This is a genomic window from Thermaurantimonas aggregans (assembly GCF_003851885.1).
Taxonomy (GTDB): Bacteria; Bacteroidota; Bacteroidia; order Flavobacteriales; family Schleiferiaceae; genus Thermaurantimonas; species Thermaurantimonas aggregans.
Map to the genome: position 1 here is coordinate 1 of NZ_BHZE01000018.1, position 57,671 is coordinate 57,671.

Annotated in this window: 47 protein-coding genes and 1 other RNA gene (1 of these 48 running past the window's edge); 26 read left to right on the top strand and 22 right to left on the bottom strand. The window is 43.8% G+C overall.

Annotated elements, in window-relative coordinates; genetic code table 11:
* Positions 1-125: 125 nt before the first annotated feature.
* From bcp to EIP89_RS08490, 4 genes are all read right to left on the bottom strand, one after another.
* Complete coding sequence (gene bcp / locus EIP89_RS08480; RefSeq protein ID WP_124398250.1) at positions 126-593, bottom strand: thioredoxin-dependent thiol peroxidase; 468 nt, start codon at positions 591-593, stop codon at positions 126-128.
* 49 nt (positions 594-642) lie between these two features.
* The gene (locus EIP89_RS11495; protein WP_160160568.1) at positions 643-804 is read right to left on the bottom strand and encodes a hypothetical protein; all 162 of its coding nucleotides are present in this window, start codon (positions 802-804) and stop codon (positions 643-645) included.
* 15 nt (positions 805-819) lie between these two features.
* Positions 820-1,199, bottom strand: an RNA gene (rnpB, locus tag EIP89_RS08485) — RNase P RNA component class A.
* A gap of 38 nt (positions 1,200-1,237) precedes the next feature.
* Entirely contained in the window at positions 1,238-3,127 is a 1,890-nt protein-coding gene (locus tag EIP89_RS08490) for a T9SS type A sorting domain-containing protein (protein ID WP_124398251.1), read from the bottom strand.
* Between the two features lie 268 nt (positions 3,128-3,395).
* On the opposite strand from EIP89_RS08490, the gene rpoN reads away from it, so the two are divergent.
* The 4 genes from rpoN to EIP89_RS08510 are packed head-to-tail and all read left to right on the top strand — an operon-like array spanning position 3,396 to position 7,290.
* Positions 3,396-4,889, top strand: coding sequence for an RNA polymerase factor sigma-54 (rpoN, locus tag EIP89_RS08495; protein ID WP_124398252.1), 1,494 nt, complete (start codon positions 3,396-3,398; stop codon positions 4,887-4,889).
* The gene (locus tag EIP89_RS08500; RefSeq protein ID WP_124398253.1) at positions 4,886-5,515 is read left to right on the top strand and encodes a hypothetical protein; all 630 of its coding nucleotides are present in this window, start codon (positions 4,886-4,888) and stop codon (positions 5,513-5,515) included. Before rpoN ends, EIP89_RS08500 begins: the two co-directional genes overlap by 4 nt.
* Positions 5,512-6,621 (top strand): AI-2E family transporter, encoded by a 1,110-nt coding sequence (locus EIP89_RS08505; protein WP_124398254.1) that lies wholly within the window; start codon positions 5,512-5,514, stop codon positions 6,619-6,621. Before EIP89_RS08500 ends, EIP89_RS08505 begins: the two co-directional genes overlap by 4 nt.
* Positions 6,622-7,290 carry an RluA family pseudouridine synthase gene (locus EIP89_RS08510; RefSeq protein ID WP_124398255.1) on the top strand — a complete coding sequence of 223 codons (669 nt, stop codon included), beginning with the start codon at positions 6,622-6,624 and terminating at the stop codon, positions 7,288-7,290.
* A gap of 21 nt (positions 7,291-7,311) precedes the next feature.
* Here the strand turns inward: EIP89_RS08510 and EIP89_RS08515 are convergent, their stop codons facing one another.
* Positions 7,312-9,585: a TonB-dependent receptor gene (locus EIP89_RS08515; RefSeq protein WP_124398256.1), complete on the bottom strand. Its 2,274-nt coding sequence runs from the start codon at positions 9,583-9,585 to the stop codon at positions 7,312-7,314.
* A gap of 120 nt (positions 9,586-9,705) precedes the next feature.
* Between EIP89_RS08515 and EIP89_RS08520 the strand changes: the two genes are divergently transcribed.
* Positions 9,706-12,075 carry a TonB-dependent receptor gene (locus EIP89_RS08520; RefSeq protein WP_160160569.1) on the top strand — a complete coding sequence of 790 codons (2,370 nt, stop codon included), beginning with the start codon at positions 9,706-9,708 and terminating at the stop codon, positions 12,073-12,075.
* Positions 12,076-12,084: 9 nt separating this feature from the next.
* On the opposite strand, the gene EIP89_RS08525 is transcribed toward EIP89_RS08520, so the two are convergent.
* The 5 genes from EIP89_RS08525 to EIP89_RS08545 all read right to left on the bottom strand — a co-directional run bounded on the left by EIP89_RS08525 (position 12,085) and on the right by EIP89_RS08545 (position 18,577).
* Positions 12,085-12,402 carry a DUF4286 family protein gene (locus tag EIP89_RS08525; protein WP_124398258.1) on the bottom strand — a complete coding sequence of 106 codons (318 nt, stop codon included), beginning with the start codon at positions 12,400-12,402 and terminating at the stop codon, positions 12,085-12,087.
* Positions 12,399-14,207: a tetratricopeptide repeat protein gene (locus EIP89_RS08530; protein ID WP_124398259.1), complete on the bottom strand. Its 1,809-nt coding sequence runs from the start codon at positions 14,205-14,207 to the stop codon at positions 12,399-12,401. The genes EIP89_RS08525 and EIP89_RS08530 overlap by 4 nt, the downstream gene beginning before the upstream one ends.
* The gene (locus EIP89_RS08535; protein ID WP_124398260.1) at positions 14,200-14,766 is read right to left on the bottom strand and encodes a hypothetical protein; all 567 of its coding nucleotides are present in this window, start codon (positions 14,764-14,766) and stop codon (positions 14,200-14,202) included. The genes EIP89_RS08530 and EIP89_RS08535 overlap by 8 nt, the downstream gene beginning before the upstream one ends.
* Positions 14,767-15,175: 409 nt before the next feature.
* A complete protein-coding gene (locus EIP89_RS08540) occupies positions 15,176-17,251 on the bottom strand; it encodes an insulinase family protein (protein WP_124398261.1) in 2,076 nt (691 codons plus the stop codon).
* A 6-nt stretch (positions 17,252-17,257) separates the two neighbouring features.
* Complete coding sequence (locus tag EIP89_RS08545) at positions 17,258-18,577, bottom strand: M16 family metallopeptidase (RefSeq protein ID WP_124398262.1); 1,320 nt, start codon at positions 18,575-18,577, stop codon at positions 17,258-17,260.
* A 137-nt stretch (positions 18,578-18,714) separates the two neighbouring features.
* Here EIP89_RS08545 and EIP89_RS08550 point away from each other — a divergent pair, with 137 nt between their 5' ends.
* From EIP89_RS08550 to EIP89_RS08575, 6 genes are all read left to right on the top strand, one after another.
* Positions 18,715-19,446, top strand: a complete 732-nt coding sequence (locus EIP89_RS08550) for a polyprenol monophosphomannose synthase (RefSeq protein ID WP_124398263.1) — start codon at positions 18,715-18,717, stop codon at positions 19,444-19,446.
* Between the two features lie 9 nt (positions 19,447-19,455).
* A complete protein-coding gene (locus EIP89_RS08555; protein ID WP_124398264.1) occupies positions 19,456-20,808 on the top strand; it encodes a dihydroorotase in 1,353 nt (450 codons plus the stop codon).
* Positions 20,809-20,810: 2 nt separating this feature from the next.
* Positions 20,811-21,506, top strand: a complete 696-nt coding sequence (locus tag EIP89_RS08560) for a DUF4296 domain-containing protein (RefSeq protein WP_124398265.1) — start codon at positions 20,811-20,813, stop codon at positions 21,504-21,506.
* A 61-nt stretch (positions 21,507-21,567) separates the two neighbouring features.
* The gene (locus tag EIP89_RS08565; protein WP_124398266.1) at positions 21,568-23,148 is read left to right on the top strand and encodes a LysM peptidoglycan-binding domain-containing protein; all 1,581 of its coding nucleotides are present in this window, start codon (positions 21,568-21,570) and stop codon (positions 23,146-23,148) included.
* A complete protein-coding gene (locus EIP89_RS08570; RefSeq protein WP_160160570.1) occupies positions 23,145-24,152 on the top strand; it encodes a DUF4837 family protein in 1,008 nt (335 codons plus the stop codon). Before EIP89_RS08565 ends, EIP89_RS08570 begins: the two co-directional genes overlap by 4 nt.
* Before the next feature lie 142 nt (positions 24,153-24,294).
* Positions 24,295-26,481, top strand: coding sequence for an LruC domain-containing protein (locus tag EIP89_RS08575; protein ID WP_124398268.1), 2,187 nt, complete (start codon positions 24,295-24,297; stop codon positions 26,479-26,481).
* A 65-nt stretch (positions 26,482-26,546) separates the two neighbouring features.
* On the opposite strand, the gene EIP89_RS08580 is transcribed toward EIP89_RS08575, so the two are convergent.
* On the bottom strand, positions 26,547-27,830 hold the full coding sequence (locus tag EIP89_RS08580) for an acetyl-CoA hydrolase/transferase family protein (protein WP_174706047.1): 1,284 nt from the start codon (positions 27,828-27,830) through the stop codon (positions 26,547-26,549).
* A 109-nt stretch (positions 27,831-27,939) separates the two neighbouring features.
* Positions 27,940-28,878 (bottom strand): glycosyltransferase, encoded by a 939-nt coding sequence (locus tag EIP89_RS08585; protein ID WP_124398270.1) that lies wholly within the window; start codon positions 28,876-28,878, stop codon positions 27,940-27,942.
* 45 nt (positions 28,879-28,923) lie between these two features.
* On the opposite strand from EIP89_RS08585, the gene EIP89_RS08590 reads away from it, so the two are divergent.
* The 8 genes from EIP89_RS08590 (at position 28,924) to EIP89_RS08625 (ending at position 37,443) form a co-directional block, all read left to right on the top strand.
* On the top strand, positions 28,924-29,775 hold the full coding sequence (locus EIP89_RS08590; RefSeq protein WP_124398271.1) for an MBL fold metallo-hydrolase: 852 nt from the start codon (positions 28,924-28,926) through the stop codon (positions 29,773-29,775).
* 13 nt (positions 29,776-29,788) lie between these two features.
* On the top strand, positions 29,789-31,108 hold the full coding sequence (locus EIP89_RS08595; RefSeq protein ID WP_124398272.1) for an oligosaccharide flippase family protein: 1,320 nt from the start codon (positions 29,789-29,791) through the stop codon (positions 31,106-31,108).
* 57 nt (positions 31,109-31,165) lie between these two features.
* On the top strand, positions 31,166-32,518 hold the full coding sequence (locus tag EIP89_RS08600) for a sigma-54-dependent transcriptional regulator (protein ID WP_124398273.1): 1,353 nt from the start codon (positions 31,166-31,168) through the stop codon (positions 32,516-32,518).
* A gap of 10 nt (positions 32,519-32,528) precedes the next feature.
* Entirely contained in the window at positions 32,529-32,864 is a 336-nt protein-coding gene (locus EIP89_RS08605; protein ID WP_124398274.1) for an Hpt domain-containing protein, read from the top strand.
* Positions 32,865-32,877: 13 nt separating this feature from the next.
* Entirely contained in the window at positions 32,878-33,255 is a 378-nt protein-coding gene (locus EIP89_RS08610) for a response regulator (protein ID WP_124398275.1), read from the top strand.
* Positions 33,256-33,282: 27 nt separating this feature from the next.
* A complete protein-coding gene (locus tag EIP89_RS08615; RefSeq protein WP_218019357.1) occupies positions 33,283-34,518 on the top strand; it encodes a sugar transferase in 1,236 nt (411 codons plus the stop codon).
* Positions 34,511-35,245: a TolC family protein gene (locus EIP89_RS08620; protein ID WP_124398276.1), complete on the top strand. Its 735-nt coding sequence runs from the start codon at positions 34,511-34,513 to the stop codon at positions 35,243-35,245. The genes EIP89_RS08615 and EIP89_RS08620 overlap by 8 nt, the downstream gene beginning before the upstream one ends.
* Before the next feature lie 89 nt (positions 35,246-35,334).
* Positions 35,335-37,443: a GumC family protein gene (locus tag EIP89_RS08625; RefSeq protein WP_124398277.1), complete on the top strand. Its 2,109-nt coding sequence runs from the start codon at positions 35,335-35,337 to the stop codon at positions 37,441-37,443.
* A gap of 16 nt (positions 37,444-37,459) precedes the next feature.
* On the opposite strand, the gene EIP89_RS08630 is transcribed toward EIP89_RS08625, so the two are convergent.
* Positions 37,460-38,317 (bottom strand): DUF4249 family protein, encoded by an 858-nt coding sequence (locus EIP89_RS08630; protein ID WP_124398278.1) that lies wholly within the window; start codon positions 38,315-38,317, stop codon positions 37,460-37,462.
* Positions 38,318-38,323: 6 nt separating this feature from the next.
* Positions 38,324-40,678 carry a TonB-dependent receptor gene (locus EIP89_RS08635; RefSeq protein WP_124398279.1) on the bottom strand — a complete coding sequence of 785 codons (2,355 nt, stop codon included), beginning with the start codon at positions 40,676-40,678 and terminating at the stop codon, positions 38,324-38,326.
* A gap of 335 nt (positions 40,679-41,013) precedes the next feature.
* Between EIP89_RS08635 and EIP89_RS08640 the strand changes: the two genes are divergently transcribed.
* Positions 41,014-41,529, top strand: a complete 516-nt coding sequence (locus EIP89_RS08640) for a hypothetical protein (protein ID WP_124398280.1) — start codon at positions 41,014-41,016, stop codon at positions 41,527-41,529.
* A 6-nt stretch (positions 41,530-41,535) separates the two neighbouring features.
* Here EIP89_RS08640 and EIP89_RS08645 read toward each other — a convergent pair whose 3' ends face one another.
* The 4 genes from EIP89_RS08645 to EIP89_RS08660 all read right to left on the bottom strand — a co-directional run bounded on the left by EIP89_RS08645 (position 41,536) and on the right by EIP89_RS08660 (position 43,335).
* Positions 41,536-42,195 (bottom strand): hypothetical protein, encoded by a 660-nt coding sequence (locus tag EIP89_RS08645; protein WP_124398281.1) that lies wholly within the window; start codon positions 42,193-42,195, stop codon positions 41,536-41,538.
* A gap of 68 nt (positions 42,196-42,263) precedes the next feature.
* Complete coding sequence (locus tag EIP89_RS08650) at positions 42,264-42,536, bottom strand: acylphosphatase (protein ID WP_124398282.1); 273 nt, start codon at positions 42,534-42,536, stop codon at positions 42,264-42,266.
* Between the two features lie 63 nt (positions 42,537-42,599).
* The gene (locus tag EIP89_RS08655) at positions 42,600-42,968 is read right to left on the bottom strand and encodes a hypothetical protein (RefSeq protein ID WP_124398283.1); all 369 of its coding nucleotides are present in this window, start codon (positions 42,966-42,968) and stop codon (positions 42,600-42,602) included.
* A 10-nt stretch (positions 42,969-42,978) separates the two neighbouring features.
* Entirely contained in the window at positions 42,979-43,335 is a 357-nt protein-coding gene (locus tag EIP89_RS08660; protein WP_124398284.1) for a hypothetical protein, read from the bottom strand.
* A gap of 118 nt (positions 43,336-43,453) precedes the next feature.
* Between EIP89_RS08660 and pheS the strand changes: the two genes are divergently transcribed.
* The 5 genes from pheS to EIP89_RS08685 all read left to right on the top strand — a co-directional run bounded on the left by pheS (position 43,454) and on the right by EIP89_RS08685 (position 51,811).
* Entirely contained in the window at positions 43,454-44,467 is a 1,014-nt protein-coding gene (gene pheS, locus EIP89_RS08665) for a phenylalanine--tRNA ligase subunit alpha (RefSeq protein ID WP_124398285.1), read from the top strand.
* A 225-nt stretch (positions 44,468-44,692) separates the two neighbouring features.
* A complete protein-coding gene (locus EIP89_RS08670) occupies positions 44,693-45,415 on the top strand; it encodes an alpha/beta hydrolase-fold protein (protein ID WP_124398286.1) in 723 nt (240 codons plus the stop codon).
* Positions 45,416-45,438: 23 nt separating this feature from the next.
* The gene (locus EIP89_RS08675; RefSeq protein WP_124398287.1) at positions 45,439-46,458 is read left to right on the top strand and encodes an ATP-grasp domain-containing protein; all 1,020 of its coding nucleotides are present in this window, start codon (positions 45,439-45,441) and stop codon (positions 46,456-46,458) included.
* 20 nt (positions 46,459-46,478) lie between these two features.
* Positions 46,479-47,585, top strand: coding sequence for a carboxylate-amine ligase (locus EIP89_RS08680; protein ID WP_124398296.1), 1,107 nt, complete (start codon positions 46,479-46,481; stop codon positions 47,583-47,585).
* A gap of 308 nt (positions 47,586-47,893) precedes the next feature.
* Positions 47,894-51,811, top strand: a complete 3,918-nt coding sequence (locus tag EIP89_RS08685; protein ID WP_124398288.1) for a T9SS type A sorting domain-containing protein — start codon at positions 47,894-47,896, stop codon at positions 51,809-51,811.
* 381 nt (positions 51,812-52,192) lie between these two features.
* Here EIP89_RS08685 and mgtE read toward each other — a convergent pair whose 3' ends face one another.
* Positions 52,193-53,536: a magnesium transporter gene (gene mgtE, locus EIP89_RS08690; protein WP_124398289.1), complete on the bottom strand. Its 1,344-nt coding sequence runs from the start codon at positions 53,534-53,536 to the stop codon at positions 52,193-52,195.
* Positions 53,526-54,311 carry a 16S rRNA (adenine(1518)-N(6)/adenine(1519)-N(6))-dimethyltransferase RsmA gene (rsmA, locus tag EIP89_RS08695; RefSeq protein WP_245966131.1) on the bottom strand — a complete coding sequence of 262 codons (786 nt, stop codon included), beginning with the start codon at positions 54,309-54,311 and terminating at the stop codon, positions 53,526-53,528. The genes mgtE and rsmA overlap by 11 nt, the downstream gene beginning before the upstream one ends.
* Positions 54,312-54,354: 43 nt before the next feature.
* Here rsmA and EIP89_RS08700 point away from each other — a divergent pair, with 43 nt between their 5' ends.
* The gene (locus EIP89_RS08700; protein WP_124398290.1) at positions 54,355-55,038 is read left to right on the top strand and encodes a coiled-coil domain-containing protein; all 684 of its coding nucleotides are present in this window, start codon (positions 54,355-54,357) and stop codon (positions 55,036-55,038) included.
* Here EIP89_RS08700 and mltG read toward each other — a convergent pair.
* Complete coding sequence (mltG, locus tag EIP89_RS08705; RefSeq protein ID WP_124398291.1) at positions 55,031-56,056, bottom strand: endolytic transglycosylase MltG; 1,026 nt, start codon at positions 56,054-56,056, stop codon at positions 55,031-55,033. The two genes, EIP89_RS08700 and mltG, sit on opposite strands and share 8 nt — an antisense overlap.
* Positions 56,053-57,671, bottom strand: the 3' portion of a protein-coding gene (locus EIP89_RS08710; protein WP_124398292.1) for a tetratricopeptide repeat protein. The gene runs 316 nt beyond the window's last position; the window shows 1,619 of its 1,935 coding nt (coding positions 317-1,935); the start codon falls outside the window, past its right edge; its stop codon occupies positions 56,053-56,055. Before EIP89_RS08710 ends, mltG begins: the two co-directional genes overlap by 4 nt.

The following is a 57,671-nucleotide window of genomic DNA, read 5'->3' on the forward strand; positions in this document are numbered from 1 at the left end:
CAAAAATCAATTTTTTGAAATATCACTACCAAAAACCTGCTTTAAGTCTAATTCATTTTTTGTAACATTAAATACCATTTAAAAACTGATAAAAAAAAGCTGCCCTCTTTTAGGACAGCTTCTTTTTATGCCATACTTAGTTCTTTTAAAATCTGCGTTGCGTGATTTTTTGTATCGACTTTTGTAATCACTTTTATAATAGTTCCATGTTCGTCGATCACAAAGGTTTCGCGGTGAATACCTTCGTATTCTTTGCCCATAAATTTTTTCTTACCCCACACTCCAAAAGCTTCGATCACCTTGCGCTCGGGATCTGAAATTAGGGTAAAAGGCAAATTGTACTTTTCAATAAACTTTTGATGTGACTTTTCGCTGTCGGTACTCACCCCTACCACTGCAAATCCCTTAGCAGTGAGCGATTCGTAGCTATCGCGCAGGCTACAAGCTTCTGCAGTACAGCCGGGAGTGTCGTCTTTCGGATAAAAATACACAATCAGCTTTTTGCCGGCGAAGTCTGATAGTTTTACTGTGTTGCCATTTTGGTCTTTTCCTTCAAATGCTGGGGCTTTGTCTCCTTCTTTGAGATGTGTCATGACATTTCGAATTTTATGCAAAAGAAACACCGTATAGTTGGTAGAATGTTTACGACGAAAACCATTTTACGCCTCCATAGATTACAGCTAGCCATGCAAGCCCTTTGATCAGAAAGAACATAAACAGCAGTATGGCCACCTTCCAACCGGCCTCAGCTATTAAGCCTTTCCAGCCTTTTTCACGTAAAATGAGTTGATATTTCTTAATCATTCGTTTTACTAAAAAATAAAAGCCTGAGCTGTAAGCCGGATTCTGTAATCCACCGGAGTGGATTTTCTGTCATTTATCTGATGCGGCCTACCCGCTGCTCCTAGCGTACCGGGCCAGTGCGCAGACATAGCACGTATGTCGTTGGCAGCTTATTTGGCCTTGCTACGCACAAGGTTTGCCGAGCCTCCTCCGTTACCGGAAGGAGCGGTGGGCTCTTACCCCACCTTTTCACCCTTACCTCTCGGTAAGAGAGGCGGTTTGTTTTCTGTGGCACTGTCTGTCAACAGCCCTTTATGACTGTTGCCCTGCCTTTCGGCAGGTATGCTGCCCTGTGTAGTCCGGACTTTCCTCACCGATTGCTGTGAAACAATCAGCGCGACAGAACGCTCAGGCTTTTATTTACTCATTGCCTCAAAGGTAAGGCCAATTTTTTTCAGTTCAGCACGATTACTTTGGTTTTTTTGATAATCACACCTTCTTCGTTTTGAATGAAAAGTTGATACACGCCGTTTCGCAGAGGTTGTGTGTCAAACGTAAACCTGTTTGCACCCCGGCGCACATCAGCTGTAGATAAAAGTATTTGATTCGCAAATCCGTGATTTACAGGGGTCAGTACAAAGCGAAGTCTTTGTGGCTGTTCGAGTACAAACTCTACCTCAAAAAATCGATGTGCCGGATTGGGGAAAAGCTTAAACTCAGAAGCGAAGTTAAAAGGGGCAGGCTCATCGGCTAATTTTGATGGAGTAAGTAGCGCTATTCGGGTCTCTGGTCTTCGGTTTGTTTTTGAACCGTATCCGGCAGCCAAAACCCAACCAGGCATGTGATATAAACGCTGTGCACCTGAGTAGTCGCCCCAGCGCTCATAGAAGCGCTGTACCCCTATGCCTATCACATCTACGTAGCTGTTTCCCCGCTCGATTTCAAGTCGCTCAGAAAGCAAACCTTCGGAATTCACATAGCAGGCGCTCATACCTGATGGATAATCTCTACCACTATGGTTAAAGGTGATAATAGCGTCGTTTTCGAGCACATGTCTGCCAGTGTAACTGATGGCCGGAAAACCAAAATCGAGGGAATCGTCGTAAAACACTGTAGAACTTACTCTTGGCTGCTGGCTCTCAGGTCTCTCTACTCTGCAGTAGACAAATCCTGCTCCATTGATAGGGGTTATTGTATTGTGCACGAAGTGCAATATGTTGTTTTCATAGAAGCCATCTTGCACGCGCGCATCTACACAGTCAAACCGATGGTTTTGCATTTGTTGGGCATCAGGCGGTAAGCCGTAAGGGGTACTTGTGTTAAATTCTTTTATTTTCAATGTGCTATTGGTGGTTTTACCCTCCACGGTGACTAGAAAGTAGCGATTGCTTTGGGCGGCTAAATTTTCATTGGAAAGCAAGAACATTTTGTCGCCATAGTGGCCGCTTCCGCCTTTTATAGGAGTGAAGTTAAACATCGGACGGAGCGTATCAACACCATCGGATTTGTAGCGGATGTTGTAGAAGTATTTGGTAGCTAATGAAGTGTCGCCTCTGTAGCCGGCTTGCTTGTCCACTTGCCAAAAGGTAGATTCTACATAACCACTGTTGTTAAAGGATCCGTTTAGAAATGTATTGAAGGTAATGAAAAGGTCGCTATTACTAACGGCTAAGTGCGGGTAATCGCTCCAAGTTTGGTTGTTGAGCGGATTGCCATTCAGCACATACAAGTTCCATCCGTCGAGGTGTGGCAAACTACTCTTGCTGAAGGCTACTACGATTTTTGACGTTTGCCAGGTAAATCCGTTTAGAATTACCATAATAAATCGATCTTCGTCAGGGTCGTAAAGGATTCGAGGGTCATATTTGGTATCGGTAAGCCCGGTAGGATTGCAAAACTGCTGAAGTGATTGCACCGAGAGCAGCGTGTCGTTTTTTAAATCATAAATAAATATGTTTGTGTTAATTACAGACACAAGAATGTTTGCTTCAGAGATAGCTATGTGGTTGTCGTTTGGTGCAGAGCCGTTGTACACATTGCCTTCAAATTGACGTTCAAGTACAGGCTTTTCTATTGCTGATGTGGTTCTTTTTTTTGACGAAAGTCTTGGTAGCTGATGAATGCTATCTTTCAAGTGGCGCAAATACGCGCGAAATCCCTGTCCACCCGGATACGGGGCTTCGAGATGTTGAACAGCAGCAAAATAGTCAATAGATGATGGGCTGGTCGAAAAAAACGGACCCTTGGCTTGGATAGATACATCTTCGTAAAAGAAGTCGAGCCTTTGAGCCCAAACTAAATCAACAGAACAAAGCAGAAATAGAAAAGGAAAAATTTTTTGCATGATAATCACAGCTTTCTTACGGCTAAGATAATTTACAATTTCTCTATCCTATCCAAGTCACTTTAAATGGCAGAAAAACGTTAAACGATTAGAAAGAAAGAAACAGTTACAAAAAGAATATTTACAAATTATTTAATGGGATTTTAGGTGCGATGACGGAACAAAAACAAATTATAGACCAGCAATACAGGCTAAAATACATCTTTCATCAAAAACCAAGCCAATATCAAAATAATTTTTTTAATTTGCGCTAGCAAAAAGTAAACGTGTGCTTAAGCAGGGATTAAATCAGAAATTACTGCAAAAACTCTCTCCTCAGCAGATTCAGCTGATGAAGCTGATTCAGCTACCCTTACCTATGCTCGAGGAGCGAATAAAGCAGGAGATTGAGGAAAATCCCGCATTGGAAGAAGTAAAAAAGGATGAAGAGTATGCTGATGAAGAGGCAGTTGTGCTTGAGTCAGAAGAAGATGAATACGATGAAGACGGGGTACTCGTAGATGAACCAGAGATTACAAGTCTTGAAGACTTTGAAGAATATGACACCTTGCTTAGTGATGAAACCCCTGATTACAAACTAAAATCAAATAATTACAGTCCTGACGACGAGGAGTACTCGATTCCAGTAGTGAGCTCTGTGACATTTTTTGAAAATCTCAGCCATCAGCTCGGCATGCTGAAGCTGACCGATAAGCAAAGGCAAATCGGTGAATACATCATTGGAAATCTTGACGACGACGGATATTTAAGACGCGATCTTGAAAGTATTTCTAACGATTTGCTTTTTACTAAAAACATTTCAGCCACTGAAGAAGAAATCGAAGAGGTACTCAAGAAAATTCAAGACCTCGATCCTCCCGGCATTGGTGCTCGTGATCTCAAAGAGTGTCTATTGATTCAATTGGCCAAGCGTCCTCAAACACCTGTTGTAAAACTTGCAAGGCGCATACTGGAAAATCACTTTGAAGAATTCGCAAAGAAGCACTACGAAAAACTCATGGATAGACTCGACCTTGACGAGGATACCATGAGAGATGTAATAGAAGAAATCAGCAAGCTCAACCCAAAGCCTGGATTGCAAATCAATACAGCTTTTGACAGAGACTACAGCATCATCCCTGATTTTATCATAAATATAAACAACGATCAACTCGAACTTACCCTTAATGAACGCAATGCCCCTGAACTTAACATAAGTAGAGAATACAAAGAACTTTTACAAGCGTATAAAGAAGGAGCAAAGACCAACAGAAGTCAAAAAGAGGCTTTGCTCTTCGTAAAACAGAAGCTCGACTCGGCTAAGTGGTTTATTGAAGCCATTCAGCAGAGACAACAGACCCTACTGATCACCATGTCGGCAATTATGAATTTTCAGAAAGAGTTTTTCCTGACTGGAGATTGGACAAAGCTAAAGCCCATGATTTTAAAAGATATAGCCGATGAGGTGGGCCTGGATATCTCTACCATTTCGCGCGTAGCGAGCAATAAATACGTTCAAACTCCTTTTGGAACGTTCCTGCTAAAAGAACTCTTTAGCGAAGGAATGACCACAGCTGATGGTGAAGAAGTATCGACCAAAGAAATCAAAAAAATTCTGGAACTCGCCATAGCCGAAGAAGACAAATCAAAGCCATACACAGATGATCAACTCTGTAAAATCTTGAACGAAAAAGGATATCCTTTAGCTCGAAGAACTGTAGCCAAATACAGAGAACAGCTCGGCATACCGGTAGCACGCCTCAGAAAAGAATTAAAAAAATGAGGTCTACCCAATTCAACTCTAAATATTTGATTGCCAAAATACTTTCGTACGTATTGCATCCCGCCATAGTACCAGTGGTATTTGCACTACTCTTTTTTTCCATCAATGCTCCATTGTTTGATAGAGTTCAAAAGATTTATATTTTAATGTCGATCATTGTGGGCACTTATTTTTTGCCCATCACTATAGCACTTTTGTTTTATAAATTAAACATCCTTAAGTCGCTCGAAATGCACAACAGGCAAGAGCGAAAGGCCCCTTACATTATAGCAGCTGTATTTTATTATCTCACTGCGCTTGCGCTTAAATTGGTGCCTGCTGCCCAGCTTTTGCACCTCTTCTTGATGGCTACCAGTATCGTGATTTTAGTACTTCTAGCCCAAATTCCGTTTTACAAAGCCAGTGCCCATGTTGCCTCATTTGCAGGTCTCTTGGCTGCCATCATAGTTTTGAGCAGGATGTACAATCTTTCACCCCTAGTGCTTACCCTAGCGATTGCTGCTACGGGTATAATCGCTTGGGCTCGACTCGAAGTAGAAGCTCATACATCAGCCGAGGTATTTGCCGGATTTTTAAGCGGTTTTACTCCGATTTTTGTGCTGTTTTACTTATTTGCATTTAAATGAGCGTTTTTGCTGGTATTTCCCGAAAGCAAGTGGTTGGGGCGATATTACTTCTGGCTTTTACACTTGTTCTCTATTTTTCGCTTAGGGTAATTATTTACTTTGCTGTATCAGTGGCATTTACCATCGCGTTGTCTCCTATAATGGAATTGCTCGATAGGGTGGAGATTCGAAAATTTAAATTACCTGATTGGCTCAAGGCAATAATTGGTTTGGTATCGATATATGCTTTTTTCTACATTATTTTTCTTTTAATTGTGCCTCCCCTTATGCGCGAGCTCAGCGCCATATCAGAACTGAGTATGTCAGAGATTTATAAAAATCTCGAGCAGCCCATCCAAAACATAGAAAAATGGGCTGATAATCTTGGAATTAAACCTGTGGGTTATGCTTCAAATAGAGAATACGTAATGGCTAAAATGTCAGAATATTTAAATATTTCAAATGTGACAGGAACAATTACCGGTTTGGTAAGTGTATTAGGAAATCTCTTGGTGGCCTTGTTTTCCATTTCATTTATCACCTTTTTTCTCCTCAAGGAGCGACGAATTGCCGTATCGATTGTTTTAGCATTTACTCCCGATAGCACTACAGAACGTATGGCGCGTGTACTCTCGCAGATCAAGTACTCTCTTCAACGCTATATCGTTGGAATTATTCTTCAAATATCGCTCATAACCATCATTGTAAGTTTTGGTTTAAACTTTTTTAATATCAACAATGCTTTTGTTATTGGATTTTTTGCTGGAATCATAAATGTGATTCCCTACATCGGTCCTTTAATAGGCACGGCTGTAGGAACCTTAGTAGCCTTTGGTACTACTCCCGGATTGATGGCTCCCGAAGTTTGGCAGATGCATCTGATTAAGGTCTTATCAGTGTTTGTTGTGGTTCAGCTGATGGACAACTTTATTTTTCAGCCTCTTATTTTCTCAAGATCTGTAAATGCGCATCCGCTGGAGATTTTTTTCGTGATTTTAATAGCCGGCAACCTCTTTGGAATTGTGGGCATGATTGTGGCCGTGCCCTCGTATTCCGTTTTTCGAGTGATTGGTCGCGAATTTTTATCGGAATACAAATGGATTCGCTCCATTACACAAGAAAGATAGATGCCTTCCATTCTGTTTGAAAATCCGCAATACTTCATCGTCGATAAAGAGCACGGATTAAACTCAGAGCCGGATCGCCATGACCATGCAAACCTGATGGATTGGCTCAAGAGACAAAGACCTGATATATACAAGCGATGGGGCCCACATCCGCTGCATCGGCTCGATAGACCCGTGGCAGGACTGCTGATCGTAGCGAAAAATTTAAGGGCGCATCGCACTTTACAACGCCTATTTGAAAATAGAAGAATTACTAAAATGTACAGAGCTTTAGTACAAGGCCTTGTACATCCATCAGAGGGCGAATTACATCATTACCACATAAAAGACCCAAAAAATTTTAAGGCCATCATTTCAGAAAATCCTGCTCAGGGGGCACTTCTTGTGGGTTTAAGTTACAGAGTTATCAGGCATTTCAATGAAATAACTGAACTCGACCTTCGACTACATACTGGCAGATATCACCAGATCAGGGCTCAGCTGGCATTCATAGGTCATCCGATCTTAGGCGATGTGCTCTACGGCAGTACTCAGATGACTTTGAATAACGTGATTGCCCTCAGGGCCTATAAGCTAGGGTTTTACTGTCCATTTGAGAAAAGAAAAATGGTTTTTGAATATTTGCCTTCAGAGTTTTATGAAAGCTGGTCTTTTAAGCCCTGTCTTTAAGAAATGAAAACCAGATATTTTTTAAAATGTAATTGACCACTGAAAGAAAAATCTTCGCCCTTGTAGCGAGGTGAATGCATAAGCGGGATCGAAGGTAAGAGCGTAAGGATTGTCAGCTGTAGGAATAGGCACACCTTCAGAGTTAAATTCTACTCGTGTATCAAAAGGATCGTCAGCTCTTGCGATAAGAAAGGGCAATCCACGCCAAGGTACAAAATCGAGAAGATTTTTAATGCCAAAGGTGAGTGAATATCCTCTTTCTGAGCGATAGGAATATTGGAGATGAAGATGGGTAAACCAGGGCGAAAACTCAGGTCTTGGGTCGAGTTCACCGGCTAATGGCAGCCGCATGGGGCTGTAGGTAAAGGATGAGATATCAATTCGATTTTTACCAAAAGTGTATCCCATAAGGCTCTGAAAATTCATGCGCTCTACAAAGGGAGGAAGCTCGCGTTTATCGTCTTCGATAAGTCTCATGTCTTGCAGTGCGCCACCCATTGAAAAATCCCACCTTCCACCTATGCCAAATTCCACCTGTGCATTGATGCCTCTATGGGTAAGCCTGCCGTCCAGATTGTCAAAGATGATTTTCTGTGGGTCGCTGTCATAGTCTGGCAGTATTCGATTGGAGAATTCATTGGCAAATGCTCCGAGAATTGATTTGATGTAATAATGGGGCTTTAGCAGACTAAACTCCCATTCTGCATATTGACCTGCAACGCGCTCAGGTCTAAGCCTTGATGAGATGACCACCTCTCGTGCCCCGGAGAGGGCTGCATGCTCCTCGGCAAAGAGATTGATCACCCTGAATGCCGATCCATGTGTGGCTCTCAGCGTATGTCGGCCTGCGCTGTACAGGACTCCTATGCGTCCGGTCGGCACGAAGCCATGTATGGAATGGTAATCAGCACGTATGCCGGCGGAGAAGCTTACATTTTTCAGGGGGAACATAGCATCGGCGAAAAGTGCCGGCATATGAAATGATTCAGGCGCATCTAATTCAGTATCCGAGCCGGAGTAAAGGGTAGTGGCGGTGGTATTGTCATTGTAAAACTGGTAGCGCAGAGCTGTTCCAAGAGTGTATTGCAGATTTCCGGAGTGTTCTTGCCAGAGGGTTTGGAAATTCATGATGCGTTGTTCGGCGAGAAAGTAGTCTTCGCCGTACATGCTGTTTTGCCAATGGCCCGAAGCGCTCCACCATACTTGCAGTGGTTTTAATTTTCGAGGGTTGTACTTCATAAGCCATTCGGCCCTGTTGGTAAAGATGCTTTCCACATATTCATCGTGTGTATGGCGATGATAATGCTGTCCGGCTACTGTGCCTCCGAGACGGTCTTCATAATAATAGCGAAGCAAGATATCAAGCTCATCGGAAAATCTTATTTTTTGAAACACCGAGATACGCTCTTGCAATGCCATATCGAGAAAGTTTTCTGCATTGCGGTCAATACGGCTCCCGAAGTGGTGGTGATAGACCCCGGTAAGCATTCTCCATTGGCCGACGCGATAAGCAGAGGAGAGCTGTGTAGTCACTTCACCCCATGAAGTTAAAAGTTGCTCTACTCTAAGTGGGGGAGCTACATCCGGATTGGTCGTCAGCACATTAATGACCCCACCCATGGCTTCTGTGCCAAACAGGACTGACCCTGGACCACGTGTCACTTCCATACGTTGTATCATTGCTGATGGGAAACCATATAAGCCATATGTAGCAGCCAATGGGCCCATAATGGGCATTCCATCAATCACCAGCAAGGTATAGGGCCCGGGCAACCCATTGAATCTGAGTCCGGGTGCCTCACACACATTGCAGTCGTAGTGAAGCCGTATGCCCGGAAGCAACGGCAAAGCATCCATAAGACGAGGTGATGATATACGCTCAAATACAGATGCGTTTATCACTGAAACCGGCACTGTTGAGGCCTTTCTGTCTGTAGGTCGTAGACTGCCGGTGACTACTACTTCATCCAAAGCATTGCCGGTGTACGACAGCACTATTTGCAGTCGTATGGTGTCTTCTTTAGCAGGCTTTATAGCAACTTCTTGATTTTGAAATCCCGGCCTTGAAAATTCAATGACAAGAGTTGAAGCACTATCTACCGGTTTGGACTTTATGTAAAAAGTGCCATTGAACCGCGACACGCCCAAGAGTACATCAGTCGCCTTATCTCGGATGGTCACCCCTGACAATGGGACTATTCCGTCTGATATCACACCTTTAATGTGAAGATCTTGGTTATATGAATTATGTGCAGCAAGAATTACTAAAATCAAAAAATATACTTTTTTACCCATAAAAATAAAATTTTTCAAAAATAAATAAATAATTAGGTGTACCTAAAAATTCTGGTTTAAAAAAATCATCAAGTTGGAAGTATTTACTGTTAATTTTGTTTTAACAATATGAAACACAAGATGAAAAGAATTTTTCATATATGTAGCGCAATTCTTTTACTTTTTTCAGTTAATAATGGTATAGCTCAAAACACCTTATTGCTTAAAGTACAGTCGAGAATCACCAATGCACCCATTTCTGATGCAGATATCATCATCGACGGTAAACAACAGGGTAGCACCGACGAGAAAGGTGTCTTTATATGGAAAACAAACCAAACTTCCCTAAATATAACAGTCATCCATATAGGCTTTCAACCCACCAAAGCAAGGGTGTCATTCAGATCCGGACAAGTACAGAGACTCATTATTAAATTGGAAGAGTCAGTCGAAAACATAGGAGATGTAACCATTACGGCTACCCGCTTGCGCAAGCCCATCACGCGTGAAGTAGTACAAGTTGATGTTTTGCCTAAAGAGTTGATTTACAACGTTAACTCCACGCGACTATACGATGCGGTGGACAAAGTACCTGGTGTAACAGTGATTGATGGCCAAATGAGCATACGAAACGGCAGCGGATTTGCCTACGGTATCGGCAGTCGCGTATTGGTGATTACGGACGGAATGCCCATTCTTACAGCCGATAGGGGCGATATGCGGTGGAACTTTGCTCCCATCGAAATGGTTGAAAATCTTGAAGTTGTAAAAGGTCCAGCGTCGGTATTGTATGGTGCTGGTGGGCTCAATGGGGCTTTGCACATTAAGACCCTTTGGCCTGAGCAGGGAAAATCAGTAGCGCGCCTTCAAACGTTTTACAATTTAGTGGACAATCCCCGCGATCCGATAAAGCGCTGGTGGTGGCAGCGACGACCTGGGGAATGGGGAATATCGGCTGTAGCTGGTGAATCCGTCAGAAATCTCGATTATGTGGTTGGAGTAAACCAACTAACTACCAATGGGTATATACGCTTTACAGACCAGACCCAGTCGCGTGTTACATTTAAGTCGCGCTATCGCCAACGCACTGACGGCAAAGGGTTTTCTTTTATTTGGAATGCATCGATAATGGGTAGCGATGAGGCCGACTTTTTGGCCTGGGCTGATGCCGATTCAAATTTCTATGTTCCGCTGAATGGTACATCACCCAATGCCACCATGGCCGATGGTGCTACGCGTATCGTGCGCCAGCAGTGGCATATGACTCCGGAAGTACTTTACGAGTCCAAGGGCGGAATTCGCCATCGCCTGGCCGCAAGGTGGTATCGACTACAGTTTAAAAACTATCGAAACAATTTGAAAACCAATCTCTACAACGCCGATTACTCGATAGATCTTCCACTCAATACTTTTACTAAAATCACAGCAGGGGCCAACTACCAATACTTCGACGTATTTGACATATACAACATCGGCACACGTCAAGGCAGAAATGCCTCAGCCTTTTTTCAAGTCGATTATCTAAAAGATCGATGGGCTGCCAATGCAGGCATGCGTTACGAATATTTTTCGATTTCGGGTGTCGAAAGCCGAAGAATTCCTGTTTTAAGAATAGGTGGAAACTATGCCATTAATCCGACACTCTTTGCCCGTGCCAACTTTGGTCAGGGTTTTCGCTTCCCAACCTTTACAGAGATATTTATTTCAACTGCGGGCAGCGAGGCGGTACCCATTTTTCCCAATCTCAATCTGCGGCCTGAGTATGGGTGGAATGCTGAGATCGGAATAAAAAAACTGCTAAACGTAAACAAGTGGAAAAACTATTTCGATGCTAGTCTTTTTTGGCTGGATTACAAAGACTTGATCGAAGTTACGTTTGGCTTGTACTTGCCTCCTCGTTGGGATACAGTGCCATCCAATCAAGTTCCGCTCGATACTATTGTGAAATATCTCGGATTTCAGGCACAAAACGTTGCTTTTGCTCGAAACACAGGTGTTGAGTTTTCATGGTCGAGCGAAGGAAATTTAACCAAAAACTTGGGATTGAGAACCTTGGTGGGATATACGTATTCACTGCCGGTAGATGTTAATCTCGATTCTACTCTTCGAAATCCCTTTAGGTATTTTGCGCGATTTTTTGAGTCGATAGTTTCCAAAGACAATCCGGTGCTCGACGCTATGTTGAAGTATCGAAATCGCCACTTACTTAAGGTAGATGTAGAGGCCATGTGGAAGGGTTGGTTAGCTGGTATCGACTACCGATATCTATCAAAAGTGGAGCGAATTGATGATGTTTTTCGAATTTTTCTCCCTGGATATGCCGATCAAATTAGTAAACCCGGCTACACTGGAAATGAGTATTTTATAAACCTTCGAGTTGGATACAAAACCAATCGTTTTGGTCAGTTTACCTTAATTGTAAACAATGTGACCAACCGGGAGTACATGATTCGCTTTGTGCGACCTGAGGCGCCAAGGAATTTTACACTTCAATATCGCTATGAGTTTTAGGGAGTTTAATCAGAATTCCTCTACAATTTCAAGCACAGTGCGGAAGGCTACAAACTTATTGGCATAGCGCTGCAAATGTTCTTTTTGCAGATCTGGGGCAAAGAGATTTTGATACAGCGCGAGCGACTCGCGGTCTTTTGCAATGTATTGGATAGCATAGGTCGTACCCTCAGGATCATCAGAAAGCACTTTTGAAATTTTGCACTCGTCAAACATGCCGGTAGCCAATACATCAGGTATGTGAGTGGTGCGCATCCAGTGCAGCCAGTCGTCGTGCACTGAGTCGTCGATGTTTATGGTCACGTTGTAGATGTAGCGGGTTTTCATGAAGATTGTTTGTTTAGGAGTGCTCTCAGGCGCAATCGTGCCTGGTTGTGCAAATAGCTGTCAGTAAACTGCATTACGATAAGTTCGTATAAGTCTTTGGCTTTTGATGGTTCGTTTAGCTTTTCTTCAAATAGAACAGCGGCTTGGTAAATGGCTTGGTCAGCCAGCAGTTCATAGCCAAAAACGGTGTACACTTTTTCATACCATTGTACCGCTTGCTGAAAAAGGCCTTGTGCTTCAAAAGTTTTCGCTTTAAGCAAATACGCGTCGTCTTGTATGGGATGATTTGTGTAGGTTTGAATGACGTAGTCCAGTATTTTATGAGCTTTTTGATATTCACCTACGTAATAAAACATATCTGCATGTGCGTAGTAGGTCATGGCTTCGTAGGTGGTATCGCCACCGGAATTAAGCAAAATTTTGCTGGCATAGGCAGTAGCGTCGTTTGATATGGGCTTTGAAGTGGATTCTTGCAGGATTTCAAAAATTTCTAATGCCCAAGGCACGTCGCCTGAATAATAAATGGCCTTAGCACGAGCAAATTTAGCATCGTCTTTCATAAGCTCATTGTCAGCTACTTCTTCAGCGCGAGCATAGGCTACAATGGCCAGCATAAATTCTTTCATCGATAGATAGATGTCGCCTTTTGTGATCAGCAGCCGGGCTTTTTCATTTGGATTTTGCCCGGGTACTTTCACCAGCGATTCTATTAAGTCGAGAGCTTTGTCTTTTTGATTGGCTTTGAATGCCATGAGTCGTGCTGTGGCTTCAGCTAATGGCAAAGTGTTAAAGTTGATGCCTTGAATTTGAATGAGTTTCTCACTTTCTGTGACTACAGCAGCCACTGTCTCTGAGTCAGTAGGAGTGTTCAGCGCTTTGAGAGTAAGAGCCAGCTGGCGCGATAGATTAGCTCGCATGGTGTAGTTGGCATTTGATGTATGGAGGGTAACCCATTCAAAACCCGTAATAGCTAACTCGTACTGCTTATTGGTGAGAGCCTGGTTTGAAAGTTCATAAATTTCGCCAACGGCTCCGTAGTTAGATTTTTGATGCCATTCTTTCAGAAATTCCAATGCTGATACATAATCTTTCTTTTCGATGTAGATGTGGGTAAGCACATCGGTCATTACCGGATTTTTCTGGTTGAGTGCGCGGGCCCTGAGCTTCTGAATGATATAGTCTAGATTATCTTCACCTCCATCTGGGGCCATGGCTCTGCTGATAAGGTTTTTGACGGTGTAAGCCATTGACGGAGAGCGCTCTAAAATTTCTATGTATGTGTCGTACATTTTTTCAAGTTGACCCAAATCGGCATACAGCAATGACTTTTGATAGCTAAAGTTAAACGATGGATTGATTTTCTCTGCGATTTCATATAGTCGCAGAGCGGCTTCGAAATACCCTTTGTCGCTTAAAGCCTGCCCAATTTGGTAGGCGTATTGGGGGTATTTATTAATGGATTCGAGGACGCGATTCAGAATTTTTTCTTCCGCTTTGCGGTCGCCCATCTTCGATTTTGCAAAGGCTACATCCACCATATAAACCCCTTCAGGTTCGTTGGTACGGCGGATTTGTGCTTCAGCCAGATTTACAGCCTCTTTGTAGTCTTTCAGCTCGAGGAGGCAATCGTACAATTTTACATAATACATCCGCTGGGGCGAGCGCTTATAGAGTTCTCGATATTCGACGAGTAATTTTTCGCAGTCTACTTTTTCAGCAGTTTTAGTAGGCAAAGGGAGATCTTGAGCCAATACTTGGCTCAATGAGACAAAAGCTGTAAGGACTAAAACTGTCCACTTATTCATGGGCAGCTGATTGTAAGTCGTACCGCATGGCGCTGTCGAGCTTAGCCTTTAGGGCTGGCCAACGATCTTTGTAGGTAAGTGGGTTGCGGATGCGCTTGTAAAACTTAGTCATCGTCTCTTGCATGGCTATGGCCTCTTGGTCGATGTATATCTTAAGGCTGTCAGTGAGGGAGTCTGATTCGTTAATCAACTTTCGCAAAGCTCTGACTTGTTGTAGGTTGAAGTCGAGCTCGTTTTTGATTTTTTGATATTCGGGCAGCGACTTGGAAAGGGAGCGACGAGTGTCTTCAAGACCTGAAAGCTCGTATATAAAAAACTCGCGGGAGTACTGGCGATTGCTGTTTTTGAAGTGTTTGTAATAGGGGTCGAGTTCCTGAAGAATCGTCTTGATGCGCTCAGGATTGTATTCGTTAGCAATTTTCTGGGCGCTGATGATTTGATTTTCAAGGGTATCGAGAAAGTATATTTTTTCCAGGTCTTCGTTTGAGAAGTTTTGTTGGGTCTTTTTGCCACAAGCAGTAATTAAAAGCAGCGCTATTGCTATGAACACCCTCTTCATGTAATTCAATATTTTGAAAGCGTAAAATTACCTCAAGAACTTTTTAAACGATGCATTAGGTTGTACTTGCTGAGTTGTTTAAGCGAATATTCGACTTTACGAATATTTTTCAAGAGTAGTCAGGTTGTTTTAATTGCTTGGGTATGTACTGCGTGATGCTGTGGTATTTGCAAAGTTCAGCCGAGCATTAGTACATGAGTGTAGCAGTTATGGATAAGTGCTTTCAGCTTAAAAAGCATCTTAAACATTAATCAGGGTAGCCAGATTTTGTGGAAGATGACTAAGGCATCTTATCAAAACTTTCTTCTTTACATCCCGACAGGGTAATCTACAAAGAATGCTTTCAAACAAAATAAAAAAAGCGCTCTGCACATTAAGCAAAGCGCTTGAAAAAAGGATTTTGCAGATTTTATAGCTTAAAATCTTCGGCTTTTAAGCCTGTGTTAATGCGGGCATTTGAAAAAGTGAGGGTGATGGTTTGAGGCCCTTGTCCTTGACGGATTTTTCCGGGTATTTTGAAGCCCTCTACATCGCGGTAATCGCTCATTTCTACAAAAATGTTGAGCTTGCCCTGTGGGGTTTCCATTGTATATTCTTGTTTAACCTTCAGGAAGGTTTCGGTATCGTAGTATTCGAGGGTAGTTTTTCCGTTCTTGTCTTTTACTTCGACCACATAGGCCGGACGGCCATTGATTTCTTCGATGCCTGTGGTGCGCAGCGTGAAGCCTGACTTGAGGTACTCAGTTTCGCTAATGAGCAAGGCTTGCATGCGCATATCGTCGAGCTGGTCTTCAGGTATGTCGCTGTCACCCATCATCGAGGTGGTGCGGGCGCGCTTGCCGTCGAAAGTGGTTTTTTGGAGGGTGCCCATGCCTTCAGCGACGATTTCATTGCTCATCATGGGAGGATTACTAAAACGCTTTTTAATGATGAGTTGTGCTTTGAAGGGCATACCCTTGATTTCGGCGTTGTATTCGGTTACCAGGTCTTTGATGCGGCTGATGGCCGATTCGCTACCTAGAGCTGCGATGTATCGGCGAATGATTTCGTCAGCGGCCATATCGGTCTGTGTACTTGCAGTGGCTTTTACTTCACGACCAAACGCGTCGTAATATTTAATTGGCCCAAAAGGGCTAAGTTTAGAGGCTACATCCGCTGCTTTACCTACTACCACTATATGCAGTCGGTTGGCATCGAAGTACTTGCGCGCTACGTTGCGCACATCTTCAGCGGTTACGGCATTCAGGGCTTTGAGGTAGTTCTTATAATAGTCTTTGGGCAGGTTGTAGCGCTCAATGTCGATGGCAAAGCGCGAGATGGTTTGTGGATTTTCGAGTGAAAGTCCGAAGGTACCTGAGATGAACTTTTTAGCCAAGTCAAGCTCTTCAGGCGAAACCAATTCATCGCACATACGGCGAATTTCTTTAATAATTTCAGTAATAGCGCTGTCTGTCACTTCGTTGCGCACTTCGGCTGAGGCGTAGAAGCTGCCTACCAGCGGATCGGTGTTGTAGCGGGAGTAGGCACCGTAGGTGTAGCCACGGGTTTCGCGCAGATTTAGGAAAAGACGGCCTTCGTTACCGCCAAGAATTTGGTTGGCTACGCGCATGCGTACAGCATCGGGATGGCCGGGTGGCAGATCGATCACATTGCCCACGTGAATGGCCGATTGTACCGATGCGTTGCGATTGCTGAAGTGCACCATCGGCGATTGAGGTTTGGCAGGGAAGGGATATTTGGCTGTGGGAACATTGCCTTTTTGCCATTTGCCGAAATACTTTTGGGCCAATCGGCGGGCATCTTTCATGTTTATATCACCTACTATGGCCAGAATGGCTACATTAGGCCGGAAGTAGGTTTGGTGAAAGCGCTTGCAGTCATCGAGGGTGATTTTTGTGACGCTTTCTTCGGTTTCAACCTCGCCGTAGGGATGATCTTTTCCGAAGAACGACACATTAGTAACGTTAGTGCGAATAGAAGAGGGATTATCTACTACCGATTGTAGGCCTGAAAGCGTGTTGAGCTTAATGCGCTCGAAGTCGTCAGCATTCATTGCGGGCTGTATCACCACTTCGGCCAGCAGCTGGAAGAGCTTTTCATTCGTACGGCTCAGGCCAGAGATGAAGGCACCGGTGGAATAAGTTGAGAGTGATGCCCCGATAAAATCTACTTCTTCGTTAAACTTGTCTTTAGGAAGGTTAATCGAGCCGTTTTTAATCAATTCGCCCGTAATGCTGCCTAGGCCTGCAAGATTACCTTCGCGCACCGGGTCGTAAGTGAGCACCAGATTCAGGCTCAGGCGTGGTAGTTTTCGGTTTTCAACGACGATTACTTTAAGACCATTTTTGAGAGTAAAAGTTTTGTAATCGCCGAGTTGTATCTCACGGGCGGGGCCAGGCTCGGGCCGCTTGCTTCGGTCGAGCGGTTGCGATAGGGTCACTTCTGTCATCATCAGAGCTACAATGGCTAAAACATATTTTTTCATACGTACTTAAGGTTGTGAAGATTTAGGCAAATAGTAAAGAATGATTCGACGGTTGGAGTCAAAGTAGGTATTGGCTACGCGTTGCAAGTCGGCCGGGGTAAGTTTAGAGACTTTTTGGCCGATGGTATTGATCAGGTTAGCATCGCCGTAGAAGACTTCATACTCAGCCAGCAGGTCGGCAATGCCCTGCATACTGCCCATTTGGCTGATTTGTTGAGTTTCAAACTGATTGAGCAGCTTTTGAAATTCTCTGTCAGAGATGCGCTCTTTTTTTAAGCGTTCTATTTCCTCGTGCATGCTTGCCATAATGTCTTTGGGGTCTTTGCCAAAATTGGCAAGTGCTAGGGTAATGAAGAGACCTCCGTCTTCCAGGTCATAAGGAAAAGCGATGACTTCGAGGGCAATTTTTTGTTCGTCAACAAGCTTTTTGCGCAGGCGCGAACTGTTGCCGGTGCTCAACAAACGGCTTACCAGGCTTAAAGCGAGTGCATCATCCGAATTTTTTGGGGGCATGCGGTAGGCCAAGAATACAGCCGGTAGCTGAATGTTGTCGTAAATAGTATCAACAATTTCGCGCTCTAGTGGGGGCTCCACCACATTCGGGCGAGGTATAGGGCGACCTCCGCGAGGTATGTCTTCGAAATATCTGCGCACCAGGCGCTCAGCGGTTTCGTATTCGATGTCGCCGGCTATTACAAGCACAGCATTTTCAGGCACGTAGAAGGTGCGGTAGAAGTCGTAAAATTCATTTAGTTGAGCTGCGTTCAGGTCTTCCATTGTGCCAATGGGCACGCTTTTGTAGGGGTGTACTTTGTAAGCGCGTTTAAAGAGATTCTCCTGAAACGACATATAGGGCTGATTGTCAATGCGCAGGCGCTTTTCTTCTTTTACCACTTCGCGCTGAGTCTCCACACCCACTGTATCGATTTTGGCGTGTAGCATCCGCTCACTTTCCATCCACAGGGCCATCTCGAGCTGATTACTTGGCAACACTTCGTAGTAGTAGGTCTTGTCGTGGGTGGTGTAAGCGTTATTAACACCGCCAGAGGCTTGTATAAGCTTCATAAATTCTCCGCGGGCTATATGCTCGCTGCCTTCAAACATAAGATGCTCGAAGAAGTGAGCAAACCCTGAACGGCCCGGTAGTTCGTTCTTAGAGCCCACTTTGTAAAGTACACCTACAGCTACGATAGGCATGGTGTTGTCGCGGTGCATGATCACGCGCAAGCCGTTTTTAAGATCGACTTTGCGGATGTCGATAGCCGTTTGTCCGATGGCAAAATGCGTCATACTGAAAAGTAGAATTAACAATGAAAATTTTTTCATTTGAATGAAAGTTAAATAAAATAGGTGTGCAAAGTAACACAACAAAAGCACTGTTTCTTTCACTTGAACAGTGACTTTTGGGATTCTTCCCGCTAAAAAGAATAGATACATGTAACTTTGGCCCCGCTTTTTAAACCGTGAGTCAAGATCGCAGATTAGTCATCATTCCCACTTATCAGGAAGCCGAGAACATCGAAGCCATCATTCGTGCCATTATGGCACTGCCTATACCCTTCGAAGTATTAATTGTAGATGACGGCTCGCCAGATGGCACGGCCGACATTGTAAAAAAACTTCAAGGTGAATTTGAAAGCAGGCTGCACCTGATCGAACGCAGCGGAAAACAGGGCCTTGGTACAGCCTACATCGCTGGCTTTAAGTACGCCTTAAAGCACCGCTACGACTACATCTTTGAAATGGACGCCGACTTTTCTCACAATCCGCAAGACCTACTACGCCTCTACGAAGCATGCCGAGATGGCGGAGCCGATTTGGCCATTGGCTCGCGCTACGTTACAGGCGTAAATGTGATCAACTGGCCTATGTCGCGCGTGGTGCTTTCCTATTTTGCCTCAAAGTATGTACGCCTCATTACCGGCCTGCCTGTACACGATGCCACAGCCGGCTTTAAGTGCTATGCTCGCCGAGTACTTGAGTCCATAAACCTCGATCGAGTTCGCTTTATTGGTTATGCCTTTCAAATAGAAATGAAGTACATTGCATGGAAAAAGGGGTTTGCCATCCGCGAAATCCCAGTAATTTTCACCGATCGAAGCAATGGAACCTCTAAAATGTCGAAAGGCATCATCAAAGAAGCCATCTTCGGCGTAATCAAACTCAAGCTTAGAAGCATATTCAAACCGTTTTGACGTTACCCCATGGCCAAACATATCCTTATCAAAAACGCTAAAATCGTAAACGAAGGCAAAACCTTTGAGTCCGATTTGCTCATCACGGGCGATCGCATCGCCCGAATTGACCGCGTTATTACTCCTCCAAATGCCAATACTAAGATAATCGACGCCATGGGAAAGTACCTGCTCCCTGGCGTGATCGACGACCAAGTGCACTTCCGCGAACCAGGACTTACGCACAAGGGCACTATCTACTCCGAGAGCCGTGCAGCCCTTGCTGGCGGTACTACTTCTTACATCGAGCAGCCCAATACCCAACCTCCGGCTACTACCATCGAAGCTCTTCATGCCAAGTACGCTATTGCCGAGCGCACAAGCTGGGTCAACTTTGGCTTTAACCTTGGCGCTACAAACGACAACATCGAAGAAATCAAAAAATCGCACACCTCTCGAGCTGCGGGAATCAAAGTTTTCATGGGTTCAAGCACAGGCAATATGCTGGTAGACCATGCCGAAGCCCTCGACGCCATTTTTCGCGACTCTCCTTTATTAGTCATTACACACTGCGAGGATGAGGAAACTATTCGTCGCAACTTCGAAAAATATGTTGCCGAAGCTGGGGGCCGTGAGCACCTTACACCGAGGCACCACCCCCTCATTCGTTCTGAGGAGGCATGCCTGCTTTCCTCAAAATACGCTATTTCACTTGCCCGCCAGTACAATACGCGTCTTCACGTCTATCACATCAGCACGGGCGCAGAGGCCATGATGTTTGACAATAGCCTGCCTCTTGCCAAGAAGCGCATTACTGCCGAAGCTTGCATTCATCACCTTTGGTTTTCTGACGAAGATTACGCCAACAAGGGCAACTTCATCAAGTGGAACCCAGCCATTAAAACAGCTCAAGACCGCGAGACTATTTGGAAGGCCCTACTCGAAGACCGCATCGATGTGATTGCTACCGACCATGCGCCTCACACCATCGAAGAGAAGAGTCGTCCCTATGCAGATGCACCTTCCGGAGGTCCACTCGTGCAGCACAGCCTCATCGCCATGATGGAATTCGTTAAAAAAGGCAAAATCACCATCGAGCGGATGGTTGAGAAGATGTGCCACAACCCTGCGATTCTCTTTCGCATTAAAGACCGCGGTTACATTCGCGAGGGTTATTACGCCGACCTGGTGCTCGTGCACCCCGCCATGCCACACACGGTCACCCGCGACAGTTTGCTCTATTCCTGTGGCTGGTCGCCCTTCGAAGGGGTCAATTTCAAAGCCCGCGTTACCCACACCTTTGTCAATGGCGCACTCATGTATGAAAACGGAAAAGTTTACCCTTTCCGCAACGCCCGCGCCCTTGAGTTTGCCCGCGATTGAATATGAATAGATTTAAATTTTTTAATTTTTTTCATTTGGGCGTACGCCAGGCTTGGCACTTGAGCACCTTCGCTGCACGGCTTGCCCAGGCAAGGAGCTTTTGCGCCTTCGCCATAGGGCTTGCCCAGGCAAGGAGCTTTTGCGCCTTCGCCTGGGTCGGTGTATTCCGTGGTCCGCTTCGCTCCCGTGCTTCGGCAGTGCAAGCCTTGCCTTCGCACCGCCCTACGCTCCGCTTCGGGCGCACACCATCCACTTCACGCTGGTCAGGTGCTCGCAGCTCAGTCACATACACACCTCATAGGTTAGCAAACCTTAATTCACTGAATTTATTAACCATTCTTATTATCCTACATCTGGTAGCTACATCATGCGTGAGAGTTGAAGTTCCACCCGACGTGCTCGACCGCGAAGCCATGGCAGCTTTGTTGGCCGACATCCACCAACTCGAAGGTCGTCGCGTTGGCGATCGCGTCCTCTACGCCGAAAATGCTTACATGAAAGATTACTACACCCGCATCTTTGAAAAACACTGCGTCACCGATGAGCAATATCGTCGCTCGCACTACTTTTATACCCAATATCCCGATTTATTCTCTCAAGTGTACGATCGCACCATCGAAATTTTGCAGAAAAAACAAATAGAATCTGAAAACGTCCCTAACCCTTCTCCCCAAGCGCCTGATGAAGGCAATTTTTAGCCGAATCTTGCGTTCCTTTTTCTAAATTTGCCCATAATCTTTCTGAAATCAATCTTTTACAATGCTGCGTAGGATTCTACTCTCTTTGTTTCCCCTTTTGTTACCCATCATTTCAATAGCGCAAGTCGATGTAAACGACAGTTTGGTCATTTACCAAGATTCCTCTACTACCTTTCGACTTGATATAAGCGACGACCCTTTTGCCAAAGCCCTCGACGAACTTTTTAAACTGAATCTTTTTAAGAGCGACCAAACTGTAGTGCGCACCAAGGAATATAACCCCGACGTCAGCCAGATACCCGACAGTGTATTTGAAACTCGTATACGCCGGCTAAATAGTCAAACTCCTCTTCGCCTCACATACAATCGCGAGGTGCGACAATACATCGAGATGTACTTGCGAAAGCCTCAGCTCGTTGCCCGAATGATGGGCCTGTCGCAGCTCTACTTTCCCATTTTCGAAGAGGTGTTTGACAAATACAACATGCCCCTTGAAATCAAATACCTCGCTATGGTGGAGTCAGCACTCAACCCAAGAGCTACTTCAGTAGCCGGAGCCCAAGGCTTGTGGCAATTTATCTACTCCACCGGCAAGCTTATGGGTTTGCAAATCACTAGTTATGTAGATGAGCGAAACGATCCTTATAAATCGACCGAAGCAGCAGCCCGCTTCTTGCGACAACTACACCGCTGGTTTAACGATTGGGACCTTGCCCTCGCAGCTTATAACTCTGGCCCCGGCAACGTGACTAAAGCCATACGTCGCAGTGGAGGTAAGACCAACTACTGGGAACTAAGACCCTATCTGCCACGCGAAACGGCCGGTTATGTGCCGGCCTTTATCGCAGTGAATTATGTAATTAATTACGCCCACGAACACGGCATCTATCCCCTTGAACCGGCCATTACTTTCTACGATCTCGACACCGTAGTCGTGCGAGAGCCTATTGACCTTCGTCATTTAGCTGAAATTCTCGACATGCCCATCGATTTACTTTCATTCCTTAATCCACAATACCGCCAGAATATCGTTCCGTCCAATGACCGCGACCAATACTTCGTTGCCCTTCCGCGCCATAAGTGGGGACTTTTTATCGCCAACGAAGACACTATATACGCCTTTTTGCGTGAAAATACCAGAAGCTATACTGAAATCGCAAGCCGCCTGAAGCCTGGCGACGACACACCCGACCTCACTCAGCGCACGCGCATTGTTCACAAGGTTAAGAGAGGTGAATCACTTGGTGCCATAGCCCGTCGTTACAATGTAAGTATGTCTGACATACGCGCTTGGAATAAACTAAAGGGAAATAACATTTATGCCAATCAAAAACTCACCATTTACAAACGCACAACAACACCTGCTGCCGCACCTGTACAAAGTGCTACTGCTTTTAATACCACTGCTAATACTTCGAATCCTACTGCGGTTCCTGTGATACGGCATCATAGCGACAGCTCACCAAAACCACAGAAATCAGAAGGAAAAGTGGAATACTACAGAGTCAATCCTGGCGACACACTCTACAGCATTGCCAAGCGTTATGAAGGTGTGAGTGTTGAAGATCTAATGGCATGGAACAACCTGAAGAATGCTCGCGACCTCAAGTCTGGAATGAAATTGAAAATCTACCTCAATTGAAGCGATCCTCTGCAGCCCTCATACTCATAGCTTTTTTGCTCTTCGTAGGCTGTCAATCGGCCAAAGAAGGCGAAAGCTCTAAACCCTCTAAAAGTGAACAAACCAAAATTTTACCCTCGAGCACCGGTGCTAGATGTGAGGTAATACTTGTGTGTACCGAAAAAGTGTGGAATTCACGCGCCTTGAATCCACTAAAAAATGAGCTTCTCCGCCCACAGCCCGGCCTGCCACAGCCTGAGCCATATTTTTCGATCATGCGGGTTGATCCTGCAAACTTTAAAAACGTCATACAGCGCAACAAAGCCATCATCGTTGTCGAAGAATCAGACACTGCTCGATTTCGTTGGTTTAGAAATCTGTATGCTAAGCCACAAAATGTTGCTCTGATTACCTACACCACTTTTCAGGATATTTACAATCTCACTGCCCGTCACCGTCGAGAAATCTTTGAAAAGTTCAGAGCCCAAGACCTTAAGAGTACGCGTCTCACTTTGTTGAAATCAGGTGCCAAGTGGCAAGACGCTACTAAAAACCAAAAACTCAAAATCCTAATGCCACCTGGCTATTCGCGTGTGGTGCACAAAGACAACTTCAGCATGTATTTCGCACAATCGGCTAAAACCCACCATGTCATCATGGTACACACGCGTCCCTGGGACCCAGATGGAGAGTTGCCTGACGAATGGAAAATCATAGAGATACGCGACTCACTCACCATCCTTCACACACAAGCTTCGCGTCCAGGTAGTTACACGGTAGTAGATACTACGATTAGACCTTTGAGCCGCACTTACAACCTCAATGGAAGACTCACTACCGAAATGCGCGGATTGTTTAAATCGGTCAACGATTTTCTTGGCGGACCTTTCTATACCCTCGTCCTCTTTGATGAAGACCGCAAACTGATGGTTTTTATCGATGCTTTTATGCAGGCTGTGGGCCAAAACAAGCGCAACATGCTCATGGAAATGGAAGTCATCGCCCGAAGCATTGATTTAAAATAATTTTTTTCCAAATTTTAAACTCATTTTCCGCTACTGGGAAATCTGTTTTAAACCGGATTTTGTTAATAATTCTGAAAATCAAGAAGATGTATTATTGGCATAACAGTTTCGAAAATATGTGGAAAGGAATACCACGTGCATCATGAAAAAATTTGTTCAATTAACAGCCATTATCATCATTTCACTGAACATTTTTAATCAGTGTAAGAAAGATAACAAAACAGACATAGACCCACCTTCTTCAGTTACATCAATGAAAGAACTCAAAGTTCCTGAAGGTTTTGATTTTTCGGCTACCAAAGAAATCGAATTCATTGCTACAATCGACGACGAGATGTTTGGCAACAATAAGTATAAAGTAGAACTTTTCGACCGCTTCCCCAGCGCAGGTACATCGCCAAAAGCCGTTGTGATTGTGGCGAAGAATGAAACAAAAACCGTTAAAGCCAAAGTAAATCGAGCTTTAAAAGAGGCCTATGTAGTAGTTAATTACCCGAATGGCATTCGCGACATGCGTGTAGCTACGGTGCATGAGGGTAAAGTCAATTTCACCTTTAAAAAACTTGGTCGCCCTCAACGCAAAACACAGATCAACCCAAATGGCTGCACAGGCTGCACTATTACGCTCAACAATCAAAGCAATTACAACGGAAATTTCTGGAACAATGAGATTATCTGTATCACAGGTAATTTCACTGGTGGATTTAACATCGGTGGCAACGTGCAAGTGCGCATTTGCTCGGGTGCTGCTGTGAATTTTTCTTACTTCAATGCCAGCTCTAATGCATCTCTTGAAATCAACCCGGGAGCTACCGTTACAGCGAGCAACATCAATTTCAATGGAAACACATCCGCCTTTCGCAACTGGAGCAATAATGTAAACATTACTTCAAGTTTTTCACCTAACGGAAAGGTCTACAATCAGGGTATCCTCACCATCAACGGCCAATTTAACTGCAACTCTGGATCTGATATCGTAAACTACGGAGAAATAAACGTTACCTCCAACATCAATATCAACAACAAATTCCTCAACCATGGCAAGGTCGCCTCAGGCAATACCATTCACTTCAACAGCTCTTCTGATGTGACCAACTATTGCTCCATGACAGCTAACAACAATTTCCACTTCAACGGCAAACTGGAAAACTGCTCATACATGCGCTGCAACAACGAATTGTACGTGAACTCAAGCAGCAACATCATTCTCTATGACGGGGCCATGATCAAAGGAGGTACCGGAAACACTTACTTTAACAAAGTGATTCAGGCCTATGGAACTACTTCAAGCATCGTAATTCCTGGCCCGCTTACCATAAACAGTTCGGGGGGCATAGCCGGTAATGTGGAACTTTGTGCCAACAATATTGTGGCTAACAATGGTGCTATCGTACCGCCAGCCAGCATCGGTTGTAACAACTTCATCCCTACTTCACCTTGTAATCCCGAGGGCTTTGGCACACCAGCTATCGCTGATGCCGACGGCGATGGCGTGCCCGACAACATCGACGAATATCCCAACGATCCACTTCGCGCATACAATCTCTATTATCCTTCTCAAACTGGTTACGTAACTTGGGCTTTCGAAGACCTATGGCCAGCTTACGGTGACTTTGACTTTAATGACCTTGTCCTCCACGCTAGAACCAAAACTGTGCTCAACGCCAATATGAGTGCTGTTGAAATGTTTGTGAACTACAAGGTGGTAGCCATAGGAGCCTCTCAACGCAATGCTTTCGGTATCCAATTCGACTTTGCTCCCTCTGCCATTCAATCAGTCAGCGGACAGTTATTGAACGGCTTTACAAACAATGCTCCTAATGGCACTGAGCTTGGTCAAAACAAGGCAGTGGTAATCTTTTTTGACAATGCTTTCACAGCATTACCCAATCCAGGTTCTCCCTTCGTTAACACTGTTCCGAGCCAAACGTTTGTAGCTCCAATTGAGCGCCAGATAACTATCAATTTTGCTACACCCATTCCGATTCTAAACTTTGGTGATATCAACCCATTCATCGTCGTAAACCAAAATCGTGGACGTGAGGTACATCTTGCGGGATATGCGCCTACTAGCCTGGCTAATACAGCCCTCTTTGGCACTATCGACGACAATACCGGAACAGTTGGATTTCTTAACTACACCAGTAAAACCGGCCTGCCGTGGGCGATCGAAATTCCTGAGATTTGGCAGTATCCCATTGAAAAAGAAGATATAGTAAATGTGTACTATCAGTTTGTACCCTGGGCACAGAGTGGAGGTAATGTATACCCACTCTGGTATACCGACAATGGTAGTAATGTGAACACGGCTAAGGTCTATACCCCATAGAAACACAAAAGCCTTTTAAAAAAACCCGACGGTAAGTAGCCGGCGGGTTTTTTTTGGATGGATATTTAAGCGAGTTTTTTTAATTTAAACCGTTCAAAAATAGCCTTGTCAAGCATCTCTCTGTGGTCAGGGTGAGCAATGTCGCGAAGGGCTAATGCGCGCTGATGCAAATTTTTTCCATACAGGTAGGCTACTCCGTATTCAGTCACTACGTAGTGCACGTGTGCTCGAGTAGTAACTACACCAGCCCCTGGCCGCAGTGTAGGCACTATCTTACTCAGCCCCTTACCCGTAGTAGAACCAATTGCAATGATGGGTTTTCCACCTTCAGAAAGCGCAGCCCCGCGCATAAAATCCATCTGACCGCCTACACCTGAGAATTGATAGGTGCCAATTGAATCAGCACAAACCTGGCCTGTCAAGTCGATTTCAATAGCTGAATTGATGGATACCATTTTCGGATTTTGCCGTATCACTGCCCCATCATTCACATAGTTGGCTTCCAAAAAGCGAAACGATGGGTTATCATCCATAAAATCATACAACTCGCGACCTCCAATAGCAAAGGTGCTCACCACCTTACCTCGATGCTTCTTTTTGTACGCATTCGTGATTACACCTTTGCGCATCAGCTCCATTACCCCATTCGAAAACATTTCAGTATGTATGCCTAAATCTTTGTGATTCGTAAGAGCCATAAGCACGGCATCGGGTATACTGCCTATACCCATTTGTATAGTCGAGCGATCATCGATTAAGGCTGCAATGTGATGCGCGATTTTTATTTCACATTCGCCTATTTCTTTTCGGTAGTCAACTTCAGGTAGTTCGTCTTCGCACCACACAGCCATGTGAATGTCTTTTGAGTGAATGATGCCATCGCCATGTGTTCGTGGCATTTTTGGATTTACCTGTGCAATCACCATTTTAGCATGTCGAACGGCTGATCGAGCCACATCTATACTGGTACCCAACGAGCAAAAGCCGTGTTTATCGGGAGGTGATACGTGGATAAAGGCAACATCGATCGGCAGGATGCCCATTTCAAACAAGCGGCTTATCTCGCTCAAGAAGATGGGTATATAATCTCCATTTGAGCTATTGACTGCCTGGCGAATGTTGGCCGATACAAAAAGAGAGTTGATGTAAAAATGCCCTTCCATCTCAGGGGCAGCAAGGGGCATTTCGCCCAGAGTAGATATGCTGATGAGTTCTACGTTTTCAAGTTCATTTTTGCGAGCAGCTAGTGCCTTTATAAGTGTTTGGGGAGTGGCAGCACTGCCGTGTAAAAAAACTCTTTGCCCTGATTTAACGACTGATACAGCCTCAGCTGGCGATACATATCTCATTGTAATGTATGTTAAGTTGCATTAACAAAAGTATTCGCTCAAGTAAGGTACAAAACTGATTTTTCTAAGTTTTTTGCGGTTTAACACTGCATTGGGCAAGGAAAAAAGGCTATTTGATCAAGGTGTAATTTTTAAAACCGAAAAGCGTTTTCCCGCCCAAAAAGCGGTTTTCCAGAAAAGAAAGCAGTTTGTATTTGAAGCGTTCGTGCTTGTGAAGAGCCGGATTTGGCTTGTCGTAGATGTTTGGTTTTTCCGGTGAGTTCATAAAAGCGTGAATGCGCTCGCGCATCACCGCTGGATGAGTTCCCTCAAAGACAGGCACATCAGCAATCCTGCCGTAATTAAAGGCTTGGGAGATTCTATTGTTGCCCGTGTAGGTTGCGTGGGCATCTTGCACCTTTCGCAGCTGAATGTTTGCTTTTTTTACATGTCCATAATGAAAAACACGCACATCAGAGCGCACTATGCGCAGCTTTCGCGACTGCGACTTCGACATATAATCAGTAGCTGAAGTAGGAGTTTTAAGATAATATCGGAAGCTCTGTGCATCGCGCCAAGAGTGAATTTGTGGTAGGTTTCTAATCAGGCGAATTTCTTCTTTGTACCAAGCATGAGACCGATGTATATGTTCATAATCACCCCAAAAGTGGAAAAATTGCACCAAAATGCCCTCTGCTTCTGAAATAGACTGGGCTTCATTAAGAATTTGAAGCAGTTTTGGTAAGTCGTCTTCGTGGTACACTTCATCGCCTTGAACATAAAGTAGCCAATCGCCAGTACAATGTATTTTAGCGATATCGGTCTGTCGGGCGTACTCAGTATTTTTTGGAAATTCAGAAACTTTCCAATCGGTGTGGATAATTTTTATTTTCTCAGAATGTAACGATTGTAATATTTCCAGAGTAGTGTCGTCGCTTATAGCCAGAGCAATTACAAATTCATCTACTATCGGTAAAACAGATAATATGGATTCAACAAAAGGTAAGTCGTAATACACGGCATTGCGCAGAAAAGAAAATGCGGATATTTTAAAAGTGTTGGCTGTCATCGATGAACCTTAAGACTAATTTTACGGCAAATTTTGTTTTAGGTTATGTATTTACACGTTATAAATACAGGAAATTTTAAGCTCGACGGGGGCGCCATGTTTGGCGTAGTACCTAAAAGTTTGTGGATCAAAGTGTATCCGTCGGATGAAAACAACATGTGCTCATGGGCTATGCGTTGCTTACTGGTAGAAGATGGGGATCGACTCATCCTCATCGACACCGGCATTGGCGACAAACAGGATGAAAAGTTTTTCAGCTTTTATTATCTGCACGGTGAGGATACTTTATTGGGTAGTATTCGCCGAGCCGGTTTTTCGCCTGATGATATTACAGATGTTGTTCTTACACATCTTCATTTCGATCATTGTGGTGGCGCTGTTCGCCGTCGTGCTGACGGTAAGGGCTTCGAGCCCACATTCAGCAATGCAGTTTATTGGATACACGAGCGGCATCTTGAATGGGCTTTAAATCCCAATGCCCGAGAAAGAGCCTCCTTTCTGAAAGAAAACATTCAACCACTCGTTGACAGCGGACAGCTCACCCTGCTGTCACTACCTGCTGGGCGCAGTACTACACCATTGGGAATTGAAATGTATGTAGCAAATGGTCACACCGAGGCTCAGATACTTCCAATTATCAAAACACCTGAAGGCACTGTCTTTTACATGGGCGATCTTTTGCCATCCTCTTATCACATACCCATGCCATGGGTAATGGCCTACGATGTGCGACCTCTACTCACCATGCAAGAGAAAGCCGAAGTGCTACAAATGGCTTTAGAAGAAAACATGATTCTCTTTTTCGAACACGACGCTTATACCGAAACAGCCTTGGTCGAACAGACCGAAAAAGGCATACGCGTGAAGTCGCGTCACCGACTCAGGGATTTCATGTAACATCCTTTTCCGAATGAGAAAACTTGTGCAAAAACTCTACAGCAGCAATAAGCTGATGAGTCTGCTGGGCAATGGTTCAGCTGCAGTGCTCGGCTTGGTGAGTTTTGGTTTGCTGGCAAGGGCACTTGAGCGCACAGAGTTGGGTATTTGGGTCTTCTTTATGACCGTATTTACCCTCTTCGACATGGTAAGAAGTGGGTTGCTCAGCAATGCTTTAATAAAACGCATTGGCGAGAGTGACACGGAGGAGGAAAAACATGCCTTCACCGGTGCAGCCTGGCGTTTTGGCTTGTGGATTTCAGCTGGAGTATCCATTCCCATCAGTGTGTTCTTTCTTGTTTTTCAAAAGCACTTTTCTCCGGAATTAGTCTTCGTGGGCAAGTGGTTTTGGCTAGTGTCAATTGTAAGCCAACCAAACACCATGGCGATGTGGCTACTGAATGCCTACAACCGTTTCGACCGACTTTTCTGGACGCGAAGTATATCCCAGTTTATCTATTTTTTGGGGTGCTTGATAAATTACTATACACGCACCGGCCTCGAACTCATACTTTGGTCATACGTAGGTGGTTGGTTAGTGGCTGGAATGTTTACTTCAGCCAGTGAATGGAATGGAATTAAGCACTTTGCTAAAGGCACAGGGCAGCATATTCGATCATTGTACGATTTTGGTAAATACAGCATGGGCACCCTTTTAGGCAGTAATCTCTTGAAAAGTACAGATACTTTTTTGCTGATGTTTTTTATGGGGCCTGCTCCCGTAGCTCGATACAATGTACCTGAACGACTTCTTGGCTTGCTCGATATTCCCATTCGCTCGCTGGTTTCTACGGCTTACCCCAAGCTTATAGCTGTGCGCAAACAACAAGGCGAAGCTGCCTTTCTGCCGGAATACGAAGTGCAAACGGGATTGCTGTTTCTCATTGTACTACCAGTGGCGATAGCTACTTTGATTTTTTCGGATTGGCTAGTCATTGCACTAGCAGGCAAGGAATATCTCGACGCGTCTATTTTGTTGAAAATTTTCGCCATTTATACTGCGCTTATTCCTCTTGATCGATTGAGTGGGATTGCCCTGGAAGTTTTTGATTTACAAAGGTTAAACTTCTATAAAGTGATGCTTATGGCAGCTGTGAATGTGGTAGGTGATGTTATTGCCATCAAGGTTTTTGACAGTGTGACCGGTGTAGCGATGGTTTCGATCATCACTTACGGCAGTGGCATTGTGTTCGGTTATTACTTCTTAAGGAATAAAATTCCCTTCAGGCCAGTGAAGGTTTTAGAATCAGGATTTTTAGAACTGTTTTCTGTTCTGAAAAGTTTCAAAAAATAATTTGTACGATACTAAAAAATTTTCCATTTTTGAAACACTTTTCCACAAAATGATTAAATGAGCGCATTTAAGATTTTTTTAGTCGAAGACGATGAGTTTTACGGTAAACTGCTCAAGCATCATTTGTCTTTAAATCCAGATTATGAGGTAGAATTGTTTACTTCAGGAAGAGAACTTTTAGAAAATCTCTACAAAAAGCCCAACGTTATAAGCCTCGATTACACCTTACCTGATATGAGTGGTGCGAACGTATTGAGAGACATAAAAAAGCAATACCCCGAGATACCCGTTATTATCGTCTCAGGTCAAGAGGATATTACTACGGCTGTTACCTTATTGAAAGAAGGCGCATACGACTACATCGTAAAAGACAAAGACACTAAAGAGCGCATTTGGAATGTCGTAAAACACATCCGCGAAAATGCTAAGCTCAAAGACGAAATTGACCGCCTGCGCGAAGAAGTAAATCAGAAATACGACTTCTCTAACATAAAGGGCAATAGCCCAGCCATTAAACGCGTATTTAAACTGATAGAAAAGGCAAGTCAATCCAATATCACCGTGAGTATATGCGGTGAGACTGGAACCGGAAAAGAATTGGTCGCTAAAGCTATACACTACAACAGCGCTCGCCGTAAAAAGCCCTTTGTAGCCGTAAATATCGCAGCCATACCCAAAGATTTGATTGAAAGTGAGCTCTTTGGTCATGAAAAAGGTTCTTTCACAGGGGCGATAAATCGACGAATCGGGAAATTTGAGGAAGCTAATGGAGGAACAATTTTCCTGGACGAGATAGGTGAGATGGAACTACATCTGCAGGCAAAACTGCTAAGGGTATTACAGGAAAAAGAAGTAACCCGTATCGGCAGCAATACTCCTGTAAAAATCGATGCGCGCATCATCTCAGCCACACATCGCAACCTCCAGGAAGAAGTTAAAGCCGGAAGATTCAGAGAAGACTTGTACTACCGGTTAATTGGCTTGCCGATCGAATTGCCTCCTCTCCGCGAACGCGGTAATGATATACTTATTTTAGCCAAGCATTTTGCCGATGAGTTTGCTAAGGAAAACAAAATGGAAAAAGTAGTTTTCACGCCCGAAGCTCAAGAAAAACTCCTCAGATACCATTGGCCGGGAAATGTTCGTGAATTAAAAGCGATCATAGAGTTAGCGGTAGTGATGTCTGACGATGGAAAAATTACTGAAGAAAACATCAACTTTACAAACTCAAACAACAACATTCAGGACTTATTACACGAGTCGGGCACATTGCGCGACTTCACCAATAAGATCATTCAGTACTACCTCGAAAAATACGACAACAATGTTTTAGAGGTAGCCAAGCGATTAGATATTGGCAAGTCCACAATTTACAGATTGATTAAAAACAAAGAAATAATCCTCAAATAAACATTCACCAATGGGAAATTTATTTAGCTTACGACAATTGGAAGAACTCTCTGGCGGAATGTCAGAGTTCGTCGATTCTATGATTGAAACCTTTCTGGAACATACACCAACGCAACTAAATGATTTAGTAAAGGCCTTTAAAGAAGGTCGTTGGGTAGATATGGGCAACCTTGCACACAAAATCAAACCATCAATCGATCTCTTTGAGATTCCAGGCATTCAGCAAACCATTCGCGATGTAGAGAAAATCGGAAAGTCAGGTGCGCCTACTCCTGATTTAGAATCGAAAGTAATGGAAGTTCAGAATGTACTCAACGAGGTTTTCAAACAACTGAGAAACCGGTAAATGCCTGAGAAGTATGTCAAAAAAACAAGTTCTAATAATAGACGACCAGCCAGTAATGCGAAAGCTGCTCGAACAGTTTCTAAAAGACAAATACGAAGTGATCGCTCTTGAAAATGGCCGGGAAGCTCTCGAGTGGATGTACGATGGCAACATACCTGATGTGGTGATCGCCGACCTCAATATGCCTGAGATCGATGGGTTTGAATACATCAAACGCGTGCGTGAAAGTGCCTTTTTTCAGGACATTCCCTTAATTGTACTCTCAGGCGAAGACTCCTCGGCTGAGCGCATAAAATGCCTAAAACTGGGGGCTAATGATTATCTGATCAAACCCTTCAACCCTGAGGAACTGGCTCTGCGCATAAATAACCTGGTACGCATCCGCTCTTAAAAACCCGATACCTTTAATTCTTACATCATGCAGTCTGACATAAAAGCCCCCGATCAGCCAATACAGTCAGAAGCGCCTACCCCAAGCGCATCTACTTCTAGTCCAAAGCGCAAAATCATTTACATCGGAGAAGATCCCCAAGTTTTAGAAGCATTTAATAATCGAGAGGATGTCGAATTTATTTCCTTTAAAAACGCTGTACAATTTGATAACTATGTTACAAAGAACGACTGCAATCCAGATTTGATCATATGCGAGAAGTCACTCAAAGGCATGAATGGCTTTGAGCTGTTTAAGTTTTACAAAGATTTTATTCTGTCTAAATCCGTTCCCTTTGTCATAGTAGACTACCACTTTGGCAACTACACAAAACGACTTTTTTTAAAGGAAAAAGTCACCGATATCTATCAAAAACCGCTGGATCCAGACATGGTCATCGAGCGAATAGACTTTTTAAAGAGCATAGAACTCGCCCAAAAGAATAAAATTTTTCACATTGCGCAGAAAGAGTACAAGATTCCTCTTGCAAAGCGCATTTTCGACATTGTATTTGCTTCTTTGGCACTCTTAATTACATCACCTATTCTCCTTTTAGCCATAATAGCTATTCGATTAGAATCAAAAGGGCCGGTATTTTACAAATCAAAACGCGTAGGTACAGGCTATAAGATTTTTGACTTCTACAAGTTGAGAACCATGTATGTAGATGCCGATAGGCGACTTAAAGAATTTCTGCACTTGAATCAGTACGCGCTTGAACAACAGCATGCAGCTGAAGCACAAGTAAATACGACTCAACCCAAGAAAAAATTTGGTTCTACCGTTACTCTCATTCACAAAGACGGTACACCCCTCTCTGAAGAGGAATATCGCGAATTAAAAAAACAAAGTACTGCCGGAACTTTTATCAAAATCAAAAACGACCCTCGTGTAACTAAAGTCGGCGCCTTCCTCCGAAATACCTCGATCGATGAGTTGCCTCAGCTCATTAATGTATTGAAAGGTGATATGTCGATTGTAGGCAACAGACCTCTGCCCCTGTACGAAGCTGAGCAACTGACATCAGACGACTGGAGCGAGCGCTTCCTGGCCCCAGCCGGTATTACTGGTCTTTGGCAAGTAGAAAAGAGAGGTAAATCGAATATGAGCGAAGAGGAGCGAAAAGCTCTAGATAATCAATACGCCAGAAATTTCTCTTTTTGGAACGATATAAAACTTATCCTTCGAACCATACCTGCTCTATTGCAAAAAGAAAATGTTTAGGAACTTCTTCATAATATTTTTCGTCATTGTTCATGTTGGCGCTTGGGCCCAAGCTGGCAACGGAAAAGCTCAAAGCAATGCCATGAACATGGATTCCCTTTTTGTAAATCTACTCGACTATTTGCCTCCAATTAATGAACTGATCGATACAGCCATAGCGCATTCGCCAGAAGTAAAGTACTGGCACGCTCAGGTAAAACTAAGAGAATATGAGGTAAGCTTAGCAAAAAAGGATTGGGCACGAGATATCTACGTTACAGGTCAATATCAGGGTGGTACACTGGGAGCTAATATTAATCCAGATGGTTCGGCTATATTACTTGGGTATCTCGTCGGGGCAGGGTTGCGAGTACCGCTCTCTACGGTGATAGGTCGCAAAGATCGCATCGGTGCGGCAGAAGCATGGCTGGAAAGTACCATTGCTAAAAAAGAAGAAGCTATTCGAAACATCCGAGAGTTGATCTTTAACGAATACCAAAAGTTGCTGATGATTCAGCGCAAAATCTCCATCCTCGCTGAGACCAATGAATCTACTTCGCTTATTATGGAGATGGCCGAAGAACGCTTTCGGCAAGGGGAGTTAACCTTGGATCAATTGGGAACAAACACCGAATTAAAAACGAAATACAGCCTGATTTACGAAGAACTTCGCACCGAATTTTTTAATACTTATTCACAACTCGAACGCCTCGTAGGTATTCCATTTTCAAAATTTGAGAAGCATTAATGACGCTGATAAAATTTCTAAGACTGTTTAACAGGAACTTTAAGTACCTGATAGCGAGCTCTATGTTGCTTGCAGTCTTAGTATTTCTGATGGTCAGGAGCAAACCTAAAGAATACGAATCTGAAACCGAAATTTTTACAGGTATCGCTTCTGGTCTCAATCTCACAAACGTCGATCGCACAAATGTTGACTTCTTCGCCACTGCCAATGCGTATGACAACTTGCTGAACATCATCAAATCGCGGCAAACGCTGGAAGAAACCGGAGAAGAGCTTTTAGCCCTTCACATATCACTAGATGGTCCTACGGCCGAAATCATCGGCGATGAAGCTTGGAATCAAATGATGGAACTGCTCACACCTGAGCTGTACAACGAATTGAAAAGTCCTAAGGGTATAGATTCTTGCCTGGCCAACATACGAAATTGGAAAACAAAAAACTACAACACGTTTAGAGGAAAAATCATTTTCAATCAAGAGGAATCGCCCTACAGTTTCAAAGCCATTAGTAAAATAAGTGTTACTCGCATTCAAAATTCTGACCTCATTAACATCAAATACAAATACACCGACCCGGGCATTTGTAAATCGACCTTAGAGATTCTTTCAAAAGTCTTTATTCGCAGGATGTATGAAATAAAAGCCAGCCAGAGCAACAATGCGGTGGAATATTTCAGAAAACAAGTGGCCATAGCCCGTGAAGAGCTCAATGCAGCTGAAGAACGCCTGAAACAATTCCGAATCCAAAACAACATTATCAACTACGGTGAGCAAACAAAGAGTATTGCCACCATGAAAGAGCAGATGGAGGACGAATTCCAAAAGGAGTTGGCCGTTAGAGCCTCTAACAAATCTGCCCTTGAAAAACTGGAATCACAGTTGGCCGTAAACAAACAGTTGATCAAATTTTCAGATGAGCTACTTGAAAAGAGGCGTGAACTGGCCAAAATTCAGGCTCAGATCACCACAATGGAAATCTATTACAACGATCTTTCGACCATCAATACCCTTAGGCGCAAAGCTCAGGAGTTGCGGGCTGAGCTCTCCGATTTGTTAACCAAGCGCTATCAATTCTCCCGCACTACCGAAGGGGTACCCAATCAAGCATTACTCGAGGAATGGCTCAAGTACACGCTCGCCTTAGATGAAAGTGAGGCCCGCTTGCGAATCTTCGATGAACGGAGGCGATATTTCGAGAAGCTCTACAACGAATTTGCCCCATTGGGCTCATTATTAGCGCGATATGAAAGAGAAATCGGCGTAGCTGAAAAAAACTACCTCGAACTCTTACATTCGCTTAACCAGGCCATCATGCGCCAACAGAGCGATATGATTTCGGCCGGCGGATTGGTGGTATCAGTGCCACCCTATTTCCCACTTAAGCCACTTCCTTCGAAAACGGCTGTGATGGTAGCTGCCGCAGGCGTTGTGGGTTTTATGTTGCCTCTTATCGTTCTTGTATTGCTTGAGTTCTTTGACTCTACGCTGAAGAATCCAATTCGAGCTGAGAGTGTCGTGGGTAAAAAGTTGTTGGGTACCTATCCAACACTCAAATTGACCAAGGCCGACAGAGGGGTAGATTTGGAATGGGTGAAAAAACAAACCGTAGGCTTATCGCTTCAAACCATTCGATTAGAACAATATATCAAAAGTAAGCAAGTCTCCCGACCTTTTTTTATAGCCTTTTTGTCTACACGAGCTAAAGAAGGTCGCACGCTCATGATCCACGAGCTGGCCAATCGATTGGTGATGTTGCAATACCGCGTCCTGGTGCTCTTGCCCGATGATACCCCCGACCTTGATGACCCAGCCTTTTACGATCGAGTAGTGTACAAGAACGATAAGAGTTTTGAGGGGGCTAAACGCGTTGAAGACCTCTTGCCTGTTGGCTATTCAAGCAATTTGTACGATTACCTCTTTATGGAATTTCCCTCGTTGATGAATAATATGTACCCCATCAACGTTTCGATGCAGGCACACATGCATGTACTCGTAGCGCGTGCTAACCGCACATGGGTGAAGGCTGACGAATACTTACTAAGCGAATACTCCCGTAGTGTAAATACAGAAATACGACTACTCCTTAACAGAGTGAATATAGATGAGCTCGAGGTTGTACTTGGAGAGATACCCAAAGAGCGCAGCTACTTGCGCAAGCTTTTGAAGCGACTTGTAGTCGCAGAATTCAAAACAGCCTGATTTACAAGTCTTAAACTTAATCTTTTCGCCGTATACCTGCATACCGGATCGCGGAAGCTGAAAAATATCCCAGAGCATTCCGACCATCGGCGTAGTACACATTGCCGTGCACGGGTGCAGCAGGTGGGGCAAAAGCTCCGGCCGAACGAAACGTTTGGTCGAGTAATACGCGTAAATATTTGTCGTATCTGGCTGTAATAGAGGTAATTTCTATCCAAAAAGTGTCTTGGGGTTCGAGCAGTGTACCGAGTCGCACAGGCGGAATAGGTGCCTTACCGAAATGAAATCCATCAGCAAATTCGTCAGAAATTGTGAAGAAAACGTTTCTAAATATAGTGTCATTTTTCCATCTCCTAATTCGATAGATATCCCCTGCGCCTTCTGGTTCTTTAAAACCAATACAGGGTACATATCCCCCGCTGAAGGGAGGGCGTGGAGGTTGAAACTCTAAAAAGATGGAATCCAGTTCAAAAATTCGATTCAACCTTTCCGGTAGGGTATAATACAAACCCGCCTCTAGTCCTGTGGTATTGTTAGTCGGTATAGCGATTTCTAAGTGATAACTTCTGCCTACACGGCCAAAAAAAGGCAATTCATACCGTCCAGGCGCTGTATCTGATGGGAGCATCTGACCCACCAATTGTCCGTCTTCAAATAGGCGTACCTCTGCATCGGTCACGCGCGGTGTGGCTTGTTGTAAAAAGTAGGGCGCGGTAGTCGTAACATATACAAAGGCAGGTTCTGCATCGGTTACGCGACCATTAACTACCAAGATAGGTGGGTTTTCAGGCGCTTTTAAGTCAATGGGGTCTTCGCAGGCACTGGTGAGCAAAAAACCAGTTAAAACACTGTATATCAAAAATCTCTCTTTCATGTTCGATCAAAACTTAAAGTTATAGGTGACATAAGGGATAATACTGCCTAAAATGGCTAAACGGATGGCCTCTGTCTGATTGGGCTGATCTTCTACCTCGCGCAGATAGACCGAAAAGGCATTTCTGCGATTATAGACGTTGTAAGCTCCAAAGCTCCAATACCCCTTCCACTTCTTTGTAAAATAGGACTTCGGAAAGTAGGTAGCTGAAATATCGAGACGGTGAAAATCGGGAATTCTGCCGTTGTTTCTCAAGGGATTGTAAGGTGCAATCAGTCCCTCGGTCTCAAATCGTCCGTAGGGAATGGTAAAAGGTCTTCCGGTTTGATATATAAATGTAAAACCTGTTTCCCAATGCTGATTCCATTGATAGTTGCCTACTATAGCTAAGTCGTGCGGACGGTCGAAGTTGGCTCTATACCAATTGCCTTGATTAATTGTAGCTCCTGGTAGGTTGCCGCGTACCAGGCGTTCAGACCGCGAAAGTGTGTAGGCTATCCATCCTGTTAATTTGCCAGAATTTTTTCGGATGAGCAACTCCATTCCATAAGCACGGCCGAGGCCTGAAACGAGCTGTGTCTCAATCCGCTCGTTGAAAAACAGGTCAGCGCCATCGCGGTAGTCTACCAGATTGCGCATGTCTTTGTAAAAAACTTCTATCGAGGTTTCATACATATTGTTTTTGAAATTCCGGAAATATCCCACTGCTACTTGGTCGGCTGTGGCTGGCTGTATGTATCGGCCTGAAGGTCTCCACAGATCAATTGGCAAGGCAGATGTGGTGTTGCTGATCAGGTGGATGTATTGCCGCATGCGGTTGTAAGAGGCCTTGACCGACGATTCATCTGAAAGCAGGTAATTAACCCCTATACGTGGTTCTAATCCATTGGCATCGGTAAATTGTCGGATGATTTCTCCGTTTTTAAAAGGCACTACATCGATGATCTCCCCTTCCTGAGGAAAATCGGGATTGTTGTACAAAGCCAAATTGTAAGGACCAAGGTTGTAAAACATGGAATATCTGAGTCCGTACTGAACTGTAAATCGCGTAGCAGCTTTCCATTCAGCACTATAAAAGACCGAAGGTTCTACAGCGTATTCATTCTGAAGGCGCACAGGTATTGTGCCCGTTACATTGGCAGGCATAAAATCGTAGTAAATAACGTTGAAACCGAAATCTTCAGTTAACTTGTTGTTTCTGAAAAAAGTAAATTTTTGTCCGAAATTGTAATTGAGAATCTGTGATTGGAGTTTGAACGAAAATTCTTCCTCTTCAGGTGTACCAAAGCTGTAATCGTAGTTAGATGCTACAAAAGTGGTATTGCTGAACAAGCGATCGCTGATTACCCAATTCCAACGAACAGTACCGGTGATGTTTCCCCAATTAAAATTCACCAGATTTCGAATACCTAGCACATCGCGGCCAAAGTATCCGCTCAAATAGACGCGATGCCGGTCATTTATTCGATAGTTGATTTTGGTATTCAGGTCGTAGAAATACAGAATGTTGTTATTGATGTTTGAATCAGGCGAAAGGCGCAGAAACAAATCGGCATACGACCTTCGGCCTGATACCAGGTAGCTCGCCTTTTCTTTTACGATCGGTCCTTCAACCGTAAAGCGGCTGGAGAGTGTACCAATGCCCCCTACCGTTGAGAAGCGCTGATCATTGCCCTCGCGCTGCCTAATATCAACTACCGACGAGAGTCGGCCGCCAAATTCAGCCGGAATACCTCCTTTGTACACTTTTACATCTTTAGTAGCATCAGCATTGATGATCGAGAAGAATCCGAAGAGATGTGTCGAATTATACAGAGGGCTCTCGTCGAGCAGTACAAGGTTTTGGTCGATGTTTCCTCCGCGCACATTGAAGCCGTTTGCCCCTTCGCCTACCGTAGTAATACCAGGCATTAAGGTAAGGGTGCGGATGATGTCAACTTCGCCGAGCAACTGAGGCACACGCGCTATTTCTTTTACATCGAGCTTGGTGGTACTCATTTCTACGGAAGTCACATTTTTATCGGCGCGTTCGGTGCTGACCACCACTTCGCCAAGTTGCTGAGCTTCCGGCTTCAAGCGAATATCTAATCGTGTATTTTGTATGAGATTGACTTCCCTTTTTTCGACATTATACCCAATGTATTGATATACAATTATATATTTTCCTGGAGGCAGATTTAAGGCATAGTATCCGTATTCGTTGGTAGCTGTGCCAGCCGATTTACCACTTTCGAAAATATTTACCCCTACAAGCGATTCTCCGTTACTCGCATCTTTTACGTAGCCGCTTAAGGTTACCTTTTTTTGTGCTGATAGGTTGGTTGCAAACACCGCCATTATCAGCACCAAGATTCTTTTCATGTACAGATGTTCTATTTTTTTGAATAAAAACGAGCTTTTCTTTCGATCTGTTTATTTGAAAACATAGAATTAAAGTACAATTAACGAAGTAAATGCCTTATTCTTACATATAGGCGGCTAACAAGCTGATATTTTATGTTTTTAAAATAAATTCATTAAAGCAGTAACGAGATAAAAAAGCTTCCGTAGGTTCAAAATATGTAAGAATATACTAAATAAAAATGTCGTTTAATTAAATTTCAACTTGCAATTATTTCATGTAAAACTACTTATTTTCAATGCTTTCTACAAAATACATTTGCGCAAAATCGCAACCTGATTTTAAATATTTTGAGATGTTTTCGAAAATAGTTCACAGGCTACCAAGGGCCGTGAAATATGTTCTGCTGGCCATCCCGGTAGTTTACGTGCTCATGTTGATTCCCCTGTTTTTCATGTATCCGAAAAACTACATTCCCAATAGAATAAACTTTAATCTCGAATATTTTGATTCGCTTGCCAACGAGTTGGATGGCGACTGCTATCGAATTACGCGCGAATTCATAAAGGAATGTCCCTTTCCTGCCCGCAGAGTACATCTAAATTCGGAACACACCATCGTTGAAATTCAATTAAATGATAAGTGGTATGCGTATGATCCTCTTTACAAAATGTTTTTTAATCGTCAAAATGCAATACAAGTGTCTTTTGACGTAACGAGAGGTTACATTCCTGATTACCTAAAAGATTATCCGTATGTTGAAGCCTTCAAAAAGGTTCGGTTTTACCACAATGTCTATTTCATGATTTTAAATTACACACATCCTTTTTACGACAGTATCCTGAGGATATATTATGGTGTTGTAAAGTGAAGATTATCACTTCTCTGATTTGGTAGTTTTTGTTTCTTGAATCAGCTTATAATAGTAAAAAAGAAATGGTAAAGTAGTGAAGAAAAGTATTGTATTTCGCACATCAAGCTCCTCAGGATTTGTTAAGTAAAAATAAATCATCAGAAGGTAAGAACTGATAATTATAAAAGCAACAAAATGCATATAAAAAGGGATCTTTTTTAGAGCCTTAGAATCAACTTCAATTTCCCACTTCAGATTTTTTATAGCATCAGCTCCGCTTTGATCAACCATTATAGTCCAATTTTCTCCACTAGTTAATTTAAGAATGGCTTGAATGTTTTTTTCATCGTAAGAAAATATGTGCTTAAATAGAATGTTTTTAGAAAGTTCGTTAAAAGGAATTTCTTTAAAAAAATTGCCATTTTCAGAGTAGAAGATTAATGAATTATTTGAAATAGAAAAATATCCATTGGAAAGAATTGAACTTTTAATAAAACGAAATCGCCTAAAATAGATAAGAAATATGACAATAAATGCTGGAAAAATATACACCATTAAATCAATGGCATTAAATGAAATTAAGAGCAGAAGCGAAATAAGTGTTGTAACTACAAGAAACAGAGAAACCTTTAATAGTTCTGCATTCGAACCTTTGAATAAGTTGCATGGGTATTTTGAATCCATTTTTTCTGAGATTATAAACAAAAATGTATCGTAAAAAATGGATTCTTTTTTACTGCATATGCTGTAATTTATCGAATAACTTGGAAGTTTTGGAAAAAGTGCAAAGGCACATATTCCCATTCGACGCGCTCTACGTGCGATGCTGGGCTGCCTTCGTGAAGAAATTTGATGAATTCTTGTAATTGATCGTCAAATCCCTGAGCATATGTTAAAACAGTACCATCAGGCTCATTACGCACATATCCTACTAAATTCAGCTCACGAGCCTTTAGCAAGGTGTATTGTCTAAAATACACGCCCTGCACCTTGCCGTAAACTTTTGCTTTAATACATTTAAACATATGCCTTTTGTCTTTTCAATGACAAAAGAACGAAGACAAATGTTTAGTTGAGACCACTGTGGTTTAAAAACACCCGTCATCGGGATTATTAGTAGGTGTAGCCACTAATTGTATAAAAGCTTCTTCTAATGGTGTAAGTTTGATGTATCCGCAGCCAAGCAACAAGGTAGTAGAGTCGATGCCTTTCTTAGCCTCAACAATAAAAATAGCCTCCTTATCGTAGGTAAAAGCCAGTTCTCCAGCTCGATTGGTGTAACCAGAAAACTGCACTATTGAATTTGGCACATTGGGAGCCACATACACAAAAGCAGAATCAATTGGCTGTCGAGCTTCGTTTACGACGCGAATGCGAAAGTGATAGATAGGGTCTTCTTGACTGCAGGCCGATGCAATAAGCAGGATAAAAAATGCGATAATTAAGTGGTTTCTCATAAAGTAATTCTTATTTACATCCTCTTCTCGGATCACCTTCTGGATAAATGGTTACATCCACAAATATGTTTCCTCGCTGCAATTCAACGACATCACAGCGCTTATACCACCCTTTGCCTACTTCGTATTCTACAATTGCCTTATGATCATACGAGAAGGTGGCTTCGCCTATTTGATTGGTAGTAATGTAGCCGTCTATTAAAGAGTTATCTACTGGAGTGTAGAGATATATAAAGGCGTTTTGAACAGGGCGACCATCGGGTAAGGTGACTCGAAAGGTGACTTTGTAAGGATTATTATCAGGTGAACAAGATATAATAAGCAAAGTAGAAATAAAGAATATTGCTTTTGAGAAAGCTTTTGCCATACTGGATCGTTTAACTGAAATGCAGTTAGCAAATTTAACTTTGTTTAGCGAAAATAGAAACAACTTTGCAGCTCTCTTTATTTGAAAAGCATTTATCATTAAATCAGCAAATTATACTATGCTAAGCTTACCCTACATTCAAGAGCTATCCCAAGAAATTTCAGCGGCCCTACTCTCAACTCCGGAAGAAGTGGAGGCGTTCCGATTGAAATATTTAAGCAAAAAAGGTATAATACCTTCATTGTTTGACGAGTTTAAAACCATAGGTGGAGCTGAGAAGAAAACCTACGGAAAACCGCTCAACGAATTAAAAAAACTGGCTGAAGAAAAGTTTCAATCAGCAAAAAGTACTTTAGAAAATAAGAACCTTACCACTTCATCTAATTGCGATTTTACAAGACCTGCGCATCTATTATCAGTGGGCTCTCGGCATCCTGTATCAATGGTCATCGAAGAAATGATCGAGATTTTTTCGCGCATTGGCTTTACAGTGCTCGATGGACCGGAGATCGAAGATGATTGGCACAACTTTACAGCCTTAAATTTTCCGCCTGATCATCCTGCCCGCGACATGCAGGACACCTTTTTTATCTCCAAAAATCCGGATATGGCCCTACGCACACATACTTCAAATGTGCAAGTGCGAGCTATGGAAACAATGAAACCGCCGATTCGGGTTTTGGCACCGGGTAGGGTGTACAGAAACGAAGCAATCTCAGCGCGCTCACACTGCTTTTTTCATCAGATTGAAGGCCTCTACATCGACAAAAATGTTTCTTTTGCCGATCTGAAACAGACCTTGCTTTATTTTACAGAGTCCTTCTTTGGCAAGAGCAAGATTCGCATGCGGCCCTCCTACTTTCCATTTACCGAGCCTAGCGCTGAGGTAGATGTGTACTGGGGGCTAGAGAATGAAGTGGATTACAGAATCACCAAGGGAACAGGTTGGCTTGAAATTTTAGGTTGTGGCATGGTTGATCCCAACGTACTTCAAGCTTGCGGTATCGATCCGAATGAATACAGTGGGTTTGCCTTTGGCATTGGCATAGAGCGCATTGCGATGAATCGCTATCAAATTCCCGACATTCGCATGCTGAGCGAAAACGACGTACGCTTTTTGCGTCAGTTCTAATTCTGGCTTTAGTTTTTTGTATTTTAGAGTTCGTAATGCAAAAATGGTAAGGCAGAAACCGCCTTACCATTTTTTGTTTCAAAAATATTTTAACCTTTTCTACAAAGAAAAACCGATGTTTCGCTGATGTTTTAGGGTTTTTTCAAAATATATTAAACAAACCTTTAACATTTTTAGGTTTGTAATGGAATTTTTTATTTATTGCATGCCGAATATCTCTGATGTATGACCAACGAAAGATACCTAAAATGGTATTCGCGAGAGCTTAATATGGACATAGAAATGCTGACCTATGGCTACCAGGGCATGCCTCTCATCATTTTCCCTACGAGCTTGGGTCGCTTCTACGAAAGCAAGGATTTTCGGCTTATTCATTCGATTGATTGGTTTTTGAAAGAGGGTTTTTTTAAAATCTATTGTATTGATGGAATCGACCGACTGAGTTGGTACAACAAACACATTCACCCAGCCCAGAGGGTGAAAAATCACATTTGGTACGATTTAATGATTTACAATGAATTGGCTCCTTGGGCAATGCACGAAACCGGTTTCGGTAAAGTGGCAGTGGCTGGATGCAGTTTTGGCGGTTATCACGCCATGAATTTCGGATTAAAACATCCCGATCGCACAAAATACATTATCAGCATGAGCGGGGCGTTTAACATCAAAGGTCGGCTCGATGGATACTACGACGACAATGTGTACTTCAACAATCCCCCCGATTTTCTTCCGAATGCTTGGAACGATCACTTCCGAGACTTGTTCGTTTTCCTCGGGGTGGGTGAGTGGGACATCTGTCTGGGCGACAACTACGAAATGGCCGATATGCTCGGCAAACGCGGCATTCGCAACTGGCTCGACATTCGTCCGCGCGAAGTGCACGACTGGCCTCTGTGGCGGACCATCTTTCCACACTACTTATCAATGATTGTCAACTCTCAAGTGTAACGAAATAAAATCCCCTTACTTCTATGAAAAAAATAGGTATTCTCTTCGGAATGGAAAGGACCTTTCCAAAGGCCTTTGTAGAACGTGTAAACGAGATGAATGTGGACGGTATCACTGCCGAACCGGTAAAGGTAGATGTAGTCCAACAGGCTGTGGGGACACCCTATGCAGTGATCATCGATCGTATTTCACAAGATGTGCCCTTCTATCGCGCTTATCTGAAAAATGCCGCTGCCGCTGGAGCTGCTGTGATCAACAATCCCTTCTGGTGGAGTGCTGATGAAAAGTTTATAAACAACAGTATTGCCATCTCAGTGGGAGTGCCGGTACCTAAAACGGTGCTGTTGCCCAGCTTTGCTCGCCCTGACGATACCACCGACGCTTCATTTACAAACTTAGTATTTCCGCTTTCATGGCAGCAAATCTTTGATTACCTTGGCTTTCCGGTGTTTATGAAACCTCATGCAGGTGGTGGGTGGAAGAGTGTTTTTAAAGTACACAATGTAGATGAACTTTTCAACGCCTATCACCAGACTGGCCAGCTGGTCATGATGGCACAAGAAGCTATTGAATTCGAAGAGTACTATAGGTGCTACTGTATCGGTCGCAAGTATGTGCGCATCATGCCTTATGAACCGCGCAATCCACACCACCTGCGCTATGTGAGCGACAAGAATCCATCGCCAGAGATGGAAAAATTGCTGACCGATTACGTATTAAGGCTTAACAATGCGCTCGGCTATGATTTTAATACAGTTGAATTTGCTGTGCGCGACGGCATTCCTTACGCTATAGACTTCTGCAATCCAGCGCCCGATGCAGATGTGCACTCCGTGGGTCAAGAAAACTTCGAATGGGTCGTAGAGCACGCTGCCAAATACGCCATAGAGCGCGCTCAGCAGCACAAAGAAGGGCAAATGAATCTGACCTGGGGCGACTTTGTGAAACGCTCCGTAGCTGATATGCAGTCTGTAGAAAAGGCTACAAAAGAAAAAAAAGCCTCCTCACCCGCTAAGTCATCTCAAAAGGCTAAAAAACAATAAAAACATTCAACTCTATGGCACTGCCCAAATTCACCCTTGGCGTAGAAGAAGAGTACATGGTAGTTCACCCAGAAACTCGGGAACTGACCAGCCACGAACAAAAGATTGTAGAAATTGCCTCCAAAACTCTCGACGATAAGGTAAAAGCTGAGATGCATCAGGCTGTGGTAGAAGTGGGGACTTCTATCTGCAAGGATGTGCACGAAGTGCGCGATGAAATCAAAAAGCTGCGCAAAAACGTGGCAGAAATTGCCAGCGATTTAGGCTTACGCATCGGCTGCTCCGGTACGCATCCCTTTTCGCACTGGAGCAAGCAGTTGATCACGCCCAATCCGCGCTACGACGAAATTGTAAACGAGATGCAGGAGGCTGCGCGAAGCAATCTCATTTTTGGTCTGCATGTGCACGTAGGCATGCCGAGCAAGTCCATAGCCATGCACATTGCCAATACGATGCGTTACTTTTTACCACACTTATATGCCCTTAGCACAAATTCCCCCTTTTGGGAAGGACGAAATACGGGATTCAAATCCTTCAGAAGCAAGGTATTTGACAAATTTCCGCGTACGGGAATTCCTGACTACTTCTCGAGCTACGAAGATTATATCCGCTATGTGAATTTGCTGGTCAAAACCAATTGCATCGACAATGCGAAAAAAATCTGGTGGGATTTGCGGGTACACCCCTTCTTCGATACCATTGAGTTCCGAATCTGTGACGTACCCATGCGCTGCGAAGAAACAGTGTGTCTCACTGCCCTCTTTCAAGCTTTGGTTGCTAAAATCTACAAATTGCGCGAGCAAAACATGGGCTTTATCATCTACCAGCGCGCCCTTATTAATGAGAATAAATGGCGTGCCAGTCGCTATGGCATTGACGGTAAGCTCATAGACTTTGGCAAAGAAGAAGAGGTGCGAGCGCGTGTGCTGATCGAAGAAATTCTCGACTTTGTAGACGATGTGGTTGATGAGCTTGGCTGCCGTGAAGAAGTATTGTTTGCTCGCAAAATAATGGAAATGGGTACCGGAGCTGATCGTCAGCTGAAGGTGTATGAAGAAAGTGGTGGAGACTTGGTCAAAGTGGTCGATTACATTCTCGAACAGACCATTTGTGATTGTGACTGTTAACAGGTGCTTCAGACTAAAAAACCGGCTTTATGGCCGGTTTTTTATTTTTCCAAAAATTGGAAAACAAACTCATTGCATTTAAATATCCAAATAATATTTCATGCATCATATAATTCCATTTATGAAATAATTGTCCAAAAAAGGGAAATGCAGCAACTTTTCACGCTTCCCGAGAGTTGTCAAATAAAAAGTCAATATTTTTATAAATATCAGTAAATCAATATTATAAGAATGGATTTTTCCCTTTCGTGATTCTTTGTTGAATCAAGCCAGCATTTGGCACACTTTGGGAGAAATTCCTTAACGTTATGAAGACCGTATTTAAAACATTAGCCCTTCTACTCAGTTATCCAGTTGTTGCACAAGTAGCACTTGTGACTAACACCAACGATGCTGGTCCGGGTTCTCTTCGTCAGGCAATTATCACTGCCAACAGCAACCCCTCCATTACCAGCATTCAATTTAGCATTCCAGCTACTGACCCTAATTTTAATGCTGTACACGGAACCTACACCATAGCTGTTGCCAGCATGTTGCCCGATATCACCCGTCAAGGTTTGGTAATAGACGGCTATTCACAAAAAGTGAATCAAACGCCTGCAAATAGCGGCTTTATCGGCTCAGCTATCCCCACCGGTTATCCTGCCAATGGCACTACAGCGCTTATTCCCATTCCAGAAATTCGCATAGTGCCCCGCGATACCAATCTTCAGCGCGGCCTTACCATTGCGGCAAAAAATGTAACCATTCGTGGACTCGGTATTGCCGGATTTGGATTTAACTTCACTAACAACGACGGAAACATTGTACTTCTACCCGGTGCTGATGGTGCTATCATCGAGAACAATGTGCTCGGCTCCATGAACCATACCATTGCCATTCCCACCCCCAACAAAGAAAAAACCGCAGGTAATAACGTGGTAGCTTTTGACGTAAAAAACGGCAAACTCCTCAACAACATCATTGCTTTTGCTGGTTCGATGGGCGCCTTTTTCAACTACCAATGCTCCGGTTGGGAAGTGCGCGGCAACGAATTTGCCGCCAACGGCCGTACTAATGTAATCTGTGACAACATCGATATCGCTTACAAATCTTCAAACTTCCTCTTAGAGCGCAACGCCATGTATGCTGCCGGCGCCAATGGCATTGACCTTCACAACGCCACAGGCAACCACACCATTCGCTTCAATACGATTTTCAACAGCGGCCAACTCCGCGTTGAAAACAGCGGCATCCGCGTATATGGACAAAACAACTACATCCATAACAACAACATCTACGCAAATCACGGTGCAGGCATCATGATCACGACCGATGCCCTCTATAACACCATGCAGTCAAACCGTTTTAAAGACAACGGCAACTATCAGGTAGGTACTTTCCCCAAAACTAACAACATCGCCATCAACCTCAACGCTCCAAGTGAAAACAACCTGCGTGGTACAGCACCTTTTTATACCCTAAATGATTTGAACGACGCTGATAACGGTGGTAATGAATTGCACAACTTCCCTGTAATTGACCAGGCGTACATCCAAGGTGGCATATTCCACGTAAAGGGTTTTGCTCGTCCCGGCGCACAGGTTGAGCTCTACGTGGGTGACCTTTTCACCGGCGCGGTATTTCCACAGGGTATTGAACCACTTGGAATATTTACCGAAGGCTCAGCCGACGATCACGATGCCTCTACCGGCAGCTATGGTCCGGGTGCAGTTAATGGCACATTGGTGGGTCAAGATGCTACAAATCGCTTCCATTTCATCTTGCCTAAGCCAGCTTCAGTAAATGTTGGCACTCTGCTTACTTCCCTCTCTACGCTCAATGGAAATACTTCCGAATTTGGCAACGCTGCCGCTGTAGGCTCTCAGCCAGTAGCTCTCTATCCCTCATTAGAGTGCATTTACCAAAATCAAAACGGCCAGTATGTTGCATCTTTCTCTTACACCAACACGACTTCTTCATCCATCACCATCAATGCAGGTACCAATAATCAGGTGACAGGCGGCACAGTAATCGGTACTTTGCCCACCATCTTCGCTCCCGGTACTACCGCCGGTGCGCTTAAAGTAGCCTTCACTGCTTCAGCGACCTGGACCATCAGTGGCCAATCTGCCACCGCTGATGCGACATCAGTACTCTGCCCTGTGGATCTGGCTGTGACCGCAACCGTGGACAACAGCGCTCCCGATGCCGGAACCAATGTAACCTTCACTATTCAGTTTACCAACCTCTCTACCACTACACCCACAGCTGATGCCATCTTCCTGATCAATCTTCCCGATAGCCTTCAATACATTTCTCATACAGCACCTGGCTTCACCTTCACTCCGGGTACAGGTGTAGTGACCATCCCCTTTGTGAATCCGGGCCAGACCTTTACTCTTACTCTCACCGTAAAAGCCAATGGCTCAGGTCTGCTTACTGCCGGATACGTAAGCTCAGCCCAACCTGACAACAACGCTGCCAATAATACCGCATCTGTCAACATTACCACCCAATGTGCCAGCGGTGGCAACGACGGCGGAATCGAAAGCCATGGCTCCATGTCAGCCGCCATTAATCTGCGCAACTTCAACCGTCTGAAGTCTGGACGTCATCACTTCTACGCTCAGGTAGAGACTCTGCCCCTTAAGGCTGACAAAGGTTCTATGCTGGCTGGTCGCAATGGCCTCTCACTGAGTGACCTCTTCCCGGCTAATGGACCTGAAAACACCATCGGACGCGTAGTGACTCCCAAAGACTTGATGAACATTACCAACGCACTCGATATTTACAGTCTCGACTACTTCCGCACAGGCAGCCGTCGCCTTGGTTCCATTCTCGGCATCGAAACACCTGCCGGCGAAGTGTATGAGCACACAAAAGTCGTTTGCGACCGCCTCAATGGCGCGGCTATCCCTCGTATTTTCCATATGCAGGCAGCCGGTCATCCCTTTATCATGGCCGAAATGAGCCAGGAAAATGGCGACATTGACTACAACATTTCCTTCGTAGTGTATCAATATGCAGATGGCACGTTCGCTATCGACAACCGCTGGAACCTCACTGAATACCGTCCACAGGGCGCTGAGCGCGTGTTCAACTTCCAGGTTTGGACCGTTTCGCCCCACCTCACCGTTAAAATGGTCGAAGAAATTATCGCCCTTGTTGCACAGAACGGCCCCGTAAGTTTCATCAACCAGTCACCTGCCATCATCCCAACCGTGTGGGTAGAAAGCGGCCGCTACATCAATGGCAAGCTTGCCCTCAAGATGCGCAATACCGTATCTGCTACCGATCTGCTCATCGATGGCAGCATTACCCGTCACGAAAATCAGCCTCGCCAACAGCTCTTCTTCCAATACGGCATTCCGGCCGCTGAAGTGAGCTATGTGGAAATTCCTATGGGATATCTCTTTGACGCTGGCTTCTCAATTGTAAACAACGTATCTGGCGGTCGCGACCAACTCTACGTAGCCGACGGCATGTGGGGCATCGACTATGAGCAAGGCGGCCTTCTGCAGCCCACTTTCCAAACTTTTGAAAACCCATCAACCTCCACTACCGACGGTCTCGCACTTGAGCGCGCTGCTATGGCCGGTGGACTTGTTAAGGATTACTTTTCCCTCTACCGTACCCTTCGTCCGGGCGCCAATCGCAGCCTCGAGCTCACCGAATACAACGCCATTCGCTTCACCGCATCTGCCAGTCGGGAAGTACAAGTTGTACTTACCTTACCTAAAAAGTCTATCCGTAACTGGAGCGAACAATTCCGCACTACCATCACCCTCACTCCCGCCAGAGAAGTGTACGAAATCCGATTTGACGAGCTGAAGTCAACCCTTGGCGGTGAGTTTGACCCCAGCGACCTTGTCGCCATCGTATGGACCATCACCGGTCAGGCTGCCCAATTCAGCCCCATCAGCATGATGGTGGAGCAAGCCGCCTTCATACGTAAGCAAACCTCGGCAGATTTCCCCATCAGCACCGGCGAAAAAGGCATCACAGCCTATCCCAATCCTGCCGTTGAATACACCAATCTCCTCTTCGAACTTCCGGCGAATGCACGCACCAGCATCGAAGTCACCGACATCACAGGCCGCCGTGTGAAACTCATCCAGGGCATCGAAGGTAAGCAGGGTCGCAATGAATACCGCCTTGGCACAATTGACCTTGCTCCTGGCAGCTACGTGATTACAGTGCGCAGTGGCCGCATGAAAAAATCTACCACTTTACTTCGAATGTAATTTTATACAAAGCCCAAACTAGTAACCCGGAGCTTTATTGTTTCGGGTTTATTTATTTTTTGGGCGTGCCCCCGGCGAAGCGCCTTCAGCGCTTTCGCCGGGGTCGGCGTGCTACGGGGTCCGCTTCGCTACCGTGCTTCGGCTCTGCTGCGCTTCGCCTACGCACCGCGCTACCGCGCGCCCTCCGCATGCCTCACGCGTGCGCGGCTTTATGCCGCGCTGAATCAAGTTGTTTTTAATTCCTGATAACAAGGCAAATATTTAGAGCTGTATATATTAGGACCTAAAAATCAGAAAATTATCGGCCTTAAAAAGGAAAAGCAATTGAGCGGGTGTAAAGCTATCTAAGCTTCTATAACGAATTCCTGTACAATGTTGAGCTTACATTATCAATTTGGCCACTGAAAAATAAATGAAGAGTCCAATCACATCGTTTGTCGTAGTTACAAAAGGTCCAGTGGCCACGGCAGGGTCTATCTTAAACTTATTAAGTGTAAGTGGTACTAACGTGCCAAACATAGCTGCAAATACAATCACCGATACCAAAGCTATCGATACCGTGATGCTCAGATTAAACGGCTTGCCCAAGGCAGCCGTCACAGCAAACATCAGCGAGGCACATACCAGAGCCGTCACCAAGCCAACGCCAAGGTCCTTGAGCAGTTTTTGAAGAATGGACTCGTTAAAGGAATCATTAGCGAGCGACTGTACCACAAGAGCGGCTGACTGCACCCCTACATTGCCCCCGGTAGCAGCAATCAAAGGCATAAAAGCAGCCATTTCCGGATATTGAGAGATATCAAAAAAATCCACAACACGCGAACTGATAACTCCCCCCAGCATTCCGATCAACAACCACGGCAACCGCGCCTTTGACAGGGCGAAAATCGAGTCGGCACTTTCTACATCCTGTGCCAAGCCCGATGCCATCTGATAGTCGCGCTCGGCCTCTTCCTTCATCACGTCCATCACGTCGTCGAAGGTGATTCTTCCCATCAACCTTCCTTCGTGATCTACCACCGGTATCACCACAAGGTCGTACTTGCGCATTAGTCGAGCTACCTCTTCTACATGCGTATCGGTAGTTACTTTTATGATTTTTCGGTCATACACCTCCGATACAGGAGTTTTCGTAGAGGTAGTGAGCAGTTTTTTAAGTGATAGGGTTCCGAGCAATCGGTCGTCGTCATCTACCACATAGATGGCATGCACCTGATCCACCTTTTCGGCCTGTCGGCGCATCTCTCTCAGGCAGCGCATCAGCTTCCACGAGGCATTTACCTTCACCAATTCTTTGGCCATGATGGATCCTGCCGTGTCTTCGGCATAGTTGAGCAAATCGGCAATCTCACGAGCCTGATCAGGGTCTTCCAGGCTCTGAAGCACCTCGTGAATTTTTTCTTGCGGTAGTTCGGAGATGATATCAGCAGCGTCGTCAGAGTCGAGGTTTTCAATTACCTCTTGTGCCAACTCTTTACCCGAATACTCCTGAAGCAGCGAAGCCCGTACTTCTTCGTCGAGCTCTACAATTACTTCGGCAGCTCTTTCCTCAGGCAAGGCGTACAACAGTGCTTTAGCCTGCTCAAGATCAAGGCGCTCCAGAAGTTCAGCGACATCTTCTGGGTGAAATTCTTCGATTTCAGCCAAAACGCGATCTATCGAGCTGCTTTCGAGCAGTTCCGAAATTCTGTCAACGATTGACTGATTGAGCTTTTTAGTGTGCAAGGGCTACTGCCTTTGATAGTTCTACAAATTCGAAAGGAGAGAGCTGTTCGGCCCGGCGGTCAAAAATAGAATCCTTCAGCATTTCAGCCGGTATGTTAAGTGATTTTAATGCGTTTCGCAGGGTTTTCCTTCGTTGGTTAAAGGCAGTTTTTACAAAATATTTTACTTGCTCATATGCAGAGTCGCTGCAGAGAGGTGTTTCTAATCTTTTTAAACTAATCACACCAGAGCGCACTTTTGGGGGTGGATTGAAGTTGCCGGGTTCTACTGTTAAGTGGTATTCTACAGTATAAAAGAGTTGAGTCAATACTGACAGAATGCCGTAATCTTTACTGCCCGGTTTTGCGCCAATCCGCTCTGCTACTTCTTTCTGAAACATCCCTGCCATGTAGGGTATTACATTTCGATTTTCCAAAATTTTAAATACAATTTGCGAGGAAATGTTATACGGAAAATTTCCGACGACAGCAAATTCACTACCGTCAAAAAATTTTTGAATATCAGCTTTCAGAAAATCACCTTGTATTACTTCTATTTCAGGAAAATTTCTTTTCAGATAAGTTGCTGATTCATCGTCTATTTCTATGGTTTTTAGGTGAATAGTGGGTTCAAGTAAATATTCGGTAAGCATTCCCATGCCTGGGCCTATTTCAAGAATGTTTCGTAACCCACCTCTTTTTCCAAGTGCAGCTATGTTTTTGGCTATATCCCTGTTTTTCAGAAAATGCTGTCCAAAAAACTTCTTTGGCTTTACTCCAGCAGTCAATTTTTTCAATTTATTACATCAAAAGTATTATATTAGCAAAAAAAAGATACCCATGAAAAGTTTAATTCTTGTCTTTTTAGTAGTTTCTACCGGAGCGTCATTTGCTCAAAATGAATTAACTCAGCTGAGAATCAATGAACTTACTAAACAAAAAAATGCTCTTGAAATTGAAATCGAACAATTTAATCAACAGATTCAAAAAGTTGAAGCGCAGTTAGCATCAGCTATTGAGAAAAAATCTTCTATACAATCGCAAATACAATCCCGCTCTGAAGTATTAAGTCAAAATCAGGCAGCTATTGAAGGATATGATCTCGATCAAATGAATGCTTCAATAGCGGAATTTGAAAAGTCAATACGTTCAAATTCTAAAACCATAAAAAAATTGACCAGAAAAGTAGAAAAAAACAATCGAATTATCGAAAAATTAGTAAAAGAAAACGAACAAAATAAAATTCAGATTGCTCTGCTTGAACAGCAAAATGAAACTACTGCTTCAGAAATAGCTGCTATAAGAGAAACCATAAAATCTAAAAATCTTAACAGAACAACCAAAAAACTCAATAAAACTGAAAAACAAATCACAAAACTCAATCAACAAAAGGTAAAAATCAACGGTGAAATTGAATATCTTACCAAACAAAAAAATGAACTTGAAATAAAACGCGATGCAGCATTACGACGCCTTGATAACGTTGTACAGACTTTAAAAATGGAAGAGGCGAAACTCAATTAATATTCAGCGAATTTACCCAGGTTCTGTATCGTGCAGCATTTCTGAGATGCTCCTGATAATCTGAGGTGAACAAATGATATCCTGGTCTCTTCGGATCAGCACACATGTATAAGAAAGAGTGCTCCTTAGCATTTAATACCGAGAGCAATGCCGTCTTTGATGGAAATAATATTGGTCCAGGTGGGAGTCCTTTGTACAAATAAGTATTGTATGGGGAATTGATCGTCAGGTCTTTAAAATAGACTCTTTTAGAACGAACGCCTTTTTCCAATTGTGTTGCATACACCACTGTTGGGTCGGCCTGTAGGGGAATGTTCTTGCGCAAACGGTTTAAATAAAGCCCCGCCACAACGGGCATTTCATCCGCCTTTTTAGTTTCGCTTTCTACTATCGATGCAAGTATGCCTACCTCTTCAGGACTAAGCCCAATTTTTGATGCCTTTTTTACGCGCTCTTCGTTCCAAAATTTTTTGTAGTTGTCATACATTTTCTGCGTAAACTTTTCAGGCGAAGTATTCCAATAAAATTCATAGGTATCTGGAATAAACATTAAGGGAAATGTCTCTTTCGAAAATCCATACTTTTTTGAGGTATTTTCAGTATTGAAATGGAATAAAAAAGTTGCGGAATCTGATTCGAGATTTTGGGAAAGAATTTTGGACAATTCTTCGAAAAAAGAAATATTATTAAATATCACTTTTACAGGAACTTGTCTCCCGGTTCGGAGCATATTGATAAGTTCTTTATTCGTCAAGTTCTCCGTGAGATGATATTTTCCGGGCTTTACAAGTGTAGGATACTTCATTAATCTCGCTGCTAAATCAAAACTTCGGATATCTTTTAAAACACCATTGTGCTTTAAGCTGTCTAATATTACAGAGTACTCAGCCCCGGTAGATATATATAAATCAAACGATTTTATAGCAATGTTTTTTGTTTGAAAAACATAAAAATAAAACGCTAACGCAGCAAGTGTTGCTACAAATCCGACTCCAAAAAGGTATTTAAAAAATTTCATGGAAGTATGGATTGATATTCTGTGTAAAGATCTGGCAAGTAATCTCTGAGTTTTTGTTTTATTTCTATGAGCTTTTTTTGTTGTTTTGTGATGATGTAGAGGTTAATGAGATTTCGGTATCCTAATGCATAGTCTGGTTTTTCAGCAAGTGATTTTAAAAGAAATTTTTCTGCTGCTTCGTATTCTTTTTTCTGCATTAAAATGTATCCAATGTTTCCATTTACATCCTGAAAATGAGGTATGGATTGATGGACTTCCTTCAGCAGATTTAGCGCGTTTTCATATTCACCTATTTTTGCTAAAGATAAAGCGTATTTTATTTTAAAATCGTAATGGTATGGGGCAAGTTGATAGGCTTTTTGATAAAATTTCATCGCTTCCTCATTTCCGTACACAGTTGAGGTTAAGTGTGCAACTCTGTACCAAAACCAAGCGTTTTCATTGCTAAATGTGGTAGTATTAAAGCCCTCATTGTCTATTAATCGAAAAACAATAGGAAATAGATTTCTGAACAATTGTCCATCGTTTCGCAGATAGCTCAAATGAATCCATTCTCTGATATAGCCCTCTTTATCTACATTTTTAAGGAGTAGTGCTGCGCTATCGAGGTACCAAGGCAGTGCTTCGAAGCGTTCGAATTGCTGTAAATATGCTTTTATTTTGCTTCGCAGGGTAGGGGTGGGGTTATTAATAGCTTGCAGCGCGATGATTTTTTCAGCTTTTTGCTTATTGCTTATCTTTTTGTGAATGCCAATTTTGTGGTCGTGAATGGTCACGTGCGGAATATCGATGCTACCCGATACCGGCATGTGGCACGAAACGCAATTGTCATCTGCAGCTTGTCGATGTGGGGATTTTTCGCTGCAGTCTGTCGATGTGTGGCACGATTGGCATTTTTCGTTAAAGTATTTATCGCCGAGCTTACGGCTGCTTACGTGTGGATTGTGGCACGTGGTGCAGTCCATCTTGTTTTTCGATTTGATGAAACACTTGCTCTGCGACAATCTGTCAGCATGCGATGCCATGATAAAATGTTCGTCGTCTTCATACCTCGGCAGATAGACGTCCATTACCTCCCGAAGCATCATGCCTGGTCTGAAGTCAAAAAAGGATTTTCCTTCGGCCAGCACCGCATTTCCTTGCAGATGGCATCGCTGACAGAGTTCAAACCTCAGTTTTACGGGCAATCTTTTGGGATTTACGATGCTGTAATCGGGCAACTTAGAAGTATCTGTGATATTGCCGCTCAATATTTTGGCTACATGACCACTTCCGGGGCCATGGCAGCGCTCACAGTCAATGCCCATCGGCACTTGTTCAAACTTGTTTTCACTCCCTTTTACAAAGCCCGTAGGCATCGCGTTGTGGCAGCTCATGCACTCCAGACCTATTGGGCGACTGTAGCGGCTATTGTGCCCTTCTTCAAATCCGGGGGGAAGGTCGAGTTTGCCTGATTGTGTGTAGAAAGTAAAAGGCGCTTGAAAGAGATATCCGTTACAATTGATGATGTGCGAATTGGTGTGATGGCCAGAACCGATGATGTAGCTAATTTCCGTGGTTTTATGGTAAATGGTATCGCTGCCCTTTAATCGAAATTCTAAAAGTTTTAAGTGCT

Bases quoted from the DNA above. Each gene is read 5' to 3' on its own strand.
- EIP89_RS08525 (WP_124398258.1), bottom strand. From the start codon at position 12,402: ATGAAAACCCGCTACATCTACAACGTGACCATAAACATCGACGACTCA.
- EIP89_RS08675 (WP_124398287.1), top strand. From the start codon at position 45,439: ATGAAAAAAATAGGTATTCTCTTCGGAATGGAAAGGACCTTTCCAAAG.
- EIP89_RS08590 (WP_124398271.1), top strand. From the start codon at position 28,924: ATGTATTTACACGTTATAAATACAGGAAATTTTAAGCTCGACGGGGGC.
- EIP89_RS08530 (WP_124398259.1), bottom strand. From the start codon at position 14,207: ATGAATAAGTGGACAGTTTTAGTCCTTACAGCTTTTGTCTCATTGAGC.
- EIP89_RS08490 (WP_124398251.1), bottom strand. From the start codon at position 3,127: ATGCAAAAAATTTTTCCTTTTCTATTTCTGCTTTGTTCTGTTGATTTA.
- EIP89_RS08660 (WP_124398284.1), bottom strand. From the start codon at position 43,335: ATGGCAAAAGCTTTCTCAAAAGCAATATTCTTTATTTCTACTTTGCTT.
- EIP89_RS08545 (WP_124398262.1), bottom strand. From the start codon at position 18,577: ATGAAAAAATTTTCATTGTTAATTCTACTTTTCAGTATGACGCATTTT.
- EIP89_RS08670 (WP_124398286.1), top strand. From the start codon at position 44,693: ATGACCAACGAAAGATACCTAAAATGGTATTCGCGAGAGCTTAATATG.
- EIP89_RS08655 (WP_124398283.1), bottom strand. From the start codon at position 42,968: ATGAGAAACCACTTAATTATCGCATTTTTTATCCTGCTTATTGCATCG.
- EIP89_RS08580 (WP_174706047.1), bottom strand. From the start codon at position 27,830: ATGAGATATGTATCGCCAGCTGAGGCTGTATCAGTCGTTAAATCAGGG.
- EIP89_RS08600 (WP_124398273.1), top strand. From the start codon at position 31,166: ATGAGCGCATTTAAGATTTTTTTAGTCGAAGACGATGAGTTTTACGGT.
- EIP89_RS08650 (WP_124398282.1), bottom strand. From the start codon at position 42,536: ATGTTTAAATGTATTAAAGCAAAAGTTTACGGCAAGGTGCAGGGCGTG.
- EIP89_RS08685 (WP_124398288.1), top strand. From the start codon at position 47,894: ATGAAGACCGTATTTAAAACATTAGCCCTTCTACTCAGTTATCCAGTT.
- EIP89_RS08615 (WP_218019357.1), top strand. From the start codon at position 33,283: ATGCAGTCTGACATAAAAGCCCCCGATCAGCCAATACAGTCAGAAGCG.
- EIP89_RS08620 (WP_124398276.1), top strand. From the start codon at position 34,511: ATGTTTAGGAACTTCTTCATAATATTTTTCGTCATTGTTCATGTTGGC.
- EIP89_RS08635 (WP_124398279.1), bottom strand. From the start codon at position 40,678: ATGAAAAGAATCTTGGTGCTGATAATGGCGGTGTTTGCAACCAACCTA.
- EIP89_RS08535 (WP_124398260.1), bottom strand. From the start codon at position 14,766: ATGAAGAGGGTGTTCATAGCAATAGCGCTGCTTTTAATTACTGCTTGT.
- EIP89_RS08640 (WP_124398280.1), top strand. From the start codon at position 41,014: ATGTTTTCGAAAATAGTTCACAGGCTACCAAGGGCCGTGAAATATGTT.
- EIP89_RS08520 (WP_160160569.1), top strand. From the start codon at position 9,706: ATGAAAAGAATTTTTCATATATGTAGCGCAATTCTTTTACTTTTTTCA.
- EIP89_RS08645 (WP_124398281.1), bottom strand. From the start codon at position 42,195: ATGGATTCAAAATACCCATGCAACTTATTCAAAGGTTCGAATGCAGAA.
- EIP89_RS08510 (WP_124398255.1), top strand. From the start codon at position 6,622: ATGCCTTCCATTCTGTTTGAAAATCCGCAATACTTCATCGTCGATAAA.
- EIP89_RS08575 (WP_124398268.1), top strand. From the start codon at position 24,295: ATGAAAAAATTTGTTCAATTAACAGCCATTATCATCATTTCACTGAAC.
- EIP89_RS08505 (WP_124398254.1), top strand. From the start codon at position 5,512: ATGAGCGTTTTTGCTGGTATTTCCCGAAAGCAAGTGGTTGGGGCGATA.
- EIP89_RS08540 (WP_124398261.1), bottom strand. From the start codon at position 17,251: ATGAAAAAATATGTTTTAGCCATTGTAGCTCTGATGATGACAGAAGTG.
- EIP89_RS08625 (WP_124398277.1), top strand. From the start codon at position 35,335: ATGGTCAGGAGCAAACCTAAAGAATACGAATCTGAAACCGAAATTTTT.
- EIP89_RS08585 (WP_124398270.1), bottom strand. From the start codon at position 28,878: ATGACAGCCAACACTTTTAAAATATCCGCATTTTCTTTTCTGCGCAAT.
- EIP89_RS08555 (WP_124398264.1), top strand. From the start codon at position 19,456: ATGGCCAAACATATCCTTATCAAAAACGCTAAAATCGTAAACGAAGGC.
- bcp (WP_124398250.1), bottom strand. From the start codon at position 593: ATGACACATCTCAAAGAAGGAGACAAAGCCCCAGCATTTGAAGGAAAA.
- EIP89_RS08565 (WP_124398266.1), top strand. From the start codon at position 21,568: ATGCTGCGTAGGATTCTACTCTCTTTGTTTCCCCTTTTGTTACCCATC.
- EIP89_RS08630 (WP_124398278.1), bottom strand. From the start codon at position 38,317: ATGAAAGAGAGATTTTTGATATACAGTGTTTTAACTGGTTTTTTGCTC.
- EIP89_RS08610 (WP_124398275.1), top strand. From the start codon at position 32,878: ATGTCAAAAAAACAAGTTCTAATAATAGACGACCAGCCAGTAATGCGA.
- EIP89_RS11495 (WP_160160568.1), bottom strand. From the start codon at position 804: ATGATTAAGAAATATCAACTCATTTTACGTGAAAAAGGCTGGAAAGGC.
- EIP89_RS08595 (WP_124398272.1), top strand. From the start codon at position 29,789: ATGAGAAAACTTGTGCAAAAACTCTACAGCAGCAATAAGCTGATGAGT.
- EIP89_RS08700 (WP_124398290.1), top strand. From the start codon at position 54,355: ATGAAAAGTTTAATTCTTGTCTTTTTAGTAGTTTCTACCGGAGCGTCA.
- EIP89_RS08515 (WP_124398256.1), bottom strand. From the start codon at position 9,585: ATGGGTAAAAAAGTATATTTTTTGATTTTAGTAATTCTTGCTGCACAT.
- EIP89_RS08605 (WP_124398274.1), top strand. From the start codon at position 32,529: ATGGGAAATTTATTTAGCTTACGACAATTGGAAGAACTCTCTGGCGGA.
- EIP89_RS08500 (WP_124398253.1), top strand. From the start codon at position 4,886: ATGAGGTCTACCCAATTCAACTCTAAATATTTGATTGCCAAAATACTT.
- EIP89_RS08560 (WP_124398265.1), top strand. From the start codon at position 20,811: ATGAATAGATTTAAATTTTTTAATTTTTTTCATTTGGGCGTACGCCAG.
- mltG (WP_124398291.1), bottom strand. From the start codon at position 56,056: ATGAAATTTTTTAAATACCTTTTTGGAGTCGGATTTGTAGCAACACTT.
- pheS (WP_124398285.1), top strand. From the start codon at position 43,454: ATGCTAAGCTTACCCTACATTCAAGAGCTATCCCAAGAAATTTCAGCG.